Genomic DNA, 57,671 nt, shown 5'->3' with positions numbered 1-57,671 from the left:
ACTTTCACCAATAAATGTGGTCAAGAAACACAGTGCGGCGATTGCTGTAGTGGCATACAGTGCATTCATTGGCACGCCACGGAGATCGAGTTTAGCAAAAATCCGTGGTGCTTTTCCTTCACGTGCCATGTCAAATAGCATACGTGTTGATGAATACATGCCCGAATTACCTGCTGACATAATGGCAGTTAAAATCACCGCATTCATTAAACCTGCTGCAAAAGCTAAACCTGCTTTTTCATACAGTAAGGTAAAGGGAGAAAGGGTAATATTACCATCACCTTCAGCAGCAAGCGCAAGGTTTGGATCTGTATATGCCACCAATGTACCAATGATAAAAATACACAGGATATAGAATAACAGTATCCGCCAAAAGATCTGTTTGATTGCGATCGGAATGGTTTTCTTTGGATCTTTAGATTCGCCTGCAGCAACGCCGACCATTTCAGTGCCCTGAAATGAGAATCCTGCAATCATGGCAACACCTACCAAGGCTTGGAATCCGCCCACAAAAGGCGCATCACCAATGGTCCAGTTTTTTGTAATCGAATCTGTTGGATCTAACATGATTTTACCAATCATGAATAAACCAATCACAATAAAGAACAGGATGGCAATGACTTTGACTAAAGAGAATAAGAATTCACTTTCACCAAAGCCTTTGACTGTTAATGCATTGATAAAGAAAATAATGGCGAGAAAGATTGCACTCCACCAGAAACCAGGAATATCTGGAAACCAAAACTTCATAATGAACTGAACGGCAACCAATTCAAAAGCAACAGTAATTGCCCAGTTATACCAATAGTTCCAACCGAGGGCGAATCCAAAACCTTCTTCTACATATTTATTACCATAAGTAAAAAATGCACCTGAAGTTGGATTGTGGGTTGCCAGCTCACCTAAACTGGTCATTAAGAAATAAATCATAAGACCAATCAGTACATAGGCAAGTAGTGCGCCACCTGGACCTGCTGTGGCAATGGTTTGACCAGAAGCAAGAAATAATCCTGTACCGATAGAACCGCCAATCGCGATCATGTTTAAATGTCGTGCTCCAAGCTTACGCTGGAGTTGAGGATGATCTGTTTCGCTCATCGTTATTCCTTACTGCTTTTTTGAGTATTGGCAAACAGCACTTTAAAGCCCTGTTGATCAGCTTTCGTGATGCATTGACCAAAGCTCTGCTCAATGAGTAATGGGTAATTTAGGAAGCGGTTCGCCACAATCCATAATTCACCGCCTGATTTTAAATGTCGTCTTGCAGTTCTGCATAGTGTTTCACTGGCATTGTAGTCGGTTTGAATACCTTGGTGAAATGGTGGATTGCTGACGATGGCATGTAAAAACAATGGCGCATCTTCAATTCCAGTGACTGCTTTTATTTCAAGTTGCTCTAAAGGTAAATCATTTTTTTCAAACGTCATTTGTGTTGAAGCCAAAGCAAAGGCATCAACATCCAAAGCAAAAATACGATTTTTAGGATTGAGTTTAGACAGAAATGCGCTGATGACACCCGCACCGCATCCAAAGTCCGCAATTTTTCCTGAAGTGACGTGTTTCAAATAAGGCAATAGTACAGCAGTTCCGATATCTAAGCGATTTTGACTGAATACACCTGGTAGGGCACAAATGCGAAGATCACCTGAAGGCGTACTGACATTGTATTCTTGTGCCCATTGTGCAAGCGGCTTTGGCGTCACGGTTTTATCGGTAGTTAACTGCCACATTTGGCAATGACGTGCACTGTCTAATTTAATGGTTTGTCCATAAGGCAATAATTGTTTTGCAGCACGTTCAACACCGCCTTTCTTTTCTCCAACCAGAAAGATTGCAGCACCAATTGCTAAACGGGCAACCAGCTGATGCAACACATAATTGAGTAATTCTTTGGATTTTGGGACAAAAACGATGGCTTGATCAAATTCAGCCTCTGCCAAGTCTGTTCCAAAGTGCACATTGGCTTGTTGGTTTTGGAAGTATTGGAACTCATTATAATTCCAAGTCCAAACACTTGCCTCGATGTCATGAGCTAAATTTGAAAGTAGATCATCCGTTGGTGCATTGACCAATAAAACACGTCCAGAGAGATAGTCATGCTGTCGAATGACAACTTCACTTCTTGGCTCCATATTCACCATCCATCATTAAAATTGAACAATAATGCCCAGTCTAGGCTGGGCATTATAAAGAATTGATCCGTTATTTTTTAGTTTCAGGCAAAACTAAATTTAAAATTAAAGCAGCAAGTCCGCCTGTCGCTACACCAGAACTAAAGATATTGCGTGGTAATTCTGGTAAATGTTCCAGAATTTGAGGAACTTGGGCAACACCTAAACCGAGTGCTAAAGAAATTGCAATAATCAACAAGGCACGACGGTCAAGTTGAATTCCCGATAAAATGTTAATTCCCGATGCTGCTACAGCACCAAACATCACCATGACTGCACCACCCAGAACGGCTTGAGGGACGGCTTGAATGATTCCGGCAACTGCAGGAAAAAGTCCGAGAATGACGAGCATGATGGCAATCCAAATACCAACAAAACGGCTCGCCACACCTGTCAACTGAATCACACCATTATTTTGGGCAAAAACAGAACTTGGAAAGGTATTGAACAGCCCTGCAAGAAATGAGTTTGCACCATTGACCAATACACCACCTTTGATTCGCTCCATCCAAACAGGACCATCAACAGGTTGGTTTGAGATTTTTGAGGTCGCAGTGACATCACCAATCGCTTCTAAAGAGGTCACGAGGTAGATGAATGCCATTGGAATAAACAAGCTCCAAGAGAAGCTGATTCCAAAATGCATTGGTGTTGGGATTTGAATTAATGGAGCATCTTTCAAGCCTGAAAAGTTTAAATGGCCCATAAAGCCTGCAACAATATATCCAATCACCAAAGCGATCAGGATGGCAGAACTCTTGACCCAAACTACTTTAAATCGGTTGAGCAAAATAATAATCGCCAATACTGTACATGACATGATCAGATTATCTTTACTTGCAAAAGTGTGGCTGTCCATTGCTTGATAGCCACCGCCCATGCTGATGAGACCTTCTTTAATTAAGGTCAGTCCAATCAACAATACTACGATTCCTGTCACCAATGGGGTGATCAGTTTTTTTACCCAAGGTAAAATACGTGATACGCCCATTTCAATAAATGAACCGGCAATCACCACACCAAAAATAGACGCCATGACTGCTTCAACAGGCGTACCTGCTGCGACCATTGCTGAGCCAATCCCAATCATCGGTCCAATAAAGTTAAAACTTGTACCCTGAACGATCAATAAACCTGCACCAAAAGGTCCAATTTTTTTACACTGTAAAAAGGTGGCTACCCCTGAAATCACCAAAGACATCGATAAAATCATATTGGTATCTTGTGGTGAAACTCCCAAGGCCAAACAAATGAGCAATCCCGGTGTCACAATAGGAACGATAATTGCCAATAGGTGTTGTAATGCCGCAAAAAAAGCGATCAGTGGTTTTGGTCGATCGTTTAAACCATAAATCAGATCAATTTGACCCTGTTTTTGATCGGGAGAGGTATGAGAATCAGACATGGTGACAGTATGAGGAAGCTGCGAGATGGCGCTATTCTAATCGCTTTACACACTATTACAAAATAAAAAGCCTGCAGTTGTGAAAAAAACTTGTAACTGTCAATAAACTGTCACTACTAAAAGTTATCTTTTTTCTGTATAATTTGCCCTCAAATTTAAAGCGTATCGAATTTACATGTCTGATATTAAAACTCTCCGTAATATTGCCATCATCGCGCACGTCGACCATGGTAAAACGACTCTAGTAGATAAACTTTTACAACAATCAGGTGCACTCGGTGACCGCGCGGGTGAGATTGAGCGTGTTATGGATTCGAATGCGCTTGAGTCTGAACGTGGTATTACCATTCTTGCAAAAAACACTGCAATCAAATGGTTAGACAAACGTACAAACACTGAATACCGCATTAACATCGTCGACACCCCGGGACATGCTGACTTCGGTGGTGAAGTTGAACGTGTAATGTCTATGGTTGACTGTGTACTTCTTTTGGTTGATTCACAAGAAGGTCCAATGCCTCAAACTCGCTTTGTAACTCAAAAAGCGTTTGCGCGTGGTTTGAAGCCAATCGTGATCATCAACAAAGTAGATAAGCCAAGCGCTCGTCCAGACTGGGTGATCGACCAAGTATTCGATTTGTTTGATAACTTAGGCGGTAGCGACGAACAATTAGACTTCCCAGTGGTTTATGCTTCTGGTCTTCGTGGTGTTGCTGGTCCATCTCCAGAAGAACTTGCTGAAGATATGACCCCGTTGTTCGAAACAATCGTAGATATTGTTGAACCACCTTCAGTGGATGTTGATGGTCCATTCCAAATGCAGATTTCTTCACTTGACTATAATAGTTTTGTGGGTGTAATCGGTGTGGGTCGTATTCAACGTGGTTCAGTAAAAACCAATACACCAGTGACTGTGATCGATAAAGATGGCAAGACACGTAATGGTCGTATCTTAAAGATTATGGGTTACCATGGTCTTGAGCGTGTAGATGTAGATTCAGCTCAAGCAGGTGATATCGTATGTATCACTGGTTTGGATGCATTAAATATTTCTGACACGATCTGTGATCCTAAAAATGTTGAAGCATTACCTGCATTGTCTGTAGATGAACCTACTGTTTCGATGACTTTCCAAGTAAACAACTCACCGTTTGCGGGTAAAGAAGGTAAATTTGTTACTTCACGTAATATCCGTGAACGTTTAGATCGTGAGTTGATTCATAACGTTGCATTGCGTGTTGAAGATACTGACAGTCCAGACCGCTTTAAAGTATCTGGTCGTGGTGAACTTCATCTTTCAGTATTGATTGAAACAATGCGTCGTGAAGGCTTCGAGATGGGAGTTTCTCGTCCGCAAGTGATCATGAAAGAAGTTGATGGCGAAATGCAAGAGCCATACGAGAACGTAACATTTGATGTTGAAGAACAGCATCAAGGTTCTGTTATGGAGCAAATGGGTAACCGTAAAGGTGAGTTGACCAATATGGAAGTTGACGGCAAAGGTCGTATCCGTATTGAAGCAACTGTTCCATCTCGTGGTTTGATTGGTTTCCGTTCTGAATTCTTAACCATTACTTCCGGTACTGGTATCATGACTTCAAGCTTCTCGCATTATGGTCCTGCGAAACAGGGTGCAGTTGCGAAACGTCAAAATGGTGTGTTGATCTCTATGGTTAACGGTACTTGCTTAGCGTTTGCATTGTTCACTTTACAAGACCGTGGTCGTCTGTTTGCTGAACCACAGTTAGAAGTGTATGAGGGTATGATCGTAGGTATGAACTCTCGTTCAGACGACATGACTGTGAACCCAACTAAAGCGAAACAGTTAACTAACATGCGTGCATCTGGTACAGATGAAGCATTAACGTTGACACCTGCTATTAAATTCACGCTTGAACAAGCATTAGAATTTATTGAGGATGATGAATTGGTTGAAGTTACACCTAAATCTGTTCGTATTCGTAAAAAATTCTTAACTGAAAATGAACGTAAACGTGCTTCTCGTGGCTAAGTGTTTTAACTAGGAATAATTTCATTTCTAGAAAAAAAACCGCAATTTTTTAATAAATTGCGGTTTTTTTATATAAATGTAAAAGGCTTTTGGTTTTTAACAAAAAACGAGTAAATTAAGCGGAAATGTACATGGAAACATAATGTATACTTCGTCACATAAAAAATACCTAAAATTGGCTTGGAGTTAAAATATGAGTATTCTTTCAGAATTCAGAGAGTTCGCCATTAAAGGCAACATGATGGATATGGCAATTGGTGTCATCATCGGTGGGGCATTTGGTAAAATTATTGACTCATTGGTCAAAGACGTGATCATGCCATTGATCTCTGTGATCACAGGGGGCGGTGTAGATTTCACACAAAAATTTATTGTATTGGGGGACAATCCGAATAATTTAACTTCATTGGATGCTTTACAAAAAGCAGGTGTGAATGTTTTAACCTATGGTAACTTCATCACGATCTTCTTAAACTTCCTGATTTTGGCTTGGGTTGTATTTCTGTTGGTTAAATTCCTTAATAAAATCCGTAAACCTGCTGAAGCTGCACCTGCTGCAACACCTGAAGATATTGAATTACTCCGTGAAATTCGTGATGAGTTGAAGAAGCGTCCACAAGCTTAATACATTTGATTGAATATGCAGGATTACATATTTTTAAGTTATTTTTAGAAATATAAAATAGTTGTAAAAATGCGAATTGAAACGGTACGATAAAGTACCGTTTTTTATGCACGACCATAAAAAGGATGACCGTAATAGTGAATAAAAGCATAGGGATAGTGATCATACTCATGGCTTTATCCGCTTGTTCTGAACACCCGAAAGAGCAGCTTGCAGTAGAAAATGCTCAGGCTGAACGTGCAGATCAAGCGCAGCCTGCAAGTGGTTTGACATTCAGTGACATGCCAAATGAACAGACCACGTATGCCACCATTGAAACAGATTCAACAGACGAAAATGAAGCACTGTTACTTGCTTTGGAAACACGTTTATTAAAAGAAAACTTTGAGTTTATCGAAAAAGACAGTGGATCGTCATGGTCTGAAAATGACTGTACGCTCAATAAAATCATTCAAGTTAAAGGCGAAGGAATTCGCTCATATAAAGCAATCAGCAAAGAAAAATTAGGGGATGAGCAGCAATATCGCCCGGATTTCATCTTATTGGTATTTAGTTTCAAGGATGAATCAACTGCAGTGCAAAGCTTTAAAATGCTCGAATCAGCAGTCAATTCGGCAGGTGGTTATTGCAATGGTAAATCGCCTGAAAATATTGTTAGAAATGGCAATGAAATTTTTTACTTTACCACTAGAGCAGAGATGTTTAGGACGTATATTGATGATTATGCAAAATTTATCCATGAATTTAAACCTGAATGAAGTGATTCAAATAGATAATAGCGTTTAAATTCATGAGAACAACTCAGACTTTTATTTTTTGGCGAGTTTTCTCATCCATGGATGCCAAGTTAAAGTTGATGAAAAGTTTATTCAGTTGTTCAGCTCAGAAATACGCCCTCAAGTGATCTCGATATGTGAACAGTATGATTCTAATGATCAGATTCAAGGGGGGTGTTTTAGTCGCTATGCATTTGGTTTATATACCTTTATTGGAATAAAACAATAGATTTGGAATATTGAACTTTGACGATGCCAAGTATTCTTCTATGGATGAAGTTTCAGATATTGAATTGCAAACGGGTCAAGATATAAAAATGAAATGGCCAAATCGTTTTAAAAACAGAAAAAATGACTCAGACAGACCCTTTGCAAACCAAAGTTCAGATTTTGAAAACTTTATTTATTTGTAAAACTCTCAAAGTGCATTTCTAATTAAAGATATTGAGAATGTAGCCAGTTCAATGTCATGGTCACAAACGATGGGAAGTGCGCGTTCGCAATTTAAGAAGATTCATTGTCATATTCAGGATTATCATCACTATAAAGGTGATGAAGAACCATCACCATCTTATCAAGCATTACCTGAACGCTTTAAAGCGCTTGTGATTGATCAACCTTTGCATTTGACAATAAATTCTGCTGAAGACATTTCTAAGTCATTAGAGCGAAATGACGATTCAGAAACAGTTATAGAGCAAACAGTTCAACTGATAAGTGGCAATACTCGGAAGTTATTTATAAACCAGCCAATCTGTATTATTCAAGGGCAAGGTAAAGGATTGTATGGATATATCAATCAACCGAATCAGCCCCTTACTACGGCATGGATGAGTTTTGAGCAAGGTGTGAGTACGGGAATTGCCAGGCAAGGCGATATCATTTCGACTTCATACCAAGAATCTAAATCTTTAAATTAAAAATCCATACGGAATTTAATTTCAAGCAAATGAAAACCAAATTGGCTTTTTACAGGTCCGTGCAGAACATGTTCAGCTGCTGTAAATACCAATTTATCAATCACAGGAACAAGTTGTCCTTTTTTAACTTCTCCAAGCTCACCCCCGCGTTTAGCCGAGTTGCAAGTTGAGTGCTGCTTCGCAATTTTTGCAAAATCAGCACCGTCGTGAATCTTCTTTTTGAGCTGTTCCGCAAAATCTTTATCTTTGACGAGAATATGTCGAACGATTGCAGTTTTCATTTCATTTTTCCTCGTGTCTTTTTAGGAGAGGCTTTTACTGGTTTAAGCGGTTGACATTGTGGGCAAAAAACACTGGCTCTTTGTCCGAGTTTTAAATTTTCTAGAGTTGTTTCACAGTTGATGCACATTTCACCTGCACGACCATAGGCCAACAAGGTTTGTTGAAAATAGCCATTTTCACCCATTGCATTGGTATAGTCCCGCAATGTTGAACCACCCAAATCAATCGCCTGCTTTAAAATTCTTTTGATTTCAATCGCCAAGTCTTGAACTTGTTGCTTTGACAGACTTGAAGCAGGCTGGGCAGGGTGGATACCCAAATTAAATAAACTTTCAGTTGCATAGATATTTCCAACACCAACGACAATGTGGTTATCCATGATTGCAACTTTTGTGCCGATATTTTTATTTTTCAATTTTTCAAACAAATATTCAGCATCAAATTGATCACTCAATGGCTCAGGACCCAATGTATCAATCAGTTTGCTTTGGCTCTGCTCATTGAGCCAAATAATGCAACCAAATCGGCGTGGATCATGATAGCGCAATTGCATATCTTCAAATTGAATGATGAGGTGATCATGCTTTCTCAGTTCTTCACGCTCGTCACAGATTCTAAAACTACCTGACATACCCAAATGCCAGAGCATCGTATGTCGTTCGAACTCAGCCAAAATGTATTTGGAACGACGTGTTAAACGAATCAGCTTTTGCCCTTGAAGTTGCTCAATATCTTCAGGAATTGGCCAGCGTAAGCGAGATTCACGGACTTGAACATGAATAACTTTTTGACCGATCAAAGGAATTAAACTGGTTTTTGTTGTTTCAACTTCGGGTAATTCAGGCATGTACTTGTCGTATCACGGGAGTAGATCATTATTGTATGCAAGAATGAGGCAGCTTTAAAGAGTGGTTCTGTTGAGGTTGCGACTTTAGGTTAAGGTCAGCATTAGCATCACTGGCTGAAACTGTATTTTTATTTATAAGTATCTGTTATTTCGAATAAAGTTTATTAATAAAATAAAGTTTTCCAATTGATAAAAAATATCTGATAGTTATATGTAAAAAAATGTGTAAATTTCTAGTGAATAATCTCCAAAATAATTTGGATTACCCACAGTATTTAGGCGTGATTGTAATTTTAAAGCTTGATTTTTCTAATGGTTTTATGGAGATCAAGCATTTGAGATTAACAAGTTTATCCTTATGCACTTCGCTTCAAATTAGGCTTCCCCATGAAAAAAATTGCTTATCCTTTAGTGGCAATCTCTACGTTTACCATGATCTCCGTTGCATCGGCAGAAGATGCTTTTGATGTGCATGCATCTACCCTGACAGGAGACTGGAATGGCGCACGTACTGAACTGGCTGAAAGGGGGATGAAGTTCGATGGTACGATTGCCATGGATGGTTCATATCTTGCTGATGGGGGATATGATGCACATCAAGCGCCAACTTTTGCAACCCAGTTTGGTCTTGGAACTACTTTGGATATGGGGAAATTAGCAGGTTGGAATGATGTCACGATTCGTGCTTTAGTCACGGCGCGCCAAGGTGAAAGCACGTCATTGAGAGGGATTCAGGCACCCGATGCACCACAGTGGGCAAACTCTCAAGCCAATTGGGGGCGAGGTAATTCAGGTAGCCGTTTGAGTGAGCTCTATATTGAAAAGAATTTTAAAGAACAAGGCTTGAGTATTCGTGTAGGTCGAATGGGTTTGGGCACTGAATTCAATACCATGGCTTGTGATTTTCAAGGCAATGCATTTTGTGCTGCACAAATGGGTAAATGGCAAGGTAAGCTTTGGTATAACACACCTGTCTCGCAATGGGGCGGACGTTTAAAATATCAAATCAATCCAGAGTTATTCGCACAAGTGGGTGTTTTTGAATATAACCCAGAGAATGCTTTGGAGCGTCAAGGCTGGAACTTGGATACAAAGCATGCTGATGGTGTAAATATTCTTTCAGAAGTGGTGTGGTCTCCAAAGAAAGGTCTCAATGATTTACCAGGCAGTTACCGTTTTGGTACTTTATACAATACTGCTGAGGAAGCTAAAAATCAGTACGATGTGGCTTATAAAGCAGGGACCAAAGCTGAAGACCGTACATATGGGGGATGGATTGCCTTTGAACAGCAATTGACTTCAATAGGTGGGGGTAAACGAGGTCTACATAGTTTTGGTAATTTCACAGTACATGATCGAACGACAACGGCTGTCAGTGATTCACAACAACTGGGTTTAAAGTATTATGGGGTATTTGAAAGCCAGCCCAATGATATTCTAGGTTTAGCTGTGAATAGAGTACATTTGAATGATCGCTATACGGATTATGTGAATAATAGTCGCTTAGGCACAAATTTAAGACAGCTGAATGAAGATGCAGAGTATAATGTTGAGTTGAATTACTCCTATTACCCTGCCAAATGGTTCATGCTTCGTCCTTTAGTACAGTATGTGATACATCCTGGTGCAACCAATCAGGTTGACAATGCATTGGTCATTGGCTTGGGGTCTAAAATTATTTTCTAAAACTATTTTCTACAAACATCCGAGGAAACCTAGATGCAAAGAGTGAAACATTTAAAAATTAATACCACACTACTTTGTTTAACAGTCTGTATTTCCCAGAACCTTTATGCTGAATCGGAATCTCAGGATTCCACTCAGCAACTACCGACAATTAAAGTTGAAGCAACACGCTCAGATACCAGCGTACTCAATACCCCTGCTTCTGTTTATCGTATAGAACAACAACAAAATCAGAATAATATGGGGGTAAACCTCACTGAAACCCTTAAAGGTATTCCGGGTTTACAACTGAATAACCGTGAAAATTATGCACAAGATTTACAACTGTCGATGCGAGGTTTTGGCGCGCGCTCTACCTTTGGCGTGCGTGGTATCCGTTTGTATGTGGATGGTATTCCCGCAACCATGCCCGATGGGCAAGGTCAAACCTCGAATATTGACTTAAGCAGTTTGGATCATATTGAAGTGTTGGGTGGACCTTTTTCATCACTCTATGGAAATTCATCAGGGGGGACAATTCTCACCAAGACCAAAGAGGGAACAGGGCGTGATTCGGTTGAGTTGGGATACTCAGGTGGAAGTAACAATAAAGGGCGTGCTGATATTGTTTTACAAGGGGGTGCGGATCAAGCCAATGAGCCAAGTTATGTGATTAGTTCTTCGTATTTTGATACTGATGGCTATCGTGATCATAGCGCGGCACGAAAAAACTTGAGTAATGCTAAACTCACTTGGGATTTGGATGATGGCTCAAAAATTAATTGGATCACCAATTATGTAAATATTCATGCGGATGATCCACAAGGTCTCAGTCGGAATCAGTGGAAGCAGAATCCAAAACAGGTCAATGACAGTAAAAACGAATATAATGTCCGTAAAGATATTAATCAGACACAAACAGGGATCAATTGGACCAAACCCATCAACGACCAGAATGAAATCTATTCGATGGTTTATTTAGGTCACCGTGAGGTCACACAATATCAGTCTATTCCAAGTTCTGCTCAAAAGAACCCTCGCCATGCAGGTGGTGTCATTGATTTTTCAAGAGATTTTTATGGGGCTGATTTACGTTGGACAGGTAAAGACCTGTTACCGAACACGCGGATCAGTGCAGGGCTTGCTTATGATGCCATGAATGAAGATCGTCAAGGCTATGAAAACTTTACTTTAGATCATAATAAGCCGCATTATGGTGTAAAAGGTAATTTACGTCGTGATGAACGAAATACTTTATGGAATTTAGACCCTTATCTTCAGGTAGCTTGGCAATTTCTGCCGACAGTACGTCTAGACACAGGATTGCGTTATAGCAATGTTCATTATGAATCTAAAGATCATTACATTACGGGCTCTAATGGCGATGACAGTGGTCAAACAGATTATAACAAGTTGCTTCCATCAACTGCTTTGACATGGGAAATTACGCCTGAGATCAGTAGTTATATCAGCTATGCCAAAGGTTTTGAGACACCGACTTTTACCGAAATGGCTTATCCGACCAGTGGAACTTCGGGCATTAACTTTGCACTGAAACCTTCGACCAGTGATAACTATGAACTGGGTTTAAAGGCACAAAATCAATGGGGTAATTTCACGGCTGCAGTTTTCCAAAGCAATACACGAGATGATATTGTTTCTGCTGGATCAGTGGATGGTCGAGCAACCTATCAAAATGCGGACAAGACATTGCGTCAGGGCGTTGAACTGTCTTGGAATAAAAAGTTGTGGAAAGATGTCACTGCACAGGCCAGTTATAGTTTCCTCGATGCAACATTTGATGCAGACATTCCAAACTCAGACCCTAAAAAAGTTATCCATAGTGGAAATTACATTCCCGGTATTGCTAAAAACCAAGCCTTTGTTGGATTTGGTTGGCTTCCTGAAAGTGGTTTGAATGCTGGGGTTGATGTTCGTTATATGGATAAAATCTATGTTGACGATCTCAATACAGATACTGCACCAAGTTATACAGTCACCAGCCTAAATGTCGGTTATATCTGGAAAAACAAAGATTGGAAAGTCCGTAGTTTTGCTCGAGTAGATAATTTATTCGACAAAAACTATGTGGGTTCTGTCATTGTGAATGATGGCAATGGTCGATTCTTTGAACCTGCAGATGGTATTAACTGGAGTGCCGGTTTAAGCGTCACCAAACAATTTTAATTCGCTGGGAAAATAATTTATGTCGGCTCAACCGAAGTTATTTGAATCCATTCAATTTGGCTCACTTTCACTGAGTAATAAAATAATTATTGCACCCATGTGTCAATATTCTGCAACTGATCAAGGTGAGGTCACTTATTGGCATGAGCAGCAATGGGCAAATTATGCTTTGTCTGGTGCAAGTTTGTGTATTGTCGAAGCGACTGCTGTTCAAGCACAGGGCCGTATCAGCTATGCTGATCTTGGCTTATGGAATGATACACAGCGAGATCAAATTAAGGCGTTGTTGAATAAAGTAAAAACGATTGCGCCCACGCCTTTTGCGGTACAGCTTGCACACGCAGGACGTAAAGCTTCAACGGATAAACCATGGTTGGGCAAAGGTCAAATTGCAGCAGATCATCAGCATGGTTGGCAGACAGTTTCTGCCAGTGATATTGCGTTCAATGTTGAAGATGTTGCACCACATGCCTTAACGCTTGATGAAATACAAACCATCATTGATGATTTTGCTCAGGCTGCAATCCGTGCTGTTGAGGCAGGATTTTCATTGATTGAAATCCATGCAGCACACGGTTATTTATTGCATCAATTTATGTCTCCACTATCGAACTTTCGTACGGATCAGTATGGAGGCAGTTTTGAAAATCGTATTCGCTTAACTTTAGAGGTTTTTCAAGCGATTCGAAATGCAGTGCCTGCCAATTATCCTATTGGTGTACGCCTTTCTGCGACTGATTGGATGGATGCAGAAAATGGTTGGAATATTGAGTCGAGTATTGGTTTATCTAAAGCCTTGGCCCAATTGGGAGCAGTTTATATCCATGTTTCCTCAGGCGGTTTACATGCCCAACAAGACATTAAGATTGGTGCAAACTATCAGGTGCCTTTCGCCAATGCAATTAAAAAACAAGTGAATATTCCAGTGATTGCGGTAGGATTAATTACGGAAGCGGAACAGGCTGAACAGATTCTTCAGCAGGGTGAGGCAGATGCGGTTGCATTGGCAAGAGCGATCTTATATGACCCACGTTGGCCTTGGCATGCAGCCGCAAAACTGGGGGCTAAAATCTCAATAGCACCTCAATATTTACGCTGTCAACCTCATGGAATAAAGGATTTGTTTTCAGCATACTGATGAATTCACAGTTTCACTGAATCTATTATTCTTTTAAAGTATTTAAATTGATCAAAGATATATTCTAGGATATATCTTTATTTACGAGTTCTGGAAAAGGAACGGTTTAAATGATTTTTTCGGTAATTTTTCCAGTATTTTTTCTATTATTTCTGGGTTTTATCTCTGTCAAAATCCAATTGATAAGCAAAGCACAAATCACAGCCTTGAGTGCTTTTGTAATCAAAATTGCTTTACCTGCTTTACTTCTGCATGGATTAGCCTCAAAAGATCTGCATGAAATTTGGTATCCAGCATATTTCTTTGTCTATGCCAGTGTCACTTTTGCTTTATTTATTCTGGCTTTCTTGGTTGGGCAGAAAATTTTTAAAAATCATTTTACCCATGCCTCAGTATTCTCATTGGGTGCATCCATGTCTAATACAGGATTGTTGGGTGCTGCAATTTTAACGTTGCTGATGGGTAATGAAGCCATGATTTACATCTCTTTGGTGGTGATCATCGAAAGTGTTTTTCTGGTGCCGCTAATGCTGACTCTGGCAGAAATTGGACGTCAACGGCAAGCTAATTTAGCCGCTATTCTAAAAATAACTTTTATCACTTTACTTAAAAATCCGTTATTCCTATCGGTAATGATTGGTATGAGTTGCGCAATTTTCAATATCCAGATTCCACATCTATTGGATTCTGTTTTTGCCATGCTTGGACAAACAGCTTCGCCACTGGCACTCTTTATCATTGGTGGTGGAATGGTCGGACTGACCATTCAATCCTTTAATCTGCAAACCATTTATCTGGTGATCTCAAAAAATATCTGTATGCCGCTTTTGGTTTATTTGGGATTTACCAATTTTACAGATTTGGATCAAAAAATGATTTATGCAGGTACCTTGATTGCAGCATTACCCATGCCATCTTTATTTGGGATCTTTGGACAAGTCTATGGTTTGAATGAAAAAGCGCTGACGCCTCTGATGATAAGTACTTTTTTGAGTTTTATTGTTGTCAGTGTATTGATTGGTGTATGGTGGTAAAAGCACACGCTTTATCGTGTGCTTTTGGCTTTGAATCATTATTTTTTCGCAGCTGCCGCTTTTGCTGGTGCTTTAGCCTTTTCAGCAATCAACTTATTGACCACTTCTAGAGATTCTTTTGCTTTAGGCACATTATTTTTTGCTAGCTCAGTGAAAATCTTTTGCGCTTCAGGCAAGTTTTGATCAATGATATTGCCATTGGTCAGCATATTTCCAACAGCCATTAATGCGGGAATATAGCCTTTCTTGGCTAAGTTTTGAATAGCATTCAGTCCCTGGTTCACTGTGGGCGCATTTTTCTTTTTCAAACCATCCGTGATGTCATACAGGGCTTTGGCATGAATCGCAGGGGCAAAATCTTTTTTCACTAAAGGATCAAGTTTCTGTAAACCCAACTTGTCTGATGCTGGCGTACCTTCGGCAAATAATAAAACGGCTAATTCCACAGTCGCATCATCAAAACCTTGAGATGATGATTTCTCGAGATATTCACGCACTTTCTTTTCATCTTTGCTTAAGCCTAACTGTCCTACAGCATAGCTTTGAGCCAAAACATAACTTGCGACTGGATAGCCTTTTGCTGAAGCATCCTGATAATATTTCAATGCTTTTTTATCATCTTTGGCAGTACCTTGCCCAGTTTGAGTTAAATAGCCTAAGTTATATAAAGCTTGCGCATTGCCTGTTTTAGCGAGGCGTTCGAGCTCTTGATAGGCTGCAGGATAGTTTTTTGCTTGAATGAGTTCTTGTGCTTTCGCAAAAGCAGGATCAACATAAGATTTAGATGCATCAGCGGCAAATGCTGAAATACAAGATAAACTTAGAAGAGTGGCAATAAGTGTTTTTTTCATTTTGAAACTGTACCTGATTTTAATTTCAACATAATTCCATTTATGGTGGTAGAACGGGTGAATGACTTTTTTAATCATAATTTGAAAATTATGAATGTAAACATTCCAATTGTATAGCTTGGTGCATTTATGTTTTAGATTTTTTATAGATAAGCATAAATTAAGCAGATTTTAAAGTTATTGTTGCGTAGGAGATCAAGAAATATCTCACTACGCGTTTTATAAATCATTTAACCGCTTTTAACAATAACTCAATTTCACCTGCATCACGCGCACCTGAAATACGTGAACCATCTTGTAAGAAGAATGTTGGAGTACCATCTACACCCAGCGTTTTAGCCAAGGCGATATTCTTTTCAACAGGTGTACTACAAGACTTGGTTGGAGTTGGCTGTTTTTTATCAATGGTATAATCTTGCCATGCTTGGTATGGGTTTTTAGAGCACCAGATTTGTTGCGATACTTGTTCAGCGTTTGGATGTAAACGTGTGATTGGGTACAAGAATAAATAAATCGTCACGTTGTCGATATTTTTTAATTCTTTTTCAAGATGTTGGCAATAAGGACAATCGGGATCACTAAACACATAAATAGTGCGTTCGCCTTTACCTTTGACATGTTTGATGGCTTGTTTTAAAGGCAGCGCTTTAACATCAATACTTTTTAAAACTTGTTCACGTTCGGCAGTCAGATTTTTTTGTTCTTTTAAATCAATTAAATTACCGACAAAGAAATATTTCGCTTCCTCATTGGTGTAAACAATACGACCACCCATATAGACTTCATAAACATCTTTGATCGGTGAGTTCTGTACTGATTTAACTTCAATTTCAGGATACTGAGTTTTTAAATTTTGTTCTAATGTTTTGATGTCAGCATGTGCAGAAGTAAAGCTAAAAATGCTTAAACTCAAAAGAGATAACCAGATTTTCATGATAAAACTCAAAATAATAATGCCGATATTGTGCACTGAATCAGGGCTAAAAATATATTGAGATCATGTAATTGAAATATCTAATTTAAACGTGCTGTCTATTTTTTAAAAAGATGTGGATCCGATGTCGTGCCGGTTGCTGTTGTAATTGTTCAATATGGTGATTTAACTCTGTTTTAGATTCCGCTTTTAAACTCAATTTACTGCTGAATTTGAATTTCATGGAACATTTTCCAGTATGCTGCACAATTTGGACATGTTCCGTAGAACATTTTCTACCTGTTGAGTTAATGATACTAAATTCAATCCGCTGAGTAGATGCGATAGGGGAAGAAGTCAGCATCAAATTGCTGACGATCAATTGATGATTGCAAATATAAAATGCAGCAAAATGTAAATTAAACTTTTTAAGCAGCCAAATGACAGCACTTTTCTAATTTATTTTATTTAAGGTAAATAAGGCAGCATTGTTTCTTTTAATATCTCAATCAACTCTTCATCCATATAAAGAAAATCATCAGGAATATCCAAAACAATCACTTTTTTGTGTTGGAGTTGCTGAGCAAATTTTTCTTTGATGTTTTGTTTATGCTTCTGCTCCATGACAAAAATCATATCCGCCCAGGTAATGTCTTTGAGTGAAACGGTATGCTTGGCATGTTTACTTGTTCCAGCAGAACGAGTGGAAAGTCCATAGCCCACTGCAAAGACACGCTCGGCAGTGGGGCTACGCCATTGATTACGACTACATATAAAAAGGCTATTCAATCTGTGATCATCCAAAAATCATAGTGTGCTTGTTTTCGTCTTTTTGCAGAGGAAATACGAGGATACTCTATCCCAAGTTGTTTGGAGCGAGAGCGTTTTAATGATCTATTCCAAAGCATTTTCCAGTCTTTTTCAGGTTTCCACAGGGTAGAGCTATGCCTGCAATCTCGACCACGATGTAAAAAATTGACTTTACGTCTCCAAGCGCGGTTTCTGTTTAAATCGTTTGCAAATAATGGTGATGTAATATCCATAGGGTAAAACTCATGAGTTGATCGGGTTCAGCAGCCGCGATAACACATGGTTGGCTTATTTTATAAGTAATGATTCATTCAGACAAGTTATATGGAATTGATCATCTGTACTTTGAACAGACTTGGATGGCATGTAAAGGGTATAATTATGATTAAATTAAAGTGATGAGAACACCATGTTTATTAAAGCGATTAAGCGGAATTATGACAAAATTAGTCAGGACGAAAGTATTGCTGAAGAAGACAAGATTGATGCTTTGCTTATAAAGTTGGGCGGTGAGTTTTTAGTGAGCAAAGATGATCGTGTTTATCTGTTTGAAAAAGATGGGTTAACTGCAAAGTTTGATGCAAAACATGCGCGTGCTTTTCACTTTAAAGAATATGTATGTAAAGACATGAATAAGTTATTTCATGGCTTTTAGGTAAAACAGGCTCTCAGGCTCAATATGGATTACCATGAGCCTGATGCGCCACCACCACCTGAGCTACCGCCTGAACTTCTCCCGCTGCTCGATGATGAGCCTGTGCCAGAAGAAGATGAGCGACTGCTCGATGAACTTGAGGAAGAGCTTGAATAGGATGATGAACGTGCAGAGGTTGAAGGTGTTTCTTTAAACCATTTTTGATATTCAACAGGATAATAGCGTTGATAAGGTTTGGCTATCGAATAAATCAGTGTCCAGATCAAAAGCAGGATAAATGGGCAGAAAATAAAAAACATCAATACGGGCATCCAATGATTTGGCAGAATAAACGCCAAAATGATTGGAATGCCGATGAATAAAACAGCGTATTTTTTGGAAATCTTTTTAGGCAAAGTCGATAATTTTATCAACTTATAAATATCTCGATAATGATTAAATTTAGCCACCATCCAAAGAACTAAAATATATAAGCCAAAAAGCAAAAAGAAATTTAGTCCTGTGACAATCCAGCAAAATAGGTGATGTATAGGTAAAAACACGATCATAAATAAAGGAATTCCTTTGATTCTGATTTGCTGTTTTTTAAGCGTTTGATAAATTGGCGCAAAATAGATGACTAAAATACAACTCACCATAATATTCCAAATAAAAACAATGAAATAATTGATGAAATTCTTTGAAGGCTGGTCTAGACGTATGACATGTGGATTTTCTGGTTGTGTTGGATATTGATAAGTGTTTTGAGTTGAAGTAATGGCTAGCGGTTGCTCTTCAGCTTTTTGTTGATGATTGGCAACCTCGATCGCTAAGTTAGGCGATTGGCCAATTTCATTCTGTGCGAGTGCAATGCCTGTATAGTATTCATCGTTTTTAAAATGCGGTGCGAGAATATTTCGAATGATGCGACCAGATTTTATATCTGTTAGATCGCCCTCTAAACCATAACCCACTTCAATTCGCATTTTTCGATCATTTTTGGCAATCAATAACAACACGCCATTATCTTGTTGAGCATTCCCAATTTTGATGGTGTTGAAAATATCACGTGCCGCGTTTTCGATTGGCTCGCCACTTAAAGAGGAAATCATTAAAATTTTAAGGTCGATTTTTTTTTGTTTAAAAATAACTTCATTGTTCTGCTTGAGCTTTTCAATTTCAGCGGTAGTCAATGTCTGTGTGGTATCTAAAATATGGTCTTTCTTTAATTCTTCTAGAATTTGTGGTGATAGGGCATGACTGCTAATACTCAACAATAAACTCAATGCTAAAAGAATGAACTGTTGATAAATGGCTTTATTGGATAGATGCATATTTTATGTTTTTTAAGTTATTGAGTTAATTCTAAATGGAGAGAGGTATGGGTAAAAGAGTTTTTACAAATGAAAGAATTGTCCATGTCGATTTTCTCAGAAGCCTTTGACTATGTATTCATCATTTAAGTTGTATAATATCAAAAAAGAAGCTGTTTCTTCATAAGATGAACTGAGAAGTATCAAAAATGAACAAAATACTGTCAATCTTATTATTATGTTTAATTTGTCCAATGACAGTTTTAGCTCAACAGCCAAAGCTAATACCCTATCAAATCAACTTGAAAAATGGAAAGCGCTTTTCTCTAAATTTACCTGCAAATTTTGAAATCATTCCTGCGGCTGAAGGCTTAAAACGAGTCCGCTTTTTTACAAAAGCCCCTGATGGCAGAATGTTTGTCACGGATATGCATGATTTGTCTGATAATAAAAAAGGCATCATCTATATTTTGGATCAATGGAATGCTGAAACAGGTCGATTTGGCAAAATAATTCCTTATATGACTGGTTTGAAAAATCCAAATTCAATTCAATTTTATACGGATGATACAGGACAAGATTGGTTATATTTAGCTGAAACTGACCAACTCACTCGACGTAAATTTACCCAAGGTGAAACTAAACCAACGGCTAAAGCTGAAGTTTTAGCTACTTTTCCAGACTATGGCTTAAGCTACAAATATGGTGGTTGGCATCTAACACGGACAATTGCTGTAGGGGGTAATGGAAAAATTTATGTTTCAGTTGGTTCTAGTTGCAATGCATGTGTTGAAAAAGAACAAGTTCGAGCAACAGTGACAGAAATGAACCCTGACGGTTCAGAACAAAAAATTTTTGCTCAAGGCTTACGCAATGCCGTGGGTTTGAAATGGATAGGTAAAGTGCTATTTGCCACCAATCAGGGGGCAGACCATTTAGGTAAAAATAAGCCGGATGAAACTTTTTATGCCCTCAAACGTGATGCTGATTATGGTTGGCCGTCCTGCTATTCGTCGAATGGTAAAATTTTTGCAGATCCAAAATTCAAACGTTCATCTGGCTGTAAAAATGTATTAACACCTTACGCCTATTTCCCTGCGCATTCATCTGCACTTGGCTTTGATTATTTTGATCATCCAGATACGGATGACAGTATCAAAAATTCTTTTTTGGTTGCTTTACATGGTGCTACAGATGCATCAATTGGTCATGGCTACAAAATTGCAATTATGCGTAAAGGACAAAAATTGGAGACCTTTATCGATGGTTTTTTAGTGGGAAAAAATGTCTATGCTCGACCTGCTGATATCTATCGAATTGATGAAAATTCATTTTATTTCTCCGATGATAAAGGCGGTGTAATTTATTATGTGAGGAGGAAATAATCTTCCTCCATCACATTTTAAGCACATTAACACTTACCATGAACCTGATGCACCACCACCACCTGAACTGCCGCCTGAATCTCGTTCATCATTGGAGGATGAACTGCTGCTGGAGGATGAATCTTGATTACCATCAAAGGATGAATGATGATTTGATGAGTAATTATTGTCTGAATTGGAGTTTTTCCGTAACGCCTGAACTCTTTCAAAAGCCTCCTCACGTGCCTTTTGTCGCTCTTTTTCTCTGAGATATTGATTGTAGTAAGTTGTTAAATATTGATTTTCAGTGCGATGTTTAAAGCGATACAAGAATTGGAGATAACGTAAAAAGATTAAAATTAAGCAGATAGCTAAACATTTCAATAGAAAAACTGCAGTTGCAGGGATGAAATCGACCAGATAGAAACTACCTAATCCAAAGATTGAAAAAATTTGAAGCGGAAGGCTATACAAAATGCATTTCAACACTTTATGGTGTTGATCTTTAGGTATGCAGACGGCAATTAAAAATGGTGCATATACTGGAATAAGCGCACTCAAAAAGAAGCCTAAATTAGCAAGATTTAAATAAGAAAAAATCAATAGATGAATAAATATCTCTAACATAAAAAAGGCGACAAAGGCTGCTAATCCGCCTCCAGTACCGAGTTTGACAACCAATTTGGTATAGACCCAATACATTGGAATACAAAGCAAAATGGAAAGAAACAGGTAACCATAAAAGGTGAGATTGAAAACAATTTCTGGATTTTTTGCGTCTACATTTTTCAGTGAGATATTTTGGTTGAAAAGCATTTTCTGGGTTTGAGACAAACCCTGATAATAATCATTGTTTTTAAAATTTGGTGCCAGAGTATTGCGAATCATTCGCCCCATTTGTACATCTGTCAAATCACCTTCCAGACCATAGCCAACCTCAAAGCGCATTTTTCGGTCATCTTTAGACACGACGAGCAATAAACCATTATCAAGTTTAGCATTGCCTATTTTAATTTCATTAAAGACTTGTTCAGCATATTGTTCTATTGATGTATCTCTAATCGTAGGGATCATTAATATTTTCAAATCAATATTTTTCTGCTGATAAAGCTGTCTATTTTGATTTTTTAATGCTTCGATTTGATTGTTGTCTAGAGTAGAAGTCGTATCAACGATATGCTGTTGTTTGAGTTGCTGTAATAGTTCAGGCGACAGTGCATGACTACAGATACTCAAGATACTGACTAGAAGTAATACGATGATTCTTTGAGGTGTCATGGTTTGAAGGTATCTATTCATTTTGTTGTATTAAAATTGAGATTAATCTCATTCAGTTTATTCAATGATCAATGTATTTTGATGATTGAAGTAGAGGAAATTGTTTAAGCTAAAATTTTTCCTATGAATGCATATCTAATGTCTAAAAGGTGATAATGAAATATTTTGTGCCTTGGCTAAATTTAAAAAACGTAAGAATATAAAAAATTCAATTAAATTAATACCAATACGCCAAAATTTTTCGTTAAAAATTCTTAGCGTTGTATTGTAGAAGGCAAATACATCAAATCCAGCTCCACTTGCACCAAAGCCTGTTTCGAAATAAATAAACAAACCTGAGGTAATTTTGGGAATATAGGCAATCAGAGGTGTATAAAATGCTGGAATTAAACTTAAAGAAATCCAAAACAAGATTTTTAAACCTGTCTGTCTTTTGTCCCAATATTGAAGTGCACCAAACAACATAAAAACCAGTTGAATGTAAATTAAGACATATAAGACGAAGACTAAAATATGAAAGGGATTGGTAAAGAGTTGATAGGTAATCAAGACCAATCCAACGATGGCAGAAATACCATAATATAAGGCGATAAATTTATGTTTGGAGTCTTGGAAACTGTGATTCATAGTTATAAAAAAGTTAAATTAATATAATGATTTTGATCATTTTATAATAAGTTAAGAGATTTTTTAAGTGGAGATATAATGACGAAGCATAAAGATAACGTGATTAACGTTATCTTTATCTAAAAATTAAATGATTACTGCGGTCTAGCAACATCACCACTCAAATGCTCAGGTAAATCTAAAACAGTCACGTCCAACTCTGCTAAAGCATCAGGGCGGGCAACCACAAGTGCAATATAGCCATTTTCAAAAGCTGCACTATTCACGACTTGAACGCCCTTGTTTAATTGTTCAGCAGCAGCAGGGACAGCACCCGTAGCTTGAATAGCATGTAACCAAGCCTTAGGTTTTGCTTTAAACCAAAGACGTGCAATCACTTCCTGACCAAGATAACAGCCTTTGTCATAATTGATACCTTCACGTTGATGCAGGCGTAATTCCTGAGGTTGAAACAAACCGTCAGTCACTTTACTGATATAGGCTTGACCATTTTGGATGGCGAAAATTTCCCACGCTGAAATATCAGTTTCAGTGGCAGAAAAGTCAGTTGTAGAACCGTTGAGTGTTGGAAAAGCTTGCCCGACGAACTCAAGTTTCATTTTAGAAAAAGCACCATATTTTTTGATGTGCTGAGCAAATTCTTCAGCTTGATCTTGTGTGGTTACAATTTCTAGATGTTCAGGATTTATTTTTTTTAACCACAAGCCAAAATGAATACGACCTTTTAAATCACAGATTGCCGTATATTGGCTCACATTTTCAGTTAAATTTTCTACATTCACAGTCACTTGACCTTGTAAGAATTTGACTGCATCAACACCGATTAAGGTAAAAGAGGAGAAAGCTAGATCGCTCATGAATTGCTCGCTTGTCTTAAATCTAATACTAAAGAATTAATCTTATTTTCCGCTATTTTTCAAAAAAAAGCAGTTTTAGTGCAAATATTTTAATGAAGTTGTTACTAAATATTTCTAAAACCCCTGTTTTTATACCTAAATTCATGAAATATAAACGATTTGGGAAATGGGTTTTCGACAGTGTACTATGCCAAACATTAGACACGCAGTAAAAAACGATGCAAGAGGCACAAAGGCAATGAATAAAAATTATCGTAAACCCCTGCAAGGTACCCAGCTCGAATACTTCGATGTGCGTCAAGCCGTAGAAGACATCCAGCAAGGCGCATATGCAAAACTTCCATACACATCAAAAGTATTGGCTGAGCAGCTAGTACGCCGTTGTGATCCTGCCATTCTCGAACAGTCACTCAAAGAATTAATCCATCGTAAGCAAGATCACGATTTCCCATGGTATCCAGCACGAGTCGTGTGCCATGACATTCTTGGACAAACAGCATTGGTCGACCTTGCCGGTTTACGTGATGCAATTGCAGACCAAGGTGGTGATCCATCAAAGGTGAATCCTGTAGTTCCCACCCAGTTGATTGTTGACCACTCTTTGGCGGTGGAATACGGTGGTTTTGATCCAGATGCTTTTGAGAAAAACCGTGCTGTAGAAGACCGTCGCAACGAAGACCGTTTTCACTTTATTGAGTGGACTAAAACTGCGTTTGAAAATGTCGATGTCATCCCAGCAGGTAATGGCATCATGCATCAAATCAACTTGGAGAAAATGTCTCCAGTGATCCAAAATCGTGACGGTTTTGCTTTCCCTGATACCTGTGTTGGTACAGACTCACATACACCACACACAGATGCCCTGGGGGTAATTTCAGTCGGCGTCGGTGGTTTGGAAGCTGAAAATGTCATGCTTGGCCGTGCATCTTGGATGCGTTTGCCTGACATTATTGGTGTAGAGTTGGTCGGACAGCGTAAAGCTGGTATTACTGCAACAGATATCGTTTTAGCATTAACCGAGTTTTTGCGTAAAGAGCGTGTGGTCGGTGCATATTTAGAATTCTTTGGTGAGGGTGCAGACAGTATGTCAGTGGGAGATCGTGCAACGATTTCAAACATGACACCTGAGTATGGTGCAACTGCCGCAATGTTCTACATTGACCAAAACACCATCGATTATTTAACGCTGACAGGTCGTGAAGCGGATCAAATCAAATTGGTTGAAACTTATGCCAAAGAAATCGGTCTTTGGGCATCGGATATGAAACAAGCAGAATATCCACGTGTACTGCGTTTTGATCTTTCTACTGTGACACGCAATATTGCAGGTCCCTCAAATCCACATGCACGGGTATCTACAACAGACCTTAAAGAAAAAGGGATTGCAGGTGTAGTTGAAAACCGTACAGATGGCTTAATGCCAGATGGGGCAATCATTATTGCTGCGATTACCTCTTGTACCAATACCTCTAATCCGCGTAATACAGTTGCCGCAGGTTTACTGGCACGTAAAGCAAACGAATTGGGTTTAACACGTAAACCTTGGGTGAAATCATCATTTGCACCAGGTTCTAAAGCAGCAGCTTTATACCTTGAAGAAGCAGGTGTAATGGATGATTTGGAAAAACTGGGCTTTGGTATCGTGGCCTATGCATGTACGACATGTAATGGTATGTCTGGCGCTTTAGATCCAAAGATTCAACAAGAAATTATTGATCGTGATTTGTACGCGACTGCGGTACTGTCAGGTAACCGCAACTTTGATGGCCGTATCCATCCTTATGCTAAACAAGCATTCTTGGCTTCACCACCATTGGTTGTGGCTTATGCAATTGCAGGGACAATTCGTTTTGATATCGAAACGGATGCATTGGGGAATGATAAAGACGGTAATCCGATTTATTTAAAAGACATCTGGCCATCAGATGCTGAAATTGATGCTTTAGTGAAAGAATCAGTAAAACCAGAGCAGTTCCGCAAAGTGTATATTCCAATGTTCGACTTAGGTGTGGCTGAAAAGTCTGAAAGCCCATTATATGATTGGCGTCCGCAAAGTACTTATATTCGCCGTCCGCCGTATTGGGAAGGTGCGTTAGCTGCGCCACGAACACTATCAAATATGCGTCCACTGGCAATTTTGCCTGACAACATTACCACGGATCATTTATCGCCATCGAATGCCATCATGATGGATTCTGCCGCAGGTGAGTACCTGCATAAAATGGGGCTTCCTGAAGAAGATTTTAACTCTTATGCAACGCATCGAGGCGATCATTTGACTGCACAACGTGCAACATTTGCCAATCCAAAATTGTTTAATGAAATGGTGGTTCGTTCTGACGGTACCATTAAGCAGGGTTCTAAAGCCCGTGTTGAACCTGAAGGCGAAGTGATGCGTATGTGGGAAGCGATTGAGACTTATATGAATCGTAAGCAACCACTGATCATTATTGCAGGCAAAGATTATGGTCAAGGTTCTAGCCGTGACTGGGCTGCAAAAGGTGTACGTCTTGCTGGGGTTGAAGCGATTGTTGCTGAAGGTTTTGAGCGTATTCATCGTACCAATCTAGTCGGTATGGGGGTTTTACCGTTGGAGTTTAAAACGGGTACAGATCGTAAAACTCTAAAACTTGATGGTACTGAGCTTTATAGTGTGATCGGAAATATTGCACCACGCACAGATTTAACTTTGGTGATTGAGCGTGCAACGGCTGACGGTAAGAGTGAAGTCATTGAAGTTCCTGTGACTTGTCGTCTGGATACTGAAGAAGAAGTGCATGTGTATGAAGCGGGTGGTGTTTTACAACGCTTTGCACAGGATTTCTTGGAAGGCAGCGTGGCTTGATTGAGTTGCATTTTTTAATCCTCCCCTTACGTAATATATTCCTCACCTTTGAAAAAGGAGGGAGCTTTTCAGCATTTCATAAGTGAGTATTACTTTGTATTTGGGGAGATTAAAGAAAAAAGTAATTGATAGTGTTGTAAAAAGACCCTACTGTTAAGTGGGGTTTTATTTTGAGTGAAAAAATGAAATTTAAATCAAGAAATTTAAAAGAAATTGCAGAGTGTATTATAGGTGATAAGGAACATTTCCCATATCGTAGTAGTAGTTATATTACTGAGTTTTTTGAAGAGTGTGATTTACCCTTTAAACATAATGGTACTACTCGATGGTCATGGACTTCTGAACGATTACAAGAATTATTAGAGGTGCCATGCCCAACGAATTCATTGCCTGATAAATTTGTACATGTTCTAAGAGTTTTAATGCATAAATCTGATGCAACAGAACATGATCCTTATAGAGTAAATGCATTGAGTCAACTCAATAAGCCATTAAGTAGAGAAGGATTCGAAGCCTTTTATGGTAGCGATAATAATTTATATATAAGAAATCTTAAAACTAATAACTTCATTAAACCGAATGAAAATCCGCATAGGCCATTTTCAGAAGAAGAATTAAAAAAGCGAAAGTTTCTTATAGATTTTTTAGATAAATGTTCCGAGGATGACCTAATTGAAAAAATTTTATTACCTTTATTTAGAATATTGGGATTTCAAAGGATTACAGTAGCTGGTCATAAAGATAAAGCATTGGAGTATGGTAAAGATATTTGGATGAAATTTCTGTTACCAACACAACATATAATTTATTTTGGTATTCAAGTAAAAAAAGGAAAATTAGATTCATCTGGTATGACAAAAACAGGTAATCATAATATGGCTGAAATTTATAATCAGACAACAATGATGCTTGGACATGAGATATTCGATCCTGAAACTAATAAAAGGGTCTTAGTTGATCATGCTTATATTGTGGCAGGTGGAGAAATTACGAAAGCTGCACGCAATTGGCTAGGAAATAAGTTAGATGCTAATAGAAGAAGCCAAATAATTTTTATGGATAGAGAAGATATTCTAAATTTATTTACTGTAAATACTATTGAAGTTCCTATAATTACTTAGACAATAGCTCTAGTCTTCACATCAAATACGGATTTGCTTTGTTAAACATCTTTAAAGATTTTACTTATGAAATTAAATATTTGAGTAGAGGATTTTATGACGATGGAAGAACCAATAACAGCTGAACGCCTTTTTAATGTATTGTCACAAATGCCAGATGATTTTTATGAGGAAGATAGAACTGATGAACCACCTCAAGAAAGAGAAGCAATTTAATTAATTTGTGGATTCAAATTTATGGAAAGTCGTTAGAAGAAAAATCGTATTACTTTTTGAAATCATTTCTTGCAAAAATGACACCATCATTTTTTAAAATAGACAGTAGACTTACATTAAAATTTGGCTATACTTTATTCACCATTTCTAAAACCTATGGAGAACAAAAATGGTTACTGCTGGTCAAAAACCTGGAACAGGCTTCTATTTTTGTGTCCAATGTGGACATCGCGTTTACTTAGAAATTGGTACAGATCGTTTACCTCCGTGTACCAAATGCCTTGGCAATCAATTCAACAACAAGAATGCCTAAGCAGCACCAACAAAACAGCTACTCGCAGTTTTAAGAAAAAGCCCTATCATCCAATAGGGCTTTTTTGTTAATTTAATAAAAAGTTTAAAAATATAATGAAAATACAGGCAGAAATATCATGATCGAAACACTTCTGAGCTTATGTATAGGCATTGGTTTAAGCGCAGCCTGCGGTTTTCGTGTGTTTGTTCCACTTTTAGTCATGAGCATTGCATCATTGATGGGATGGTTTGAACCTATGAAAGGTTTTGAGTGGTTAGCAATTCCCTCTGTGTGCATAGGCTTAGCTGTTGCAACTGTCTGTGAGATCGGTGCGTATTATATTCCTTGGGTAGACAATGCCTTAGACACCATTGCAACGCCTGCTGCCATGGTGGCAGGAACACTCACTACCATGGCGGTGAATAGTGGTGAAATGTCACAGTTTGCCAGTTGGGCGGCTGCAATTATTGTAGGTGGAGGAACAGCAACAGCAGTACAAATGGGAACAGTTGCAGTTCGGGGATTATCCACAGCAACCACAGGCGGTATTGCGAATCCTATTGTGTCTACAGGCGAATGGATTGGAGCTATTGTCGTTTCAATATTATCGCTCATTGTTCCTGTTTTGGTGGTGTGTGTGGGAATCATTGCGGTGATTTTTGTCATCCGTTGGATTAAAACAAAAAAACAAAAAAGTACAAATCATTCAACTGTTTAAAGATAAACATGATCATTAAAATACTTGTAAAAATTAAATGCTTAGACTAGTGGTGGGAAATCAATAAGGACAAAAATAAAAAGATTGATTTTTATACAAGAAAGGCATATTTTTATTATGGAATTAATAAAGGCATAATTTAATTATGGGTTTATTCGTTTATTTTACGAATAAATAGGGGGGAAACTTTATGATGGACAAATTTATTATCAATCAAAATCCGCAAGCCAATGGGGTGTATGAAGTACATAATGCTACTCTAGGTTGTAATTATTTACCCCATATCACTCAGCAAAATCTCTTAGGATTTTTTGCGACCAGTGATTTGGCGTTAAAGCGGGCAAAGATGAATTGGCCAAGAGAAAAAATTAAAGTTTGTATACACTGCTGTTCAGGAACTTAGAATTTGAAATAAATTCTGCATCTATGTTGGAACATTACACAAATGCCGCATGGATGCTTTGATTTCGCTATAAAATATGATGTTGATTCATCATCTAATACAGTGATAGGAAAAGAGAAGAGATCCAAAATAAGTGTTTGCTTGAGATTTATTATCCTCAAAGTAGAAGGGATATTGAAATGTTAGATGCACATTTTAGATCAAACAACATTCTATGGACTACTTCAAATTTTAGATGAATTGTTGTGATCCATGTTGTATTGAAAATAATCAATTTAAAAAAATAATGATAATAGCTGTTTTAAAACAATGATATAAATGCTATTAATTAATCATAATATCAACATCACATGGATAGGTGAGAACAATGAGAAAGTTCGATGTCGAAATCAGTTTGCCTGCACAAGCAGTGGAATCATTTGAAGCTGAAGATATAGAACAGATTCGTGCAAAATTTTATGCGATTAACTGGCGTCGTTTATTTCTGACTCAACTTCAAGCTGCTGATTCAGACATCTCATTTGCAGTACAAGATACGGAAACAGAGTTATATTTGCATATAGAGTTAAATACGCAATCGAGTAAAGCTGAGCCTGTCTTCCAAATTGACAGTAATATTCAATTGACTGTAGAAAGTAAAGAGTTTTTAGGATTCTTAACACGCAAAAAGAAATATGATGTGGTGTATAAGAATTTGAATCAAACACAGGTTTCAGAACAACTTAGTCTTTTTTTAAATGGGCAAATTGATGAAATGACAGAACAATATAGGCAATTGATGCACAAAAGAATGTTGCAAGAACATCGTTTAGCCTAATTTTAGATTTACGAAATCTACAAAATCAGGAAGTCAAAGCTTCCTGATTTTTTAATTGCTTTAAATGCAAATACTCAAATAATTGACCAATGAGTAAAATAAACTTGGTGCATGTAAAAAATAAAAAAAGTGAAATTTTTCACAATTTACATTTAAAAATAAATAACTTAGTTTTAAAAGTATGATCTGGTTCTCTATGTTTTTTGAAGAGTATTGTTACACTACAAAAAGATTTTAAGTGTATGCGTTTTAGAGTAATGAGCAATTTTGAAATTCACATTCAGTATCCAAATCACACCAGTGAGCATGATATGGAACGTATCAGCAATCTTGAGATTGCAGAAGTACTGACGAAATTTGAAAGCATCAGTTGGCGACGCCAACGCGTTTTACAATTGCAATTAGAGGGTCTCAGTACGATGTTTAAGGTGATTCATCCTACATCAAATGAATTTTTGACCATAACGCTGAATGCTTATGCTAAAACAGAAGATTTCGAGTTTAAGGTAGAAAGTAATATTACCTTGATTATTCCGCAACGTGAATTATTTGGATTAATGATACGAAAGAATAAAGCGCTATTCGCTATCAAGCAGAGTACACTTGAGCAGATTAAGACGAGTTTAACAGCGTTCTTAAATCAGGATAGAGCAGCTTTAGAAGACATTTTCACTCAAATTAAACAAGCTCATTAAGAAAATCAGTATTCAGCTGAAAGACATGTTTACATATAGCTAAAAAAGTAATGTTGCTGTGTTGGATTAGAAATGCAAATTTAGAAATTAAATTTGCATTTTTTCTCTGATTTATGCAATAAAAAATCATTTAATTAACTGAGTTGGGAAAAATTTTTTATATTGATTGGTTTAAAGAAAAAATTTCCTGAAAAAGACAAAAATCAATCTATCTTAGGAAAATAATTCCGAAGCAATTTGATTAATATTATTTTCAAGGATGTAAGGGATCGAAAAGAGCAGATTGCTACCAGTTGCGTATAACGTGCGTGTAGTACTTACCCACAAGGTCTCGATTCGGCTTAGGACGCTATAGACCAAAAGTTTATAGGCAATAGGGTTAAAACTTACAAAGTTTTAATAGTTGAAGTAAACCACAGTTGTTTTCCCGCTCATCCAAAAAATTCAATAAAAATATTTACCTAAAAGTATTTCATCAAATAAATCTATTGAACTTTGTTTCTTATATCAGAAAAAACATCTAACCAAGATATGCTTCATATACAACGCTACTCAAATATATTCTATGCTTGGTCTTAATCAGGGATTAAAAAGAACCACGATAAGAGTAGCGTTATGAACGAAAAACTTGAGAATCATATTTGTTTTGTGTGTAAAAAGAGTTTTTCCCACCGTGATGTGGTTCCAATGGGTACCATTCGCAAAGTGATTACAGAAGAAATTGCACAAGATTTTCCAGACTGGGCTGCACAAGATTATATTTGTAGAGCTGATTTAACCAAGTACCGTATGCAATATGTGCAATCTCTATTGCAATCTGAACAAGGCGAAGTATCAAGTTTAGCTTATGAAGTGCTGAACAGCATGCAACAGCACGAACTCATCACTAAAAATACTGAAAATCAACTCGACGAAAACTGGACTTTGGGAGAGCGCTTAGCAGATAAGATTGCCACTTTTGGAGGAAGTTGGGCTTTTTTAATTTGTTTTAGCCTTTTCTTGGCAATCTGGATTATTGTGAATACAGTGGTAATGGTCAAACAGCCTGCAGATCCTTATCCTTTTATTTTACTTAATCTTATTTTATCTTGTCTGGCGGCTGTACAAGCCCCCATTATTATGATGAGTCAAAATCGTCAAGAAGCGAAAGATCGCCTACGTTCGCAAAATGATTATCAAGTCAATTTAAAAGCTGAACTCGAAATTCGACATTTACATGAAAAAATAGACCATTTGTTAATGCACCAATGGGATAAATTGGCAAAAATTCAGGAAATCCAATTGGACTTGTTGTCAGAAATGAATAAGAAAAAATAGTTTTGAGTCATTGATCTCTACTAAAACTGAAAAAGAAAGGATTGCTATTTTTGAGCGCTTATACTTGGAAAAAACAGGAATTAGATAGAGCAGGATATAAAAATTCTTCAATTTGCTATTTTTTCGGGAAATTTTTTTAAATTCAGCTCAAAAGACACCATCTTAGGAAAATAATCCTCAATAGCTTTGGTTAATATGGTTCGCAAGGGTGATCAGGGATCGAAAAGAGTAGATTGCTACCAGTAACGTACAACGTGCGTGTAGTACTTACCCATAAGGTCTCGATTCGGCTTAGGACGCTATAGACCAAAAGTTTATAGGCAATAGGGTTAAAACTTATAAAGTTTTAATCGTTGAAGTAAACCACAGTTGTTTTCCCTAACACCCAAAGAATTCTATTTTATAGCAGTATTTATCCTTTTATATTACTTTACTTTCATGGCTATTTTAATTTTAACTCAGTAAATACTATCCAGTTTTAATTCAAAAACACGACTAAATTTATTTAAAACACGGAATTATTGATATGCAGTTAAATTTTTAATTTATTGGATTTTTTAAATTAATCTATACGATATTGTAATGATAACACAAAGGATTGTGATCCTATGATTAAACATTTGGAAACGTATTTATTTATGAATTCGATTGTTCGGCGTGCTACTTTACTTTTGATGATTATTGTTTTGGGAATCATTGATCTCTCTACAGGCTATGAATATTCTTTTGCAGTTTTTTATTTAATTCCAGTTTCGGTTGCAGCATGGTATGACCAGAGGTATGTTGTCATCATTACTGTAATTTTATCTGGTCTTACATGGTTATATGCAGATTATAGTGCAGGACATGAGTACACCAATTCGATTATTCCTTTTTGGAATGCATGTGTACGACTGGGCTTTTTTAGTATTGTGGCGATTTTACTATGTAGAATAAAAATAAACTTAAATGAAATGACGCTTATGGCGATGAAAGATCCCTTAACCTCATTGAATAATACGCGGGCATTTAATTTAGCCTATCAGGCATTAAAAAAGAGATATCGTAAAACAGAACAAACCTTTGCTGTTGGTCTTATTGATTTAGATGGTTTCAAAGCCGTCAATGATACCTACGGACACAGTAAAGGGGATGATGTATTGGTTGAGTTTGCACAGGTGTTAAAATCGACCACACGGCATTCAGATGTTATTGCACGTATGGGCGGTGATGAATTTATTGTAATCTTACAAGACATTGATCTACATGCGATTAAAGATTATGAAAAACGTCTAAGAAAAAGCTTTTTGCTAAGTGGATTGAAACAGCAGTTTGGTATTGATTTTAGTATGGGAATTCGAACTTATGATGAATTGCCTGAAAATATTGACGCTGCTACTCATCAAGCAGATCTATTGATGTATCAATCCAAAGTACATGGCAAATCGCAAACCACAATTTATGCAACCCCTTAACAAGACTATCGAGCAGTTTAAGCAAGATGGGGGCATTTTTCTAGGGGTGATCTTGTTGGATAATGGCTTGGCTGGCTTCTTTTAAGTGATAGAGCAATTGTCCCAATAATACCTCTTTACTGCTTAATGTGACGATGAGCATAGGATGCTTGGTACATGGCACAGCTGTTAATACGGCTTTACCATTTTCAGCGTCTAAGCTGATACTTTGACAGCCAGTCAAATTGATTTCTGATAAAAAAGCGCTGACCATCGCTAAAATTGAACTGCTCACCGCTGCCAGTTTGCTGGATTGAAATTGATAGCGTTTACTTACTGAAGCTAACTCAAAACCATCACTTGAACAAATCATAATGAACTCAATATGATTAACATGGTTGATCACTTCTTGTATCTGCTGTTTGGCAAATGCAACCAATGCTTCTGGTGCTGCCCGTCGCTCAGCTAAATTCATAGGCACCTCATGATGGGTTATAGATATTTAATTTCTAATGCGGTAATCAATGTCTCCAAAAGCAAGAGTACATCTGCTTTCTTTCGTGCATCAATGAAGAAAACAGGGAAGTTGAGTTGCCGTTCTAATAGCCATTGTCGATATTGGTGAGTCGGTTTAGCCAAATCATCATCAATATGGGTAATACCAATCACAATGTTGTCGCCGTATTGTTTAAAGGTGTTGATGTAATAGTCCAACTCGTCCAAAGGTGTTTGTAAACTATGATCAATCAAGAGGATTGTGCCAATAGCCCCTTTACAGATCACACCCCACATAAAGTCGAAACGTCCTTGCCCCGGTGTTCCATAAAGACCAACTTTATTGCCATCATCAAGCGTGACTTCTCCATAGTCGATCCCTACTGTAGTGTTGAGCTTTTTATGGCTATGTTCATCAGTATTAAAGGCTTCTGTCGCCAATACAGGAATCTCAGAGAGCGATTTAATCGCTTCGGTTTTTCCTGCCCCCATTGAACCTGCAAAAACAATTTTGTATTGTTGAATAATCATCGCGTACCTATCCCTTAAAACTTAAACTTACTTTTTAACTTGTTAAAAAAGCTTTTTAAGATTCCTTTATTTTCAGTGTGTTGTTCATCGCTCTGAGATTTATCGAACTGGCTGTCTTTCGCTGAAATGATCTCCGCATTATGAATGGCTAGATTGGCAGCTACAAAATGCTGAACGGTTGTAACAGGAATATTGAGCTTATTTGCAACATGTTGAATTTCAGCACCATAGATAAAGCAAGCCGAAAGTTGTAATAACAATTTTTTATCGAGTTGATTCGGTTGAACCCAAAATTTCAAACGATAATATTTATCAGCTGCAGGCACAGTAATGATTTGAGGATTTTTCCAGATCAAATTAAACAACCAGTCTTCTAAGTTGAACTGGCGTTTACGTGAAACCTTAATAAAGTCGGAAGTGAGTGCTGCTTTGTAATGTATTGAACGGTCAGTTTGAAACTCATCACGTGTCGCCTCAAGCCAAGCCAAATGTGCATGGTGATCTATAATGGCAATTGTTCCTAGATGATCACTGAGAATGACTTTACGACTGTCCTGTGTATAGAGATCAGCAAAGAAATCAATTTCTTTGATTGCAAGTTGAGTTTCAGTCTCGTCCAAAGATAAATCTAAATTGGCTACAGGCGAATCTGCTTGTTGAAGTAATTTGATATTGACCCAATCTTTAAGCGTACATTCATCATAAATGGGGATGCAAAGTAAGTTATCTTGAGCACTTTCTGTGTGCTCACTGTGTTTCGATATTTTTAAATAGGGAATATTTTTATTTTGAATAATATTCTGAATATTATCATTTTCAAAAAACTGCTCATTGATCAAAATACAGTTGATATTTTGATCTGAAACACTTATCCAATTTATACCAATATGGGTTGGTAAAATTTTTCGCAGCCTGATTTTAAGATCATCTGAGGTAGTTAAACCTAAGCCTGAAATTGCGATATTGATACATTGATTGTTCATAATATCACTTATCTGAGATTAAAAGATTAAAGTGTGTAATACATTTTAACGGTCGTCATGTGTTTAAATTAATACTAGATTTATTGTTTTTCCAGTTAAAACATTTTTTTAATGTTCAAATGTATAGCATTTAGTCATTTTATTTATTGATGCTGTATCCTCCCTTGTAAATTGTTAATTTTATTTAAAGTTTAGAGAATTTCATTGCTTTAACTTAACATTAGTTATTATTAAAAATCTATCTTGTATAAGAAAAAAATTAAATGATTTTTATAAATAGAAGATTAACTTAAAAGTTTTTAGATATTTTATTATTATTATGCATATTTAATCATTTATAACTTTATTATTGTGATATTTGTCACTTATAATAATTAAATAAACTTAAATATTTTTTACATGAAAAAAAGCGATCATTTAGATCGCTTTTAATAAATTTTGATTATCAGTAAAACTTAAGCAAAAATTTTGCTGACAGCTTCAAAAAGAATATATAACACAAAAAGTGCAACTACAGGTTCAGCAACTTTTGCCCAAGTGGGTTGTGCTGTTTCAGAAACAGTGACTTCTGGGTGATCTACATGTATATCTGTATTTTGAACATTGACCATTTGATTAAACTCCTTCATCGTTTCATCTAATGATATCTCTTCTTGAACAGTAGGTTGAGAGCCAATCAGTTCAGTTAGCTCGTTTGTTGACCAAACCCAATCTTTCGCTTGACCAGATAAGTGTTCAATTTGCCCAATCACCAGTTCTCTCAAACCTCTTTTGCCTAAACTTCCAGCAGTATCTAACTGTTTTAATTCAGCAAATTGTAGTTCAAGGATTTCAGTCGTTGCAGATTCCAGCACAGCTCGTTCTAAATCAGATTTGTTCTGTGGTGATGTCGTGAGATGTCGTGCAATTTCTTGGCTATATAAATGATCTTGCGAAAGAATCTCCTGATAAAGCGCATCATCATCCTTACGCCACAGACTAATGATTTTGCCTAAAGTGAGGGCATTGATTTCTTCAATATGCGCAGTTCGTTCAACAGCTTCGAGTTGTGATAATAGCTGAGGCTTTTGAATCTTTATCTGCTCAGCAAAGTATTGTACGAGATCAAAAGCCATTCAGTTCTCCTTGTTCTATTCTAAAATGCGTAAGCTCGATTTTTTCTTTGGCGCATCAGACGTGGTTTCTGGTTGTTCACTTTTATTTGATTTTAAAGCATCTTCTTCGATTTGCACATTGGCATATTCCTCAGGATCAAAGAATAAACCTTGTCCATTCTCACGTGCATACAGTCCTAGTACAGCATTCATGGGGATATAAAGATCTTTAGATGCGCCACTAAAACGTGCAGAGAAAGTAATTGCATCGTTACTCATATTTAACATATGAACTGAATGAGGTGCCAGATTAAGAACAATTTGCCCATCTTGTACAAATTGTTGAGGAACATCAGTATAAGGTTGCGTCGCATCAACAAGTAGATAAGGGGTTAAATTGTTATCGCAAATCCATTCATATATTGCACGTGCAAGGTATGGTCGAGTCGGGGTTAAGTTCAATTCTGGTTCAGACATTGGAAAATACTCTATTGTTTTGCGATCTAGGGTTTTGCCAAAAGTTCACTATATCGGCTTTTCTCTTGAAAGGTCATTGACTTCAAAAAAGCTGGACGGCTAAAAATCCGTTGACAATATAGTAAAATTGGACGGCATTGCTGTTTAGGCAACTCAATTCCCATATGTTTTAACCGTACGAAAATTGGGGCTAACATACAATCTAAAATTGTAAAGTTATCAGACATAAAATACGGATAGTGCTGAAAGAGCGGCGTTAAAGATACCAAAGTATCTTTAAGCTGCTGCTGAGCCTTTTTCTTTTCCATTGCGTTGAGCGTATCTGGATGACGTAGCATGATATCTGCAAGCTTAAACCAATCTTGCTCAAAGCGCCAAATATACTGTCTTTGTTCTGCACGGGGTGCGGGTGCATCGGCGTACAGTTTATTTTGCCGATAACGGTCATCTAGATATTCAGAAATGATCTGGGTTTTAAACAATTTTAAATCATTTTCAATCAGCATCGGCAGTTGATTGTAGGGATTAAGGCTTGCCAAATCCTCGTCATCTTCTTCAACGATAATTAAAGTGTGTTTAATCTGCTTTTCTGCCAGCAGAAATCTGATCCAATGTGAACGAAAGTCATCCTCGTGGCTATACAACGTAATCCCTTGTTGAGGCGCATTTTCGACTGACATATTCCAAAAACTAGAAAAAATGAATAAACTAGGATACTAAAAATAGGCAATAAAATCACCTTAACTTTAATAAGCTTACGGTATGCGCCGAATTTAAATCAATATAAGGTATCAATAACTCATGAATTTAATCAATAACAGCCGTAAGTTGCTTGTTGCTGTTTTTCTTATGATGAATCTTTCAAATACATATGCAAAGAAACAAATTGTAGATGCTCAAGTGCAGGAAGCGGCTGCTGAAGCTATGGAAGCTGCCGGAGCTGAAGCTACTGTGGCTAGTGACGCAGAAGCCGCGTGTAGTGCTGATGATGCTTGTGATGTTGCATCTGCTGTTTCAGAGGATGAAAGGTACGGTGGAATCGAACAGGAGTATGTTGTTAAGGGTTGTAAGGTCACGATTTATAATGATGGACCTGTAAAAATGGTCAATGTAAAGACCAATAAACCATGTGATGCACCGATTCCGAAAGATCATAAGTTTTCTAAGGAAACTCGAACTTATCAGGAAAATGGCTGTACGATCACAGAATCAAAATATGCCGACGGGATTGCCGATGCTGTCATGGACTGTTCTAAACGAGATAAAACAAAATAACTTTGAAACTTTGAATAGTTTTAATCCATAAAAAAACCTCGGCAAATGCCGAGGTTTTTTGTCCGATTCGGTAAACGAATTAACGTTTAGAGAATTGAGGACGTTTACGTGCTTTACGTAAACCAAGTTTCTTACGTTCAACTTCACGAGCATCACGAGTAACGAAACCAGCTTGACGAAGAGCAGGTTTTAAAGTTTCGTCAGAAGCGATCAACGCACGAGTAATACCGTGACGGATAGCGCCAGCTTGACCACCGATACCACCACCAGCAACAGTGATGTAAAGGTCATACTTTTCAGTTACGTCTAAAAGCTCAAGCGGTTGACGAACAACCATACGAGCAGTTTCACGACCGAAGTACTGTTCAAGAGTACGATTATTGATTACGAGTTTACCAGTACCAGCTGATAGGAAAACACGTGCAGTTGCGGTCTTACGGCGACCTGTACCATAGTTAGTAGCCATGTGCTGTATCCCTTAGATGTCCAAAACTTGTGGCTGTTGAGCAGTATGAGGATGCTCAGTACCAGCGTACACTTTCATTTTCTTGATCATTGCATAACCAAGAGGACCTTTTGGCAACATGCCTTTTACAGCACGTTCGAAGATTTCTTCTGGTTTGTGAGCAACTAATTTTTCGAAATTAGTTTCACGGATACCACCAGGGAAACCAGTGTGGCGATAGTATTTCTTATCAAGTGATTTGTTACCAGTCACTTGAACTTGCTCTGCATTGATCACAACGATGTAGTCACCAGTGTCAACGTGAGGCGTATAAGAAGTTTTGTGTTTACCGCGTAAACGACGAGCGATTTCAGTCGCAAGGCGACCTAAAGTTTTGCCAGAAGCATCAACAACGTACCAGTCGTGTTGAACTTCAGCAGGCTTAGCGCTGAGAGTTTTCATTAAACCACTACCTATTATAGTTGGTTTGGACTATGGAATCTGTCCAAACAAAAAGGAGTGCGAATTCTAGCTGAAAATAGATAGATTCACAATCGAAATATTCAATTTCAAGCGCATGATTATATTGAGTGCTGCTAAAAAAAGCAAAGCCTAGTTTTATCTAAATGCTACAAAAGATCATGATCGTGGTTGGAATTGTGACGAGTTTCATGAATAATTAAACCCATATAAAGAAAATAAGTCAGGCAAAAATGAAAATAAGAAGTTCGATAAAATGTCTTCTCATTCTATTCAGCGTTGTAAATTTAAATCTGAGTTTCGCCCAAGCAGACTTTGAAGATAAGGCTCGATCATTGAGTAAACTTCATGCAGCTATGCCTGTGGATTATCATAATCAAGCTGAACTAGGAGATCGATTAATTTCTATTCAATGGATGACAGAAGATTTTTCAACGGAATTAGAAGATGGTGTTGCTGTCACTTGCCAACCTTTGGGGATTCAAGTCGCTACAAAAGATATTGCTGCAGGTTCAACGATTCCACTGACTTTATATGATCCAGAAGATGAAAATGGCAAACAATATAAACTCAGGGAAACGGTTGCTATGGATGGTATCGTTAGAGTCGTTTTTAATATGTGTGAACCAGAAATGTTCCACGATTTCAAGCCAACAGCAAATCAATTAAAGATTGCAGAAAAAGAGCCGACTCAATTCGGTTTGAAACAACCATTGGAAAATAAAAAAATAAAGCAATCTGAGAAAAAGGCAATCAATCAACACAAACAAGATGAACCAGATACAGTGCTTGATGTGAAGTGGATGTCTGCTGATTTTACTCGGGAAATTGATAATGTTTTTCCTTGTGAGTCTGTTGGACTATTGATACAAACTCAAAATATTGAGATCGGACAGGAAATAGAGATGGTGATTGAGTCAAAAAATCATGTGGATGATCAAGCCATTGATTATACAGTGTATGGAAGAGTCGAACCTGATCATCGTGTCAGGATTGTTTTTAATCAACATATTGATCTCAACTATTGTAACGATAGTCAACTAGGACTTCAGCCGGCGTCAGCTGTCATTGATCATAAACAAGCACAGCCAGAAATTATGCGCGCAAAGAAATTGGATTTTTAAGAAATAGGGGGAATGAATGCCTGGTCTATCAATTTTTCATTTGGATTTAACTCCATGTGTCATCACTGTAAAAGTAATATTTTATTTAAATAAATGCCTGTGAACGAAAATTGGAAAATTAAACGATTTTAATGGTTCAATTAAGTTGTTGGCGCAAAATAAGATGTATATGCCGTAAATATCTATTAGTTTTTTCGCATTCACCTGGTGATTTATTCATAATGGTTAAGGGCTATCAACATGATATTTTTCCTATCAGACACAATATTTCTCCTTTACAATTGATGTACGTGCAGCATGATTTTTAGTTTTTGACTTATGGCATGATTTAAATTGTTTTTTGAATTACTTTTTATTTTAAATTTCCATTATTCAATATGCGGTAATGTTCGCCAATAGTGATGAATTTTGTACGATGCATGCACAACTTTAAGTTTCATTTTATATATTTTCAATCAAATTGATGCAAAATTTAACTTGAATAGGAAATGATGATTTAGAACCAATGTATACTATCAATGCAACGTCTGTTTAAAAGAGTTCTCGATGCTTCCTTTATATATTACCAGCGGTGAGCCTGCTGGCATTGGACCAGATATTTGTTTGGATTTGGCAGATCGTGTTGATGATCGTCCAGTAGTGGTATTGGCTGATATCAATATGTTGAGGGATCGTGCCAAAATTTTAAATAAGACAATTCAGTTGATTGAATATCAAGGGCAAAAACAGGGGGTGACTGTAGGTCAACTCTATGTCGAACATGTTCCTTTAAATCAGGATGTTGTTTTAGGTGAACTTAATCCACAAAACTCGGCTTATGTAATTGAACAATTACGTCGTACAGCTTATTACGCGATGCAAGGTTCGAGTGTCGGTGTGGCAACAGGACCTGTACAAAAGTCAGTTATTAATGATGCTGGCATATATTTCAGTGGGCATACTGAATATTATCAAGAGTATGCCGGTGTGGATCGTGTGGTCATGATGCTTGCCACCAAAACCTTGAGAGTGGCATTGGTCACCACGCATCTTCCATTAAGAGACGTTGCAGACGCCATCACCAAAGAACGTCTTCATCAAATTATCGATATTTTGCTTCATGATTTAAAAACGAAGTTCAAAATTACCCAGCCGCGCATTCTTGTCTGTGGACTGAATCCTCATGCAGGAGAAGGGGGATATTTAGGGCATGAAGAAATCGAGACGATTAATCCAGTACTTGAAAGCTATCGTGCTCAAGGCGTCCAGCTCAGTTTAAGTATGCCGGCAGATACTTTGTTTACGCCAGATAATTTAAAAAATGCGGATGCAGTTTTAGCGATGTATCACGATCAAGGTTTACCTGTGTTAAAATCACAGGGGTTTGGTGAAGCCATCAATATTACTTTAGGTTTACCTTTTATTCGTACATCTGTCGATCATGGTACTGCATTACATCTTGCGGGTACTGGGCTTGCAAAGAGTTCAAGTTTACATGTCGCAGTTGATTTGGCACTTGACCTTGCCCGATCAAATTAATTGGTAAACAAACTTATATACCGCGTTGGAAATTTTTTATGTATCAAATTAATGCCTTAAACCCAAAAGATGAAGGGCATCATACGCGAAAGCGTTTTGGTCAAAACTTTTTACATGACCAACGTGTAATTGCAAAAATTGTGCGTTCTGTTGCACCCCGCACAGGTGACAATATTGTTGAAATTGGTCCAGGTCTTGCAGCACTAACCTCACCTTTGATTGGTGAGTGTGATGCTTTAACTGTGGTTGAGCTAGACCGTGACTTGGCTGCGGGTTTACCTGGTCGTGTGCCTCATCCAGAGCGTTTAACGATCATTGAAACAGATGCATTAAAATATGATTTTTCTGAGCTGTTCCAACAAGACCGCCCATTACGTGTGGTGGGGAATTTGCCCTACAACATTTCGACGCCTTTGCTTTTCCATTTGTTAGAGTTTGGGGACAAAGTCAAAGATATGCATTTTATGTTGCAAAAAGAAGTGGTTGATCGTATTACTGCTGAGCCAAACACCAAAGAATATGGTCGGTTGTCTGTGATGATCCAATATTATTGCAAACCCACCTTTTTATTTGAAGTACCGCCTGGCTCTTTTAATCCACCACCAAAAGTAACATCTGCAGTCTTTCGTTTAGAACCTTATGCAACTAAGCCAATAATCGCCAAAAATGAAAAAGCATTGGCACGTTTGGTTTCGCATGTATTTACCCAACGTCGAAAAACTTTACGCAACAGTTTAAAGGGCATGCTGGTTGAAGATGGTTTTGAGCGAGCAGGTGTTGATCCAATGGCTCGTCCAGAAACACTGAGTTTGGCCCAGTTTGTTGCATTATCAGATCAAATGGTGGCTTAAAAATGACACGAGAAAATGTCAGATTTAATTATGTGATTGGTGATGTGCAAGGTTGTTTTGAGGCACTGAAAGCGTTATTGAAAGCAATACAGTTTGATGCTGATCAAGACTACATCTGGTTTGCAGGTGATTTGGTTGCGCGTGGTGAAAACTCAGTAGGTGCATTACGCTTTATTAAAAAACTATGCGAGCGAGGCTGCGCTGCAACAGTTTTGGGTAACCATGATTTAAATTTACTGGCAGTTGCTCGTGGAATCAAAAAGCTTAAAGACAAAGATCGTATTGACGATGTCATTCATGCTTTGGAAAGTGATGAGCTGATTGACTGGCTACGTAAACAGCCTTTGTGTCTTTTTCCAAACCCTCAGACCATTTTGACGCATGCAGGTATTCCTCATATTTGGAATATAGAACAAACTGCTGCGCTAGCAAAAGAAGTAGAAACGGTATTGGCGCATGATGATTTTGACGTACTCGATTCATTCCTGAAAGAGATGTATGGTGCTGAACCTGCATTGTGGGAAGATAACTTACAGGGTAATCCACGGCTGCGTTGTATTACCAATTATCTTACCCGCATGCGTTTGACCGATGCTCAAGGTCGTTTGGAGTTTAGTTTTAAAGATGCTTTGGATGAACCCATGCCTGAAGGATTTCAACCTTGGTTTGAGTTTGAATCAAAGGCTGCACAAACACATCAGATTATTTTTGGACATTGGGCGGCTTTGCAAGGTAGAAACATCAGTTCACAAATTCAAAATGTGGATGGTGGTTGTGTATGGGGGCATCAGTTGATTGCATATCGTCTCGAAGATAAAGAAATTTTTAAAGTTGATAATCCAGTGATGTAATCTGCATAAAGCCACATTGAGTGGCTTTATTTTTGACTCAGTGTAAATTTTCAAGAGCCTTTCGATTGAAGCAATTGTTTATCAGACAATAAGGAAGATTCAGTCTACACAACATTTCTAGCACTGTTCTTAAAGCTTTCATCTCCTGAAAATAACACATGGATTTTAGAATGATTGCCAATATTCCCCCAGCTTTGAATCCCATTCAGTCGGTTTGATGATCATTCTTTCTGCATTCGGCGTTAGTGTGATTTCACTGAAATAGATATTTTCATCAGTAATTAAAAAGTCTACTCGACTATAAGCATGCTTTAGACAAAGGGTTTGAGAAAGTTCAAGCAGAATGCCCAATCTGATAGGTTTTTTTAAGCACACTGGACTATTATTTTTTAAGTCAACCGTGAACGGTTGTAAAGTCCAGCTCAGGTCATAGATATTTGAATATTCGTTTTTAAACTGATCTTGTATATCTACTTCGATAAATTTAGGTTGACCTTCAAAACAATGCACTCGACAAGTGGTTATTGTTAATTGGTTTCTGGATCTGATAATAATTCAACATGTAGAAAAGTAAAATTATCAATAATGAATAAAAGAGCTTATCTTTTCCTTTGAAATCATGGCGGATTTATGTGGTGATATATTTTTTTCTTTAAAGATTATATTGTCTTATCTAGACAATGTTTTAATGTCAGATAAACATCAAGCAGGGCTTTACTCCTGCTGAGATGAAATGACCGGCGGTTTGGAGTTTAAATCAAATGAGTGGTTCATTATTTATCAGCACATTGAATTGGGCTTGAAAGAATAACTATTCCATTCTAATCCATGTTTGACTGCGACCAATCATCGATATACCAATATAACCACGTAGTGTAAGTCGGTTACCACTAGCATTTAGGCGTGCCTTACCATGATAAATTTTGCCTCCACGAGGATCGAGAACTTCACCGCCGATATAGTTATTGGGATCTTTGGGATCAACTTTCATTTTTTGTAAAATTGTCAATCCAATAATAGGCTTGTTGGTAAATGGAGCAGGACAGTTATGGCATTGTGTTAATGCAACTTCACCAGGTGCAGGAAAATCTTTAATGATTTTTCCAGCATAAGTATCATCTTTTTGCTTTTCAATTTGTATGTGTGCTCGCACAAAACCTGTTTTGTCATCAACAGTACGCCAAGTTCCCGTAATATCAGCTGCATGTGCCCAGCTGATGAGTCCAAAGAGCATACAACAGAAAAATCCTTTTTTCATAAGCATACCTATATCATATTGTTTTAACTAGAAAAGATCAGCCGTGAGTAAAAAATTATTCACGGATCCAGGTTTGACTGCGACCCAGTGCAGAAACGCCAACATAACCTCTTAATAATAAACGGTTACCATTCGGACTGAGTTTGGCTTTCATTGAATAGATTTTACCTGTCAGTGGGTCAATAATTTTACCACCAACATAATCTTCATCACTGCTTTGCTTTAAATTTTTCAGTACGTCCATACCTAAAATTGGCTTATTGGTGTAAGGCTCAGGACAATCTACACAGGTTTCTTTTGGTGTATAACCTGGTCGTGGCGTCACTTTGATGATTTTACCTGTATAGGTTCCATTAGACTCTTTACGTATTTCAAGAACGGCTTTTGATGAACCCGTTTTATCATCAATATTTTTCCAAATCCCAGTGATATCTTTTGCCATACTGCTACAGCTTAAAATGGAAAATAATGTCCCTAAAATAAACTTATTAAACCTCATTTCTTGATTCCTTATCAAAATGGGGAAGTATAGTTCATCTTAAGCTGAATAATTACCCTATGCAATCACGTGAAAAGTTAAATAAATCACATTTATTTTAGAAAAAGTATAAAGGTTGGCAACCAGATTGCGGTAAAGACCGCATTGACAGCCATACCAAATGCCGCATAACGACCTGCAACCGCACCACGTTGCCATGCTTGTGCAGTTCCAATTGCATGTGCAGCTAGTCCCAAAGCTAGACCTGACGCGCGTTCGTCATTTATATTGCGTAAAATGATGGATGAAAATGCAGCACCAATCACTCCTGATAAAATGACGATCAAAATCACTAAAGTGACTGGTGAGTGCAATAAAGTTGCAATATTAATGGCAATCGGGGTCGTTACGGCCCGTGTTGCAAAAGCCATAATCGTCGGTTCGGACATATGTAGTAAATAAGCCAGACTCATAGGTAGAGCAACAGCACTGATACTGGCAAAAACTAAAATCCCGACAATAGACTTTAAGGGTAAATCATCATAACGCATTGCAGCCAAAGGGATGGCTAACGCAACAGTGACATAACCCAAGAGGTGACTAAATAGCCCATTCATATCAGTATTGTATTTTTCATAGGGAATTTTAAAAATCATTAAAATCCCTATGACAAAAAACATGCCAATCACCAATAATGGGACTTGGGGAAAACGTTTATTGATGGGTTTTGCAGCAAGATAAGCAATTAAAGTGATTAAAAATCCAGTCAGTACACTTAACATCTGTTTCTCCTACAACCACTTTTTTGCCATTTTTGCATAAATCCATAATGGAATTAATGTACTAACAAACATGATCACTAGAAATAATGGAATTTCTTTGCCCATACTGACCAACATGATCAATGAGCCTGCACAGATAGGCAGAAAAGCAAAGCCACTTTCTTTCATTAATTTATTATTGGTATCGACCAGTCGCGCAGGAATTCTTTTGAATTTACGCCATACAACCAGAACAACCAATAAGCTTAATAAGCCTGTTAAATTGCCCAGTTCGGGGTGATTAAACTGCGACATGAGGAATACAGAAGCTTCACGAAAAAAGATGATGAGTCCTAATGTGAAAATCCAAGCTTGCCAATCGATACCTTTTAACTGATCCATGTGTGTTTATTTATAAAATTTGATCTTTCACGTTTTAACCGATTTAGCGCTTTATTTCAAACTCTTCTAATGGTCTTTTAAACTGTTGGGCTTTGTCTCCAAGAATTTCATCAATCGGTAAATGTGCCTGTTTAATCAACTGCTCAAGTTTATGTGGTGCGATGGCAACACTCAAATGGAGTTGACCGTCATCATCATAATGTTCTGATTCAATCACGTTCAGTTCATAAAGCTGGTTTTTAAGTTTCCCATAAGCAGGTTTTAAACGCAGTTCAAATTTTTGAATTTGCCCCATTAAACATTCATGCACTGCTCTACGAAGTAGGTCTAAGCCTTGTTTGGTATGGGCTGAAACATAAACACGCTCGGGTTGATGCGGTTTTGCATAGATGATTTTTGCCTCATCATGGCTCTGGTCAATTTTGTTATACACCCTAAGCGTTGGAATATCAGCGCCAATCTCTTTTAATACGGTTTCAACCGCATCGATTTGCTCCATCATGTCTGGACTGCTGGCATCAATCACATGTAGCAATAAAGTTGCCTCTAAGGTTTCCTCCAAAGTGGCTTTAAAAGATTCGACTAAAGAATGAGCGAGATTGCGCACAAAACCAACCGTATCAGCGAGAACCAAGGTACCAATTCCATCCCAATCCAAACGACGTAATGTCGGATCTAATGTTGCAAAGAGTTGATCTGCTGCATAAACATCACTATTTGCCAAAATATTAAACAGCGTTGATTTTCCTGCATTGGTATAACCGACCAAGGAAACGGTGGGAATATTGGCTTTTTGGCGCGCTGCACGCCCTTGAATTCGTGTTTTACGAACTTTTTCTAAACGATCTTTAAGCTGCTCCATACGAATACGCAATAAGCGGCGATCTGTTTCCAGCAATGTTTCGCCAGGACCACGTAAACCAATTCCGCCTTTTTGGCTATCTAAATTACTTCGACTTCGAACCAAACGAGAAGACAGATGGTCCAGCTGAGCCAATTCAACCTGTAATTTTCCTTCATGTGTACGTGCACGTTGTGCAAAAATATCCAAAATCAAACCAGTGCGGTCAATAACACGGCATTTTAAAATGCGTTCTAAATTTCGTTCCTGAGCAGGTGATAGGGCCTGGTCAAAAATCACCAAGTCAACTTCATCATTCTCGACTTGCTCCGCAATTTCTTCCGCCTTTCCTGTACCAATAAAGAATTTTGGATCAGGTTTAATCCGCTGTACGGTTAAATGGTCTAGAATCACTGCTCCAGCAGATTTGGCCAACAAGCGAAATTCTTCTGAATCTAAATCTTCTAAAATTTGAACATTTACTGTGACTAGAATGGTTTTTTCACCACCTTGACTTTGATCAACATATTCCACAGATAATACAACTCAACCATGACTTGGATAAAAATTCATTCTAAAGGATATTGCAGTTTAAATCCTGACTCAGTGTCAGTGTATTGAAATAAAATTGCAAACAACAAGCTGGATGTCCGTTTTAACAGATCAGGAAATGGATGAACTGGAGTTATCCATAGATCATATACTTGAGAAAATCTGATCTCATTAAAAGGCTATGCTACTGATTCGGATGATCAGCAGTCAGGTAAATTTTGCTAAAGCGATTTAAGATCAATGCAAGTTGAATATGATTTGTATACAATAGCTCTGGTTTAATATGAAATATATTCTGTTTAGTGAATGTCTATGACTCAACAACAAGCAATCAAAAAGTCAAAATCATCGAATTTAAGTGCTTTATCTAAAGTGTTTTTATATGGTAAAAAATTAGTATCCAGCACATCTGCTGTTGCAGAAGGCTTTTATCTGGTTTATCGCCATCAATTATATAAAGATCCGAATAATCCAAAAAATACCCGTTATGTTCAATATTTTTGTCGCCGTTTGAGTGAAGTCTTTAATGTGGATGTGCGCGTTCATGGTGATATTCCGCGTGAACCAGCATTGTGGGTCAGTAATCATATTTCTTGGTTGGATATCGCGGTTCTTGGCTCAGGCGCCCGGGTATTTTTCTTGGCGAAGGCTGAAATTGAAAGTTGGCCAGTGTTTGGTAATCTGGCCAAAGGCGGTGGCACACTGTTTATTAAACGTGGCTCTGGGGATTCTGTACGTATCCGTGAACAAATTGCTGAGTTTTTGCGCAAAGATATTCCAGTATTGTTCTTCCCTGAAGCCACCACCACAGATGGATCAAAAGTCAAGAAAGTCCATGGACGTATACTGGGCGCGGCGATTGAGGCTAAAAAACCTGTTCAGGTGTGCGTGATTTGCTATGTCAATCAAGAAGGGAAATTAGATACGGTTGTTCCCTTTATTGGTGAAACAGGTTTCGTTGAACATGTACAAGCTGTTTTGGAGATGCCAAAAGTTGTGGCACATTTAAAAACTTTTCCTGCAATTTCTACAGAAGGGCATACGGTAGAAAGTTTGACTAAACAAGTGCAAGAGATGATGCAACAAGGTTTAGAAGACTTACAGAAAGAAGTTCTTACAATCGACTAGTTTTCAAGGGTTATTGTATTTTTCTTCATTAATTAAATTTGCGTAGGCGAAGCTTTGCTTAACCCATGTTTTATTTCAGTGTATTCTTGCGCTGCAAACCAAGCAGCGCTTTGTTTTTTATTCATATACATCGCTCAACATGGCAACATTCATGTCACCTCATGATAGAAAGATCGTCTATGATTCCAAAGTACAAAATAAATGAATCAATAAAAAGGTTTAACAATTTTCTAGACTTACATAAAGCCTTCGATCGGCAACCATGAAATCACTTTAATCCCAGCTTTTTGCCACCATTTCATTTTAGGTTCTTTTCTAAGGGTAACAATGCCTTGAGGTGTTTCTTTGAGCCAGTTGATTTTGTTTTGTGAGTCTAGAACCAATTTATAAGCATATTTTTTTAAATGCTCATCCATGGTTTTATGCACTGCATTGGCCAATGGGGGACTATTGATAATGACCCCAATCTCCGTGTTTAAATTGGCTGAACGTGGGTCAAAATTAAAAGAACCAATAAACACCTGCTTATTGTCAATCGCCATCAGTTTGGCATGTAAACTTGAACGGCTTAATCCTTTTAAACTCACTTTGGCTTTTTTTGAAATTTCTTGTGAATTGGCATATAAGTTTTCTTCAGAGACAGCAGGAAGAAACTCATATAGTTCAACACCATTTTTAAGTAAATCATCACGATATTTAGCATAAAAGGCGTGAACTAGCGCAACATCATTGGCTTTAAATGAATTGGTCAAAACACGAACTTTGACACCTTCTTGTGCCAATTCAATCAGCTTTGCTTCGCCTTTTTTCTGCGGTACAAAATAGGCAGAAATGAGATCTACACTTTGCGTGGGGGTGTCCAAACGTTTGACCATCTGAAAGTTGAGATGTTGTTCTTTTTTTGCTTTTGCCTGAATCTTATCAGGTGCATCTTTCACCACTTCGGCTTTAACCCAATCGAGTTGGATATTGTGATGTAGCCATTCATCAAAAGCATGTGTTCTATTACTTAAATTTAAATAATTTTGCACCGTTATTTCTTGATAATGGTGGGTGAGTTGCTGTTTTAAGTTGTCATAACGCAGGGTGTAAGTATTATGATTGACAATATTTCTGACAGGATAAGCGTAACTGTGATTCCAATATTCATCAAAGGAATGAGTAATATCATCGACCGCTTGCCCAACCAACATGACATCAACATCTGAAAATTGGTAATTGTCACTGACATTATAATATTGATTACTCATATTACGTCCGCCAATCAAAGAAATCTGATTGTCAGCAGTAAAGGTTTTATTATGCATTCGGCGATTGATACGTTTTAAATCCAGTACCATGTCGATAGGGCGCAGGCTTCTAAAACGATATGGATTGAATAATTTAACTTCAATGTTTGGATGCTGATCCAATGCTAGATAGACACCTTCCATCTGCTTGGCATTGTTATCATCAATTAATAAACGAACTTTAACACCACGATCTGCCGCTTCAATAATTTTATATAAAGCCAATGAACCAATTTTGTCATTGTCCCAGATGTAATATTGTAGATCTAATGTTTTTTGTGCTTTTTCGATCAGATTAATACGCGCTGCAATGGCTTCAAGCGGATCATACAGAACGTGATAACCTGTTAATTCTGGATTCTGACTTTTTAACGGGTTAATAATTTTTGCCAAAGAAGTGTCTTTGGTGTCTATGTCGTAGGCATATTCTGGCTTAATATTTTGCTGTTTTGGCAAAGTAGAGCAGGCGGAAAGACTTAGAAACAAGCACGAGCTTAGGATCATCAGCCAGTTTTTAGTCTGCTGATTGTCATCTTTTTGCTGTAATTGAGTATTACGATTGATCGTTCGTTGCATAATATTTTCTAAGATTTCTCAGAGCTAGAGTATAATTGCCTTCATCGAAAAGATAAATAATGAGATGACAAGTACATGGTACTTGAGAGATTGAATATGCTTCCAACCTTAACGATGACCTCAATTTTTTATCTCTGTTTCATTGTGCTTGCCATATGGGGCGTTAGTCAGGCATGGTTAAGTCAATCTAGAACTGAAACGATCCATCCTTTTAAATCCTTTGTCCATCTTTTGGCATTTTACCTGTCTTATTTATTAATTCCGTTGTTGTTTTTTAGCATTTATGCAGGTTGGTATGGGATATTCTCCTTACATGAGAGTGTTTTTGTTTTCTTATTGAGTGCCTTGTTGATATATGCGCGATTTATCGAACCTCACACAGTTCATGTCAAACGGTTATCTTATTCGCTAGGTCAATCACAACCTTTTGCACGACCTGTTAAAGTTGCATTGTTGGCAGATTTGCATATCGGGCTTTTTTCAGGGCATGAACGTCAGCTCAAAACGATTGTGAAAAAAGTCAATTTGGCACAACCTGATTTTGTTGTGGTTGCGGGTGACTGGACCTATGAGCCTGAAAACAAACTGGTCGAGGAACTCGCCATTTTAAAAGAGATTCAAGCACCAATTTACTCAGTGAATGGCAACCATGATGAACAGTATCCAGGACCACCTATTCAAGCGCTATTGGCTCAAGCTCTGCAAGCCAATAATGTCATAGACATTGAAGGAAAAATTGTTGAGTTTGATGACTTTCGTTTAATCGGAATCGGAGACTTATGGGCTGGTAAAGCCGATATGCGTTACATGCCTGAATTACCTCAAGATAAACCTTGGTTAATTTTGTCGCACAATCCTGATACTGTCGATATGGTTCCACAATTACCCACACGCCCTTTAATGTTGTCTGGTCATACACATGGTGGGCAAGTTGAGTTGCCGTGGTTAACCAGCTATGTCATGAAAAAGGTGTCGATCTTAGGGCATAAACGTGGCTTATATCAGCATGAAAATGCAGATGTTTTTGTCAGTGTGGGGACTGGCATGGTGGGTGTGCCATTTCGCTTTAGAGTTCCTCCAACCATTGATATTATTGAATTACACTAATTCCAAATGCGTTCAGGTCCTAACATAATAGAAGGTGCCCCCAATCAACAATATAAATCCCAACAGCAGCCAGATTGCGCTGGATTTATTTTGATGGATGATGCTTTCAATTTCTGTTGTGCCGGGTGAATGATGACAGGTGCTGACATCTTGAGTTGAAATGTTTCCTGCGTGGCTGTATTGTGCGTTTGTCCTTGTATAAAACTTTCTGCAAATTTAGATAAAGCTTCGGGTTGAGTTAAATCAATATTGAATTGTTTTTTGATTTCCTGCCAATCTGGATGTTGATCATCAATTTCAACCGTTTTTCCGTCCTTGTTGGTCATTTTGATTTTACTGGAAGAGAAATTAAAGTTGAAAGAAGTACTTGTCCCTGATTTTAGTTCTTCATTGAATTCTGCTGAATCTGCAAACACAATTTTTGGATTTCTCTGAAAACTTTTCATTACTTCATCTGATTTACTCAATGCTTTAATCAGTTTTTTTGATGTGGTTGCGGATAAATGGAGTTGCTCAATCAAAAGTCGCTCAGCTTGATCATATCGTTGCTGTTTTAGTCGCGTTAAAAATTCTTCTAATCAATAAACTTCAAAATACCGATAAACCTTGACGTGAAAAGATGGATAAATAATTTTTTAAACTCCATTAAAAAAGCGATAGCAGGCAGGTTCTTCTTAACGGGTGCTCAATAAATAGAGTATCAAAGCAATAATAATTACCACAGCAAAGATAAACAGAGATGAACGTTTTTTCTTGGATTGATCTTCAATTCCTACCATCGGGCTTGCTGAGGCGCTTGGACGAGTGTGTGCATGACGTGTGGAATCAGGGGTGTTCTGCTGCATTCGTGTTTGCATGGCAGTAAGATAATCCGTTGCTGAATCATAGGATTCTCCACCAAATTGATCCATAATATCATCCCAGTCAGGGTGATGTTCATCAATGCGTTCTTTACGACCATCCTGGTATAAAATAAAAATTTCACCTGTACTGTAGTTGGTTTGAATAGATTTATAATGGGAATGTGCAGACTGATAAAAATCCTGATCAGATTGAAAATGTTGAAAATCTAAATGAGGATTTCTTTCTAGTTCTTCTACCAAATCTTTGGCATCTTTTAAACCTAGCTGGCTTTGATCCATCACTATTTTTATTGCCTCAATTTTACGACCTTGTTGGATGAGGGATTGGAGTTCTTGCTGATGAGTCTGTAATGGTGTATCTGAATCAGCAGAAGATTGAGAAGCATACTGATTTGCAAAAAATTGTGCCTGATTTTGAAATTGATCGACATAATCCTTAGCTTCTTTTAAACCTAAATCAGAGTGATCTTTAACATATTTAACGGCTTCAACTTTACGGTTTTGTTGAAGAAGTAAGCGAATTTCCTGTAATTGTTGTTCATTGAAATGTGTCATTTTTCACCTTTCATTATCGGTTTAGGCATGACTCAGTCACTAATACTAAGCCATAGAACTTTTTATTAATCATAGAATTCAATAATTTTTATTACAAAACAATGCCAAATAAAAGTAGTAATTTGTGTGCGAATACGCAATATTTTAAAACTGTCATCATGTTTTGTTATTTTTAAAGTCATCCTATTTTAAAACCCTATTAAGAGGACGCTGCCATGACTCGTGATTTCGAAAAATTTCCAGAAGATGATAATGGTAATCTACTTTGGCAAATGCACGAAGATGGTGATGATTTAGATGAAATACATGAGCTTGAATTCTCGATGTATTTTAAGACACAGGAACTCGCTGAAAAATGCGCGATTTCTCTGTTGCTTGAAGAACAAAAAATATCTCTGTATTTAGATGAGGAAGTACAACCCAGTGAATGGGTGATTACGATTTATGTCAATCTATATCCGGAATATGAGGATATTGTGGATTTGGAACAGTGGTTTACCAAGATTGCCGAACAGTTCGATGGTGAATATGATGGTTGGGGATGTACCACCTATGTGTTTGATATAGAAGACAGCGAAGATCAATAATTAAATTGAAGCCAATTATTTTTTAGAGCATATCCAAAGAGATATGCTCTTGTTTTTTAAGTTTCAAACTACTAAAGCCATACAAATAGCAGTAATTTACAGCGCTAAACTAGATCTTTAACAAGAATAAATAATCAAGGATGTAGAGGATGAGTAATACTGTAAAATTGCATCGTGTTTTTAGTGCGCCAGCTGAACGTGTTTATAAAGCATTTTTAGATCCAGATGCACTTGTCAAATGGATGCCACCGCATGGTTTCACTGCCAAAGTACATCATATGGATGCCACAGAAGGGGGTTCATATCGAATGTCATTTACCAATTTTTCAACAGGTTCAATTCATTCGTTTGGCGGAACTTATTCGGAACTTATTCCTAATCAACGTATACGCTATTTTGATCGATTTGATAATCCTGAACTGGCTGGTGAAATTGAAGTCATCATTGAAATAAAAAGCGTACTGGTCGGAACGGAAGTGAATATTACCCAGTCTGGTATTCCAGAGGTGATTCCTGTTGAAGCTTGCTATTTAGGCTGGCAAGAATCGCTGCAGCTTCTCGGTCTTTTAGTCAATCCAACCATTCCAGATCAATAAAAAAACCCGTTGAGTTGAATAAAAGTGACAATTTATACAAAGCGTATCTATGAAGCAGTGTCTGAGAAAGATGGAAAACGTATTCTTGTGGATCGTTTATGGCCGCGTGGAATAAAAAAAGAGAATGCACATATTGATGTATGGCTCAAAGAAATAACACCTTCAAATGATTTAAGAAAATGGTATCACCAAGATATTGAGCACCGTTGGGACGAATTTAGACTGAAATATAAGGCTGAATTAGAGCAACATCAAGTATATCTGGAGCAATTACGGCAATGGGCTCAACAGGGTCCAATGACTTTATTAACTGCTGCGAAGAATGAAGATCATAATCACCTGACCGTATTGATTGAGGTATTGAATCCTCCGTTAAGGGCATGATATTTACTATTCCCTATACTTGTTATGGTTTTTAAGTTGATGAAAAGTAGATAGATGTTATGATGCTTCTTTTTCAATTTTATAGGAGTGAATTATGTCATTGCCTAACTGTCCTAAATGTAGTTCTGAATATACCTATGAAGATGGTGATTTGTTGATTTGCCCTGAATGTAGCTATGAATGGAAAGAAGGTGAGTCAGCACAAGCTGAAGAGCAGGTTGTCATCAAAGATGCCGTAGGTAATATTTTAACAGATGGGGATGCTGTTACTGTGATTAAAGATTTAAAAATCAAAGGTTCATCTTCAGTAGTAAAAGTGGGTACTAAAGTTAAAAGTATCCGTTTGCTCACGGACAGTAGTGATGGTCATGATATTGATTGTAAAATCGATGGGATTGGTCAAATGAAATTAAAATCTGAATTTGTTAAAAAAGTTTGATGTCTTGTTGATGGTATATTGCCCGAGATTTAAGCGATATAAGGAAAGAGGAAAGCATGCAGGATATTGAGTTTTTACAACACGCCGTGAATCTCGCTAAAGAAAATGTTGAAAAAGGTGGTCGTCCTTTCGGTGCTGTTATTGTTTATCAAGGTGAGGTGGTGAGTACAGGTGTCAATCAGATTTTAGCTCACTATGATCCAACTTCACATGCAGAACTTAATGCAGTACGCCAAGCTTGTCAAAAACTACAACGCTTGTCTTTAAAAGATTGTGTTGTCTATGCAAGCGGTCAACCCTGCCCAATGTGTTTGGCTGCAATGCGTATGGTTGGCGTGGAGAAAATTGTTTACGCCTATTCCAATTTAGATGCGGAACCTTATGGTTTATCGACCGAACAGGTGGCTGTGCAACTTAGACAGCCTCCACAACAGCAATCAGGATTACAATTTATCCAATTAAAATTGGATATTCCTTTTCATTTATATCAGATTTGGCAGCAGAAACAGCAGTTTAAGTGATTTAATTTCAAAATTTTAAAATATTTCTTGTTAATGTTTTCCACGAAATTGATCAACACACACAGCCTAACCTGTAAGTGTTGATCTTTTAAGTTTAGGGTTTAGTGATTTGCTGTAATTGCTATCTTTTTTACATTTAAGCGTTGTGCTGCTGCCATAACCATCGCAACATCTTTATATTCCGTTGATTGATCAGCCTGTACTTTAATTTGATCTTGATCAGACTTCTGCGCGACACTCGTCAATAATGCTTCTAAAGCTTGCTTATTTTCAACTGCCTGCTCGTTCCAAAAAATTTTACCCTGTGAATCGATTCTCAAATGAATCGGTTCTGGTGGCTGATCTTTATTGGGGGGAGGTGTGCCATTCGGTAGATTTATATTAATCGCATTATTGGGAATCGGTATGGTAATAATGAACATGATGAGTAAGACCAACATCACATCAATAAGCGGGGTCATGTTGACATCCAGCATCACATCATCATCTTTATTGGAACCAATATTCATCGCCATAATTTATTCCTCTTTACGAGTTAGGGAGCTGCAACAGGAGTAGTGACAAAAGCGATTTTTCCAATACCGGCTTGTTTTGTTGCACTGATAACCTCATCAATCGCTTCAAATTTAGTAACTTGATCACCCCGAATATGCACCTCTGGTTGTGGGCTTTTTCGAGCTTCAGCCTGTAGGCGACTGACTAAAGTTTCTTTATTGGCAATGTATTTTTCGTTCCAGAAAATATCACCTGCTTTATTGACTGCAATTTGGATATTGATGGGCTTGGTCACATAAGGTGTATTTTTTTCCTCAGGCAATTTGACTGGAACAGTATGTATGGCAACCGGCACTGTAATCAAAAAGATAATCAGTAAGACCAACATAATGTCAACCAACGGTGTGGTGTTGATGGCTGAAATTACATCATCTTCGTCATCCCCTGAATTTACGGTCATTCCCATGGTGAATACCTCGTATTGTTTCTTATCTTATTTAAGGTCATTGGTATTTTTGATTTCACCACTCAGTAACACTGTATGCAGATCAGAACCAAAGGTTCGGACATTGTCTAAAACGGCTTTGTTACGACGGGTGAGCCAGTTATAGCCGAGCACGGCAGGAACTGCGACAGCAAGACCAATCGCCGTCATGATCAAGGCTTCGCCCACAGGACCGGCAACTTTATCAATCGAAGCCTGTCCTGAAATTCCGATTGCGGTTAAGGCATGGTAAATTCCCCAGACTGTGCCAAATAACCCCACAAAAGGCGCCGTTGAACCTACCGTCGCCAGGAATGCCAAGCCACCACTTAAATGGCTCTGGATTTTATCAATGGCACGTTGAATCGAAATCGTGACCCAAGTATTGAAATCAATTCGTTCAAGTAAATTGCCGCCATGTTTTTTTGTTGAATGAATTCCTTTTTCTGCAATAAAACGGTATGCGCTTGTTTCATTTAATATTTCTGCTGCATGATCAATCGAATCGGCATCCCAAAATTTCGCTTCAGCTTCTTTGCCCTGACGTTTAATCTTGGCTTGTTGGATAAACTTGGTCACCATGATGTACCACGTACCAATCGACATCAGGACCAAGATAAATAAGGTCGATTTAGCCACGATATCTCCTTCACGCCATAACGC

Annotated in this window: 63 protein-coding genes and 2 pseudogenes (2 of these 65 cut by a window edge); 32 read left to right on the top strand and 33 right to left on the bottom strand. The window is 37.7% G+C overall.

The features are described from left to right. From OSH00_RS18235 to OSH00_RS18225, 3 genes are all read right to left on the bottom strand, one after another. On the bottom strand, positions 1–1,098 hold the 5' portion of the coding sequence (locus OSH00_RS18235) for an amino acid permease (protein ID WP_196074985.1). It extends 366 nt beyond the left edge of the window; only the first 1,098 of its 1,464 coding nucleotides appear in the window; its start codon is at positions 1,096–1,098; the stop codon falls past the left edge of the window. A gap of 2 nt (positions 1,099–1,100) precedes the next feature. Continuing rightward, the gene (locus OSH00_RS18230; RefSeq protein ID WP_266131601.1) at positions 1,101–2,132 is read right to left on the bottom strand and encodes a class I SAM-dependent methyltransferase; all 1,032 of its coding nucleotides are present in this window, start codon (positions 2,130–2,132) and stop codon (positions 1,101–1,103) included. Between the two features lie 70 nt (positions 2,133–2,202). Further along, entirely contained in the window at positions 2,203–3,576 is a 1,374-nt protein-coding gene (locus OSH00_RS18225; RefSeq protein ID WP_266131600.1) for a uracil-xanthine permease family protein, read from the bottom strand. Positions 3,577–3,751: 175 nt separating this feature from the next. Between OSH00_RS18225 and typA the strand changes: the two genes are divergently transcribed. From typA to OSH00_RS18200, 5 genes are all read left to right on the top strand, one after another. Further along, positions 3,752–5,587 (top strand): translational GTPase TypA, encoded by a 1,836-nt coding sequence (gene typA / locus OSH00_RS18220; RefSeq protein WP_004829923.1) that lies wholly within the window; start codon positions 3,752–3,754, stop codon positions 5,585–5,587. Between the two features lie 193 nt (positions 5,588–5,780). Beyond that, a complete protein-coding gene (gene mscL / locus OSH00_RS18215; RefSeq protein ID WP_004829921.1) occupies positions 5,781–6,212 on the top strand; it encodes a large conductance mechanosensitive channel protein MscL in 432 nt (143 codons plus the stop codon). 134 nt (positions 6,213–6,346) lie between these two features. After that, on the top strand, positions 6,347–6,970 hold the full coding sequence (locus OSH00_RS18210) for a hypothetical protein (RefSeq protein WP_266131612.1): 624 nt from the start codon (positions 6,347–6,349) through the stop codon (positions 6,968–6,970). A gap of 287 nt (positions 6,971–7,257) precedes the next feature. Next, positions 7,258–7,401, top strand: coding sequence for a hypothetical protein (locus OSH00_RS18205; RefSeq protein ID WP_266131599.1), 144 nt, complete (start codon positions 7,258–7,260; stop codon positions 7,399–7,401). A gap of 51 nt (positions 7,402–7,452) precedes the next feature. Then, positions 7,453–7,908: a hypothetical protein gene (locus OSH00_RS18200; protein ID WP_266131598.1), complete on the top strand. Its 456-nt coding sequence runs from the start codon at positions 7,453–7,455 to the stop codon at positions 7,906–7,908. Here the strand turns inward: OSH00_RS18200 and OSH00_RS18195 are convergent. Further along, complete coding sequence (locus OSH00_RS18195; RefSeq protein WP_266131597.1) at positions 7,905–8,189, bottom strand: peptidylprolyl isomerase; 285 nt, start codon at positions 8,187–8,189, stop codon at positions 7,905–7,907. The two genes, OSH00_RS18200 and OSH00_RS18195, sit on opposite strands and share 4 nt — an antisense overlap. After that, positions 8,186–9,037, bottom strand: a complete 852-nt coding sequence (mutM, locus tag OSH00_RS18190) for a bifunctional DNA-formamidopyrimidine glycosylase/DNA-(apurinic or apyrimidinic site) lyase (protein WP_266131596.1) — start codon at positions 9,035–9,037, stop codon at positions 8,186–8,188. The genes OSH00_RS18195 and mutM overlap by 4 nt, the downstream gene beginning before the upstream one ends. Before the next feature lie 387 nt (positions 9,038–9,424). Between mutM and OSH00_RS18185 the strand changes: the two genes are divergently transcribed. From OSH00_RS18185 to OSH00_RS18170, 4 genes are all read left to right on the top strand, one after another. Continuing rightward, complete coding sequence (locus tag OSH00_RS18185) at positions 9,425–10,723, top strand: carbohydrate porin (protein WP_266131595.1); 1,299 nt, start codon at positions 9,425–9,427, stop codon at positions 10,721–10,723. Positions 10,724–10,756: 33 nt separating this feature from the next. Continuing rightward, entirely contained in the window at positions 10,757–12,889 is a 2,133-nt protein-coding gene (locus tag OSH00_RS18180) for a TonB-dependent receptor (protein WP_266131594.1), read from the top strand. Between the two features lie 19 nt (positions 12,890–12,908). Then, complete coding sequence (locus OSH00_RS18175; RefSeq protein WP_266131593.1) at positions 12,909–14,027, top strand: NADH:flavin oxidoreductase/NADH oxidase; 1,119 nt, start codon at positions 12,909–12,911, stop codon at positions 14,025–14,027. A gap of 110 nt (positions 14,028–14,137) precedes the next feature. Continuing rightward, on the top strand, positions 14,138–15,061 hold the full coding sequence (locus OSH00_RS18170) for an AEC family transporter (RefSeq protein ID WP_266131592.1): 924 nt from the start codon (positions 14,138–14,140) through the stop codon (positions 15,059–15,061). Positions 15,062–15,099: 38 nt separating this feature from the next. Here the strand turns inward: OSH00_RS18170 and OSH00_RS18165 are convergent, their stop codons facing one another. The 4 genes from OSH00_RS18165 to OSH00_RS18150 form a co-directional block, all read right to left on the bottom strand. Continuing rightward, positions 15,100–15,912, bottom strand: coding sequence for a tetratricopeptide repeat protein (locus OSH00_RS18165; RefSeq protein WP_266131591.1), 813 nt, complete (start codon positions 15,910–15,912; stop codon positions 15,100–15,102). A gap of 226 nt (positions 15,913–16,138) precedes the next feature. Further along, entirely contained in the window at positions 16,139–16,846 is a 708-nt protein-coding gene (locus OSH00_RS18160; protein ID WP_196077295.1) for a DsbC family protein, read from the bottom strand. Between the two features lie 447 nt (positions 16,847–17,293). Next, positions 17,294–17,614, bottom strand: a complete 321-nt coding sequence (locus tag OSH00_RS18155; RefSeq protein ID WP_266131590.1) for a low molecular weight protein tyrosine phosphatase family protein — start codon at positions 17,612–17,614, stop codon at positions 17,294–17,296. Continuing rightward, positions 17,611–17,868 carry a hypothetical protein gene (locus tag OSH00_RS18150; protein WP_266131589.1) on the bottom strand — a complete coding sequence of 86 codons (258 nt, stop codon included), beginning with the start codon at positions 17,866–17,868 and terminating at the stop codon, positions 17,611–17,613. Before OSH00_RS18150 ends, OSH00_RS18155 begins: the two co-directional genes overlap by 4 nt. Positions 17,869–18,044: 176 nt before the next feature. Between OSH00_RS18150 and OSH00_RS18145 the strand changes: the two genes are divergently transcribed. Further along, a complete protein-coding gene (locus tag OSH00_RS18145) occupies positions 18,045–18,290 on the top strand; it encodes a hypothetical protein (protein WP_196077292.1) in 246 nt (81 codons plus the stop codon). A 29-nt stretch (positions 18,291–18,319) separates the two neighbouring features. On the opposite strand, the gene OSH00_RS18140 is transcribed toward OSH00_RS18145, so the two are convergent. Next, positions 18,320–19,603 (bottom strand): TPM domain-containing protein, encoded by a 1,284-nt coding sequence (locus tag OSH00_RS18140; protein WP_266131588.1) that lies wholly within the window; start codon positions 19,601–19,603, stop codon positions 18,320–18,322. A 188-nt stretch (positions 19,604–19,791) separates the two neighbouring features. Between OSH00_RS18140 and OSH00_RS18135 the strand changes: the two genes are divergently transcribed. After that, positions 19,792–20,967, top strand: coding sequence for a PQQ-dependent sugar dehydrogenase (locus OSH00_RS18135; protein ID WP_266131587.1), 1,176 nt, complete (start codon positions 19,792–19,794; stop codon positions 20,965–20,967). A gap of 33 nt (positions 20,968–21,000) precedes the next feature. On the opposite strand, the gene OSH00_RS18130 is transcribed toward OSH00_RS18135, so the two are convergent. The 3 genes from OSH00_RS18130 to ygfZ form a co-directional block, all read right to left on the bottom strand. Further along, complete coding sequence (locus OSH00_RS18130; RefSeq protein WP_266131586.1) at positions 21,001–22,245, bottom strand: TPM domain-containing protein; 1,245 nt, start codon at positions 22,243–22,245, stop codon at positions 21,001–21,003. A gap of 114 nt (positions 22,246–22,359) precedes the next feature. Then, positions 22,360–22,851, bottom strand: coding sequence for a hypothetical protein (locus tag OSH00_RS18125; protein ID WP_266131585.1), 492 nt, complete (start codon positions 22,849–22,851; stop codon positions 22,360–22,362). A gap of 134 nt (positions 22,852–22,985) precedes the next feature. Continuing rightward, positions 22,986–23,708 carry a CAF17-like 4Fe-4S cluster assembly/insertion protein YgfZ gene (gene ygfZ, locus OSH00_RS18120; protein WP_266131584.1) on the bottom strand — a complete coding sequence of 241 codons (723 nt, stop codon included), beginning with the start codon at positions 23,706–23,708 and terminating at the stop codon, positions 22,986–22,988. 238 nt (positions 23,709–23,946) lie between these two features. Here ygfZ and acnD point away from each other — a divergent pair, with 238 nt between their 5' ends. From acnD to OSH00_RS18075, 9 genes are all read left to right on the top strand, one after another. Next, a complete protein-coding gene (gene acnD / locus OSH00_RS18115) occupies positions 23,947–26,553 on the top strand; it encodes a Fe/S-dependent 2-methylisocitrate dehydratase AcnD (protein ID WP_266131583.1) in 2,607 nt (868 codons plus the stop codon). Between the two features lie 182 nt (positions 26,554–26,735). After that, positions 26,736–27,674, top strand: a complete 939-nt coding sequence (locus tag OSH00_RS18110; protein WP_266131582.1) for a hypothetical protein — start codon at positions 26,736–26,738, stop codon at positions 27,672–27,674. A 385-nt stretch (positions 27,675–28,059) separates the two neighbouring features. Further along, positions 28,060–28,203 carry a zinc ribbon-containing protein gene (locus tag OSH00_RS18105; RefSeq protein ID WP_004829882.1) on the top strand — a complete coding sequence of 48 codons (144 nt, stop codon included), beginning with the start codon at positions 28,060–28,062 and terminating at the stop codon, positions 28,201–28,203. 121 nt (positions 28,204–28,324) lie between these two features. Continuing rightward, complete coding sequence (locus tag OSH00_RS18100; RefSeq protein ID WP_266131611.1) at positions 28,325–28,903, top strand: DUF4126 domain-containing protein; 579 nt, start codon at positions 28,325–28,327, stop codon at positions 28,901–28,903. Positions 28,904–29,093: 190 nt separating this feature from the next. Continuing rightward, positions 29,094–29,306 carry a hypothetical protein gene (locus tag OSH00_RS18095; protein WP_266131581.1) on the top strand — a complete coding sequence of 71 codons (213 nt, stop codon included), beginning with the start codon at positions 29,094–29,096 and terminating at the stop codon, positions 29,304–29,306. Positions 29,307–29,673: 367 nt separating this feature from the next. Then, complete coding sequence (locus tag OSH00_RS18090; protein WP_266131580.1) at positions 29,674–30,123, top strand: hypothetical protein; 450 nt, start codon at positions 29,674–29,676, stop codon at positions 30,121–30,123. 257 nt (positions 30,124–30,380) lie between these two features. Beyond that, positions 30,381–30,818 (top strand): hypothetical protein, encoded by a 438-nt coding sequence (locus OSH00_RS18085; RefSeq protein ID WP_266131579.1) that lies wholly within the window; start codon positions 30,381–30,383, stop codon positions 30,816–30,818. Between the two features lie 615 nt (positions 30,819–31,433). After that, a complete protein-coding gene (locus OSH00_RS18080; RefSeq protein ID WP_266131578.1) occupies positions 31,434–32,135 on the top strand; it encodes a DUF1003 domain-containing protein in 702 nt (233 codons plus the stop codon). A gap of 608 nt (positions 32,136–32,743) precedes the next feature. Further along, positions 32,744–33,589, top strand: a complete 846-nt coding sequence (locus tag OSH00_RS18075; protein WP_266131577.1) for a GGDEF domain-containing protein — start codon at positions 32,744–32,746, stop codon at positions 33,587–33,589. Positions 33,590–33,629: 40 nt separating this feature from the next. Here the strand turns inward: OSH00_RS18075 and OSH00_RS18070 are convergent, their stop codons facing one another. The 6 genes from OSH00_RS18070 to OSH00_RS18045 form a co-directional block, all read right to left on the bottom strand. After that, on the bottom strand, positions 33,630–34,043 hold the full coding sequence (locus tag OSH00_RS18070) for a roadblock/LC7 domain-containing protein (RefSeq protein ID WP_266131576.1): 414 nt from the start codon (positions 34,041–34,043) through the stop codon (positions 33,630–33,632). A 17-nt stretch (positions 34,044–34,060) separates the two neighbouring features. Beyond that, positions 34,061–34,594 carry a GTP-binding protein gene (locus OSH00_RS18065; protein WP_266131575.1) on the bottom strand — a complete coding sequence of 178 codons (534 nt, stop codon included), beginning with the start codon at positions 34,592–34,594 and terminating at the stop codon, positions 34,061–34,063. Between the two features lie 14 nt (positions 34,595–34,608). Further along, positions 34,609–35,577: a hypothetical protein gene (locus OSH00_RS18060; RefSeq protein ID WP_266131574.1), complete on the bottom strand. Its 969-nt coding sequence runs from the start codon at positions 35,575–35,577 to the stop codon at positions 34,609–34,611. A 455-nt stretch (positions 35,578–36,032) separates the two neighbouring features. Beyond that, the gene (locus OSH00_RS18055; protein WP_266131573.1) at positions 36,033–36,692 is read right to left on the bottom strand and encodes a hypothetical protein; all 660 of its coding nucleotides are present in this window, start codon (positions 36,690–36,692) and stop codon (positions 36,033–36,035) included. A gap of 15 nt (positions 36,693–36,707) precedes the next feature. Next, the gene (locus OSH00_RS18050) at positions 36,708–37,148 is read right to left on the bottom strand and encodes a ClpXP protease specificity-enhancing factor (RefSeq protein ID WP_196075953.1); all 441 of its coding nucleotides are present in this window, start codon (positions 37,146–37,148) and stop codon (positions 36,708–36,710) included. Between the two features lie 26 nt (positions 37,149–37,174). Further along, on the bottom strand, positions 37,175–37,828 hold the full coding sequence (locus OSH00_RS18045; protein WP_266131572.1) for a glutathione S-transferase N-terminal domain-containing protein: 654 nt from the start codon (positions 37,826–37,828) through the stop codon (positions 37,175–37,177). Between the two features lie 169 nt (positions 37,829–37,997). On the opposite strand from OSH00_RS18045, the pseudogene OSH00_RS18040 reads away from it, so the two are divergent. Next, positions 37,998–38,315, top strand: a pseudogene (locus tag OSH00_RS18040) (hypothetical protein); the annotation flags it as partial. A 187-nt stretch (positions 38,316–38,502) separates the two neighbouring features. Here OSH00_RS18040 and rpsI read toward each other — a convergent pair. Continuing rightward, positions 38,503–38,889 (bottom strand): 30S ribosomal protein S9, encoded by a 387-nt coding sequence (rpsI, locus tag OSH00_RS18035; protein ID WP_004829853.1) that lies wholly within the window; start codon positions 38,887–38,889, stop codon positions 38,503–38,505. 12 nt (positions 38,890–38,901) lie between these two features. Continuing rightward, entirely contained in the window at positions 38,902–39,330 is a 429-nt protein-coding gene (gene rplM, locus OSH00_RS18030) for a 50S ribosomal protein L13 (protein ID WP_004829852.1), read from the bottom strand. 353 nt (positions 39,331–39,683) lie between these two features. On the opposite strand from rplM, the gene OSH00_RS18025 reads away from it, so the two are divergent. From OSH00_RS18025 to OSH00_RS18010, 4 genes are all read left to right on the top strand, one after another. Next, complete coding sequence (locus OSH00_RS18025) at positions 39,684–40,472, top strand: hypothetical protein (RefSeq protein ID WP_266131571.1); 789 nt, start codon at positions 39,684–39,686, stop codon at positions 40,470–40,472. Positions 40,473–41,018: 546 nt separating this feature from the next. Further along, the gene (gene pdxA / locus OSH00_RS18020) at positions 41,019–41,990 is read left to right on the top strand and encodes a 4-hydroxythreonine-4-phosphate dehydrogenase PdxA (protein ID WP_266131570.1); all 972 of its coding nucleotides are present in this window, start codon (positions 41,019–41,021) and stop codon (positions 41,988–41,990) included. A 38-nt stretch (positions 41,991–42,028) separates the two neighbouring features. Continuing rightward, a complete protein-coding gene (gene rsmA, locus OSH00_RS18015) occupies positions 42,029–42,841 on the top strand; it encodes a 16S rRNA (adenine(1518)-N(6)/adenine(1519)-N(6))-dimethyltransferase RsmA (protein ID WP_004829846.1) in 813 nt (270 codons plus the stop codon). Positions 42,842–42,843: 2 nt separating this feature from the next. After that, on the top strand, positions 42,844–43,692 hold the full coding sequence (locus OSH00_RS18010; protein ID WP_266131569.1) for a symmetrical bis(5'-nucleosyl)-tetraphosphatase: 849 nt from the start codon (positions 42,844–42,846) through the stop codon (positions 43,690–43,692). Positions 43,693–43,857: 165 nt separating this feature from the next. Here OSH00_RS18010 and OSH00_RS18005 read toward each other — a convergent pair. From OSH00_RS18005 to hflX, 6 genes and pseudogenes are all read right to left on the bottom strand, one after another. Further along, positions 43,858–44,255, bottom strand: a pseudogene (locus OSH00_RS18005) (ATP-grasp fold amidoligase family protein); the annotation flags it as partial. Positions 44,256–44,503: 248 nt separating this feature from the next. Continuing rightward, complete coding sequence (locus OSH00_RS18000; RefSeq protein ID WP_196075945.1) at positions 44,504–44,950, bottom strand: DUF2147 domain-containing protein; 447 nt, start codon at positions 44,948–44,950, stop codon at positions 44,504–44,506. Between the two features lie 55 nt (positions 44,951–45,005). Then, positions 45,006–45,449 carry a DUF2147 domain-containing protein gene (locus tag OSH00_RS17995; RefSeq protein ID WP_196075944.1) on the bottom strand — a complete coding sequence of 148 codons (444 nt, stop codon included), beginning with the start codon at positions 45,447–45,449 and terminating at the stop codon, positions 45,006–45,008. Positions 45,450–45,541: 92 nt separating this feature from the next. Then, positions 45,542–46,210, bottom strand: a complete 669-nt coding sequence (locus OSH00_RS17990) for an LrgB family protein (protein ID WP_196075943.1) — start codon at positions 46,208–46,210, stop codon at positions 45,542–45,544. A 9-nt stretch (positions 46,211–46,219) separates the two neighbouring features. After that, entirely contained in the window at positions 46,220–46,591 is a 372-nt protein-coding gene (locus tag OSH00_RS17985) for a hypothetical protein (protein WP_266131568.1), read from the bottom strand. A gap of 43 nt (positions 46,592–46,634) precedes the next feature. After that, positions 46,635–47,966, bottom strand: coding sequence for a ribosome rescue GTPase HflX (gene hflX / locus OSH00_RS17980; RefSeq protein WP_196075941.1), 1,332 nt, complete (start codon positions 47,964–47,966; stop codon positions 46,635–46,637). A 330-nt stretch (positions 47,967–48,296) separates the two neighbouring features. Between hflX and OSH00_RS17975 the strand changes: the two genes are divergently transcribed. Beyond that, the gene (locus OSH00_RS17975; RefSeq protein WP_266131567.1) at positions 48,297–49,112 is read left to right on the top strand and encodes a lysophospholipid acyltransferase family protein; all 816 of its coding nucleotides are present in this window, start codon (positions 48,297–48,299) and stop codon (positions 49,110–49,112) included. A 236-nt stretch (positions 49,113–49,348) separates the two neighbouring features. On the opposite strand, the gene OSH00_RS17970 is transcribed toward OSH00_RS17975, so the two are convergent. Further along, complete coding sequence (locus OSH00_RS17970; RefSeq protein ID WP_266131566.1) at positions 49,349–50,977, bottom strand: phospholipase D family protein; 1,629 nt, start codon at positions 50,975–50,977, stop codon at positions 49,349–49,351. Between the two features lie 96 nt (positions 50,978–51,073). Here OSH00_RS17970 and OSH00_RS17965 point away from each other — a divergent pair, with 96 nt between their 5' ends. Then, positions 51,074–52,084, top strand: coding sequence for a metallophosphoesterase (locus OSH00_RS17965; RefSeq protein WP_196075961.1), 1,011 nt, complete (start codon positions 51,074–51,076; stop codon positions 52,082–52,084). Between the two features lie 44 nt (positions 52,085–52,128). Here the strand turns inward: OSH00_RS17965 and OSH00_RS17960 are convergent, their stop codons facing one another. Together OSH00_RS17960 and OSH00_RS17955 are read right to left on the bottom strand one after the other, a co-directional pair. Then, complete coding sequence (locus OSH00_RS17960) at positions 52,129–52,605, bottom strand: hypothetical protein (RefSeq protein ID WP_266131565.1); 477 nt, start codon at positions 52,603–52,605, stop codon at positions 52,129–52,131. Positions 52,606–52,758: 153 nt separating this feature from the next. Beyond that, complete coding sequence (locus OSH00_RS17955; RefSeq protein ID WP_266131564.1) at positions 52,759–53,502, bottom strand: ribosomal L7/L12 family protein; 744 nt, start codon at positions 53,500–53,502, stop codon at positions 52,759–52,761. Between the two features lie 215 nt (positions 53,503–53,717). Here OSH00_RS17955 and OSH00_RS17950 point away from each other — a divergent pair, with 215 nt between their 5' ends. From OSH00_RS17950 to OSH00_RS17930, 5 genes are all read left to right on the top strand, one after another. Continuing rightward, positions 53,718–54,089, top strand: coding sequence for a ribonuclease E inhibitor RraB (locus tag OSH00_RS17950; protein WP_266131563.1), 372 nt, complete (start codon positions 53,718–53,720; stop codon positions 54,087–54,089). 149 nt (positions 54,090–54,238) lie between these two features. Continuing rightward, entirely contained in the window at positions 54,239–54,685 is a 447-nt protein-coding gene (locus OSH00_RS17945; RefSeq protein WP_266131562.1) for an SRPBCC family protein, read from the top strand. Between the two features lie 24 nt (positions 54,686–54,709). After that, positions 54,710–55,069: a DUF488 domain-containing protein gene (locus OSH00_RS17940; RefSeq protein WP_266131561.1), complete on the top strand. Its 360-nt coding sequence runs from the start codon at positions 54,710–54,712 to the stop codon at positions 55,067–55,069. Positions 55,070–55,163: 94 nt separating this feature from the next. Continuing rightward, entirely contained in the window at positions 55,164–55,508 is a 345-nt protein-coding gene (locus tag OSH00_RS17935) for a zinc ribbon domain-containing protein YjdM (protein ID WP_266131560.1), read from the top strand. A 56-nt stretch (positions 55,509–55,564) separates the two neighbouring features. Beyond that, positions 55,565–56,029 (top strand): nucleoside deaminase, encoded by a 465-nt coding sequence (locus tag OSH00_RS17930; RefSeq protein ID WP_266131559.1) that lies wholly within the window; start codon positions 55,565–55,567, stop codon positions 56,027–56,029. 101 nt (positions 56,030–56,130) lie between these two features. Here OSH00_RS17930 and OSH00_RS17925 read toward each other — a convergent pair whose 3' ends face one another. The 3 genes in view from OSH00_RS17925 to OSH00_RS17915 are tightly spaced (at most 27 nt apart) and all read right to left on the bottom strand, a layout consistent with a single transcriptional unit that may run on beyond the window. Further along, complete coding sequence (locus OSH00_RS17925; protein WP_266131558.1) at positions 56,131–56,544, bottom strand: ExbD/TolR family protein; 414 nt, start codon at positions 56,542–56,544, stop codon at positions 56,131–56,133. 20 nt (positions 56,545–56,564) lie between these two features. Beyond that, positions 56,565–56,990, bottom strand: a complete 426-nt coding sequence (locus OSH00_RS17920; protein ID WP_266131557.1) for an ExbD/TolR family protein — start codon at positions 56,988–56,990, stop codon at positions 56,565–56,567. Between the two features lie 27 nt (positions 56,991–57,017). Next, positions 57,018–57,671 carry the 3' portion of a MotA/TolQ/ExbB proton channel family protein gene (locus tag OSH00_RS17915; RefSeq protein WP_266131556.1) on the bottom strand. It continues 207 nt past the right edge of the window, so 654 of the gene's 861 nt are visible here — the last part of the coding sequence; its start codon lies off the right edge, out of view; it ends in the stop codon at positions 57,018–57,020.

This window comes from Acinetobacter nematophilus, assembly GCF_026344175.1.
Classification (GTDB): domain Bacteria; phylum Pseudomonadota; class Gammaproteobacteria; order Pseudomonadales; family Moraxellaceae; genus Acinetobacter; species Acinetobacter nematophilus.
The sequence above is the reverse complement of the archived record's forward strand: the minus strand, read 5'-3'. Positions and strand labels throughout refer to the sequence as shown.

Coding starts and splice junctions, on each gene's coding strand:
- OSH00_RS18150 (WP_266131589.1), bottom strand. CDS start 17,868: ATGGATATTACATCACCATTATTTGCAAACGATTTAAACAGAAACCGC.
- OSH00_RS18225 (WP_266131600.1), bottom strand. CDS start 3,576: ATGTCTGATTCTCATACCTCTCCCGATCAAAAACAGGGTCAAATTGAT.
- OSH00_RS17975 (WP_266131567.1), top strand. CDS start 48,297: ATGACTCAACAACAAGCAATCAAAAAGTCAAAATCATCGAATTTAAGT.
- OSH00_RS18090 (WP_266131580.1), top strand. CDS start 29,674: ATGAGAAAGTTCGATGTCGAAATCAGTTTGCCTGCACAAGCAGTGGAA.
- rsmA (WP_004829846.1), top strand. CDS start 42,029: ATGTATCAAATTAATGCCTTAAACCCAAAAGATGAAGGGCATCATACG.
- rplM (WP_004829852.1), bottom strand. CDS start 39,330: ATGAAAACTCTCAGCGCTAAGCCTGCTGAAGTTCAACACGACTGGTAC.
- OSH00_RS17930 (WP_266131559.1), top strand. CDS start 55,565: ATGCAGGATATTGAGTTTTTACAACACGCCGTGAATCTCGCTAAAGAA.
- rpsI (WP_004829853.1), bottom strand. CDS start 38,889: ATGGCTACTAACTATGGTACAGGTCGCCGTAAGACCGCAACTGCACGT.
- OSH00_RS18180 (WP_266131594.1), top strand. CDS start 10,757: ATGCAAAGAGTGAAACATTTAAAAATTAATACCACACTACTTTGTTTA.
- OSH00_RS17920 (WP_266131557.1), bottom strand. CDS start 56,990: ATGGGAATGACCGTAAATTCAGGGGATGACGAAGATGATGTAATTTCA.
- OSH00_RS18010 (WP_266131569.1), top strand. CDS start 42,844: ATGACACGAGAAAATGTCAGATTTAATTATGTGATTGGTGATGTGCAA.
- OSH00_RS18125 (WP_266131585.1), bottom strand. CDS start 22,851: ATGAATCACAGTTTCCAAGACTCCAAACATAAATTTATCGCCTTATAT.
- OSH00_RS18160 (WP_196077295.1), bottom strand. CDS start 16,846: ATGAAAATCTGGTTATCTCTTTTGAGTTTAAGCATTTTTAGCTTTACT.
- OSH00_RS18135 (WP_266131587.1), top strand. CDS start 19,792: ATGAACAAAATACTGTCAATCTTATTATTATGTTTAATTTGTCCAATG.
- OSH00_RS18130 (WP_266131586.1), bottom strand. CDS start 22,245: ATGAATAGATACCTTCAAACCATGACACCTCAAAGAATCATCGTATTA.
- OSH00_RS18175 (WP_266131593.1), top strand. CDS start 12,909: ATGTCGGCTCAACCGAAGTTATTTGAATCCATTCAATTTGGCTCACTT.
- ygfZ (WP_266131584.1), bottom strand. CDS start 23,708: ATGAGCGATCTAGCTTTCTCCTCTTTTACCTTAATCGGTGTTGATGCA.
- OSH00_RS17925 (WP_266131558.1), bottom strand. CDS start 56,544: ATGGCGATGAATATTGGTTCCAATAAAGATGATGATGTGATGCTGGAT.
- OSH00_RS17950 (WP_266131563.1), top strand. CDS start 53,718: ATGACTCGTGATTTCGAAAAATTTCCAGAAGATGATAATGGTAATCTA.
- OSH00_RS18110 (WP_266131582.1), top strand. CDS start 26,736: ATGAAATTTAAATCAAGAAATTTAAAAGAAATTGCAGAGTGTATTATA.
- mutM (WP_266131596.1), bottom strand. CDS start 9,037: ATGCCTGAATTACCCGAAGTTGAAACAACAAAAACCAGTTTAATTCCT.
- pdxA (WP_266131570.1), top strand. CDS start 41,019: ATGCTTCCTTTATATATTACCAGCGGTGAGCCTGCTGGCATTGGACCA.
- OSH00_RS18055 (WP_266131573.1), bottom strand. CDS start 36,692: ATGGCTTTTGATCTCGTACAATACTTTGCTGAGCAGATAAAGATTCAA.
- OSH00_RS17985 (WP_266131568.1), bottom strand. CDS start 46,591: ATGGATCAGTTAAAAGGTATCGATTGGCAAGCTTGGATTTTCACATTA.
- OSH00_RS18060 (WP_266131574.1), bottom strand. CDS start 35,577: ATGAACAATCAATGTATCAATATCGCAATTTCAGGCTTAGGTTTAACT.
- OSH00_RS18065 (WP_266131575.1), bottom strand. CDS start 34,594: ATGATTATTCAACAATACAAAATTGTTTTTGCAGGTTCAATGGGGGCA.
- OSH00_RS18095 (WP_266131581.1), top strand. CDS start 29,094: ATGATGGACAAATTTATTATCAATCAAAATCCGCAAGCCAATGGGGTG.
- OSH00_RS18070 (WP_266131576.1), bottom strand. CDS start 34,043: ATGAATTTAGCTGAGCGACGGGCAGCACCAGAAGCATTGGTTGCATTT.
- OSH00_RS17955 (WP_266131564.1), bottom strand. CDS start 53,502: ATGACACATTTCAATGAACAACAATTACAGGAAATTCGCTTACTTCTT.
- mscL (WP_004829921.1), top strand. CDS start 5,781: ATGAGTATTCTTTCAGAATTCAGAGAGTTCGCCATTAAAGGCAACATG.
- OSH00_RS18085 (WP_266131579.1), top strand. CDS start 30,381: ATGAGCAATTTTGAAATTCACATTCAGTATCCAAATCACACCAGTGAG.
- OSH00_RS18165 (WP_266131591.1), bottom strand. CDS start 15,912: ATGAAAAAAACACTTATTGCCACTCTTCTAAGTTTATCTTGTATTTCA.
- OSH00_RS18195 (WP_266131597.1), bottom strand. CDS start 8,189: ATGAAAACTGCAATCGTTCGACATATTCTCGTCAAAGATAAAGATTTT.
- OSH00_RS18045 (WP_266131572.1), bottom strand. CDS start 37,828: ATGTCAGTCGAAAATGCGCCTCAACAAGGGATTACGTTGTATAGCCAC.
- OSH00_RS18185 (WP_266131595.1), top strand. CDS start 9,425: ATGAAAAAAATTGCTTATCCTTTAGTGGCAATCTCTACGTTTACCATG.
- OSH00_RS18205 (WP_266131599.1), top strand. CDS start 7,258: ATGGATGAAGTTTCAGATATTGAATTGCAAACGGGTCAAGATATAAAA.
- OSH00_RS18170 (WP_266131592.1), top strand. CDS start 14,138: ATGATTTTTTCGGTAATTTTTCCAGTATTTTTTCTATTATTTCTGGGT.
- OSH00_RS18050 (WP_196075953.1), bottom strand. CDS start 37,148: ATGTCTGAACCAGAATTGAACTTAACCCCGACTCGACCATACCTTGCA.
- acnD (WP_266131583.1), top strand. CDS start 23,947: ATGAATAAAAATTATCGTAAACCCCTGCAAGGTACCCAGCTCGAATAC.
- typA (WP_004829923.1), top strand. CDS start 3,752: ATGTCTGATATTAAAACTCTCCGTAATATTGCCATCATCGCGCACGTC.
- OSH00_RS18145 (WP_196077292.1), top strand. CDS start 18,045: ATGTTTATTAAAGCGATTAAGCGGAATTATGACAAAATTAGTCAGGAC.
- OSH00_RS17965 (WP_196075961.1), top strand. CDS start 51,074: ATGCTTCCAACCTTAACGATGACCTCAATTTTTTATCTCTGTTTCATT.
- OSH00_RS18105 (WP_004829882.1), top strand. CDS start 28,060: ATGGTTACTGCTGGTCAAAAACCTGGAACAGGCTTCTATTTTTGTGTC.
- OSH00_RS17935 (WP_266131560.1), top strand. CDS start 55,164: ATGTCATTGCCTAACTGTCCTAAATGTAGTTCTGAATATACCTATGAA.
- OSH00_RS17945 (WP_266131562.1), top strand. CDS start 54,239: ATGAGTAATACTGTAAAATTGCATCGTGTTTTTAGTGCGCCAGCTGAA.
- OSH00_RS17990 (WP_196075943.1), bottom strand. CDS start 46,210: ATGTTAAGTGTACTGACTGGATTTTTAATCACTTTAATTGCTTATCTT.
- OSH00_RS18075 (WP_266131577.1), top strand. CDS start 32,744: ATGATTAAACATTTGGAAACGTATTTATTTATGAATTCGATTGTTCGG.
- OSH00_RS18200 (WP_266131598.1), top strand. CDS start 7,453: ATGTCATGGTCACAAACGATGGGAAGTGCGCGTTCGCAATTTAAGAAG.
- OSH00_RS18230 (WP_266131601.1), bottom strand. CDS start 2,132: ATGGAGCCAAGAAGTGAAGTTGTCATTCGACAGCATGACTATCTCTCT.
- OSH00_RS18140 (WP_266131588.1), bottom strand. CDS start 19,603: ATGCATCTATCCAATAAAGCCATTTATCAACAGTTCATTCTTTTAGCA.
- OSH00_RS17995 (WP_196075944.1), bottom strand. CDS start 45,449: ATGAGGTTTAATAAGTTTATTTTAGGGACATTATTTTCCATTTTAAGC.
- OSH00_RS17970 (WP_266131566.1), bottom strand. CDS start 50,977: ATGCAACGAACGATCAATCGTAATACTCAATTACAGCAAAAAGATGAC.
- OSH00_RS18000 (WP_196075945.1), bottom strand. CDS start 44,950: ATGAAAAAAGGATTTTTCTGTTGTATGCTCTTTGGACTCATCAGCTGG.
- OSH00_RS18080 (WP_266131578.1), top strand. CDS start 31,434: ATGAACGAAAAACTTGAGAATCATATTTGTTTTGTGTGTAAAAAGAGT.